Origin of the sequence: Hyphomicrobium facile (assembly GCF_900116175.1) — a bacterium.
Classification (GTDB): Bacteria; Pseudomonadota; Alphaproteobacteria; order Rhizobiales; family Hyphomicrobiaceae; genus Hyphomicrobium_B; species Hyphomicrobium_B facile.
In genome coordinates this window covers 230,687-284,577 of record NZ_FPCH01000004.1, presented here as the reverse complement: position 1 = coordinate 284,577, position 53,891 = coordinate 230,687, and the positions used below count along the sequence as shown (strand labels likewise).

The window sequence follows — 53,891 nt, the reverse complement described above, 5'->3', positions numbered from 1 at the left end:
TCGCGATCCGCCGGATATCGCCGCCGTCATGCGCCCGCGTATGGTCGAGGTTTTTCCGCAGTTGAAAGACGTGCGGGTCGAGTTCGCGTGGGGCGGAACGATTGCCATCGTGGTCAACCGTGTGCCGGCCATCGGGCGGCTTCAGCCGAACCTCTATTATCTCCAGGGGTATTCGGGGCATGGGGTGAACGCCACGCATATCGCGGCCGAAATCGTTTCAGACGCGATTTGCGGGCAGACGGAGCAGTTCGATCTGTTCGAGCGGATCAAGCACGTCCGGTTGCCGCTCAGCGAGGTCGCGGGCAATTACGTGCTGGCGCTCGGGATGCTGTATTACCGCATTCGCGATTTGCTTTAGGAAAAGTCAGAGCCGCGCGGGTCATGGCTGGGCCAATGGCACGAAGATTCGCGCTCAGGCGTTTCCGCCTTGGATGATGAGGTTTGGCTTATCCGGGCTATCCGCGCATGCGCGAGATACCGTCAGCCCAGTTGATGACCGGTATGTAACCGAGATCGTGGCGTGCCTTGGAGATGTCGAGGGTAAAGTCCTGGCCGATCATGCGCAGGGTCTGACGTGTGATTGGTGGTTTGGAGCGAAGACGAAATGTACGCCACACGGCCTCCATGGCAGCCGCCATGTACCAGGCTAAACCGAATGGGGCGCTACGTTTGATGGGCGGAACCCCGCGTGTCCCAAAAAGATCGGTCAGCACGTCTTTGAGCGTGGTGTCTTCGCCGTCCGTCACGAAATAGGCTTCGCCGCCCCGGCCTTTTTCGGCAGCCAAGACCAAGCCTTCTACGACGTTGTCGACATGGCTGGTGGACATGACTTGCCGCCCGGCATCCGGCAACACGAAGTGGCCGGCCTTTGCCGCAGCGACCATCTCTTCGAGCATCGGCATCCCCGCGCCCCAGATCAGCGGCGGCCGGATCACCACCGTGCGCAGTTCGGACGTATTCGCCTGCCGCACCAATCGTTCAGCTTCCGCCTTCGTTTCGATGTAGGGAGCCCATGAAGGCGCCTGAAGCGGCAGGTCTTCCGATATGTCCTTCATTGACATGGGCCGGCCCATGACGACGGCGGAGGCTCCGGCCGCAATGAATGTCGACGCGCCTGCGGCCTTCGCCGCCGCGAGCATCGTTCGGGTGCCAAGTACGTTGGCTTTGTGAAAGACTTCACGAGGGTCCCATTGGCTCAGATGCCCGGCAACGTGGAACACCGTATCGCAGCCCCGCATGCCCTCGGTAATGGCCCGTTCGTCCAGCAGGTCGCCGCGACAGGCGTCTGCCCCCGCGTTCCTGACTGCTGCCGCTGCAGCCTCGCTGCGGACAAGGGCCACGACACGAACATTTTGTGCCACGAGCCGCCGAATTAATGCGCTGCCGACAAAGCCGGAGCCCCCTGTGACGAATGCCTTTTTCATGCTACCTCTATAGCGATGCTATAGCCTCAATATAGCGCCGCTATAGAAACCTGCAAGCCCCATTTTTGAGAGTGATGATGGCGACCGAAGACGAGATCTTGAACGCTGCTGTCGGTCTTCTGGAAAAAGACGGCTTCGAGGCCGTGACGACGCGCGCGGTTTGTCAGGCTGCGGGGGTGACTGCGCCGACGCTCTATCATCACTTCGGTGACAAAGATGGTTTGCTGCGCGCCGTCGTCGCCCGGGGCGTCGAAACGTTCATGGCGCACAAGCGGGCCAACCGTCAGACGACGGATGCCATGGCCGATCTGAAGCGCGGTTGGAACGGTTGGATCGCGTTCGCGCTCGAACGCCCCAAACTGTTCCGGCTGATGATCGAGAGCACGCGGTCTGATCCGAGCGCGAGCCAAGAGGCTTTCATCATTATGCGGGCGATCGTCGAGCGCTTGGCAATCGAAGGCCGTTTGACGACTGATGTCGACACCGCGGCACGAACGATCTGGGCAGCCTCCAACGGAGTCGTGACCCTGCTCATGCAAGGCACGCCCGCTGCCGAAATAAAGTCCACAAGCGAATTGCTGTTCGAGGCGCTTATGGCCAAGCTCGTGCGACCAAAGTAGTTGGTTGGTAAGCCACGGCTGTCACCAGCGTAAAATGCGCGATCCGATCAGCGCGCCGAGGCCGGTCATCACAACAATGCCGATCGTATACCAGGCCGCGAGAAACAGCGGGCTGTCGTCGAGGCAGTGGCTGGCATAGAGCGTCGCCCCAATACCGGCCGAAAGTAGTCCGCCGACAGCGCCTGCAATCGCCGGGTTCGCCGGGGCGCCGCAGCGAAGTGCGTAAAGAACAGCGGCTAGCGGCGCCAACGACAGGAGCGGTATGAGGATGAGGCACGCCACGGAATTGTGGCCGATCATCCGCGCGTGCCATTCGTCCGGCGGCACCGAGAGAAGCTCGAGCGCAATGCCAATCAGAAGCAGCGCCGGGGCGAGGGCGAGCAACCACAGTTTCTTTCCGGGCTGGAAATCCGGCCGCGACAGTCCGCGAACGAGAACGTAGGCGGGAATTGCGAGGCTCAGCGTCAGCACGAACTTGAAGACGAAGCGCAGCGACGTCGCCATCGATTCCGCGAAATTGTCCCGGATGCCGATCGTCCAGAGAAAGATGAGGGCCGAGATCAATGCGCCGACGCCAACAGCCATCGCGACCGTCTGCGCAATCGGCGGCTCGACGCTTTTGGCATCAGCGGCAATGGCATTGATGAGGTCGTCGGTCTTCATAATTTCTTCTCTTGATAGGTATCTGCCAGCGCCTTCAGGCTTCGATGCAAGGCCACGCGAACGGCCACTTCACTCATCCCAAGGCGCTCAGCAACGTCCCGCGCCGATTGCCCGTCGATGCTGATCGACTGAACGATATCGCGGTTCTTGTCCGTCAGGCGGCCGAGGATGCGCTCCACATCATGGGCATCGATCGAGGCCTGCTGGTCCTCGCCTTCGAAGTCGAACTCGCTCAGATCCACCGGGACTTCCGGGCGCCGGCCACGGCGACGCAGATCGTCGATCATCTTGTTGCGCGCGATGGCGATCACCCAAGGGCCGAGCGGCAACGTCTGGTCCCATGTATGTCTTTTCAAATGGATTGCCAGCAGTACGTCCTGCACCACGTCCTCCACCTCGCTCGCCGGCACGCCGACGCCTGCGAAGCCCCGGCGGACGACGCCTCTCAACGCCTGCGAAAGCTCGGAGAGCAGGCGGCGATAGGCTGCCTGATCGCCCGCGATTGCGGCGCGCATCAGTGCCGTCCACTCAGCGTTTCGAGCCTTTCGGTCCAAATTCACGCCTTCTCAGTTGTCTTCGGTGGCGGATGGCGAAACGTTACGCCGGGTGTGGAACAATATTAACGGGGTGTGCGGATTGGTACGCCAGTCCACGCGCCCTGCCGCATATGGCAGACCCGCGACATGCTGCGCAAGATGGGCATAAAGGCGCTGGTTAGGCGGCGGGCAGCCAAATCCAAAGGATGGCGACGTAGGTGAGGCCGTGCAACAGCTGGTCGATACCGAGAGCCCACCAGAAATATTTGTCCTTCGGCGTCCACCCTTCGCGGCGGACGATCTGCTCTTTCGTCCAGTCGATATGATAATGAAGGACGAATTCTCCGCCGAGGAGCACTGCGGCGAGGCCCGGACCGCCGCCGGGGAAGAGCAAAAAGACGGGCGCCGTCAATAGGATATGGATGAGCGCGTGCCACAGCCCGCCGGGCGCACCGTAGGATCCCTTCTGGCGGAAGATCTGGTCCGTCTGGAGGATGAAGTCGGCGATCGCGTGCTTGACGAGCAGATATGTGATCGCGGCGAGCGCCGCGTGAACGGGTGACATGAGCTTCCATCGCCTGCCTGGCGGACGACCGGAGCGCCCGGACGCTCCGGAGGCTCATGTCAGGTCGTCAACCTACTTCCCCGGGACAGTTATAGCGCAATGTAGCCCCGTAGGATGTCACCTAGGGAACAAGAGGTCTGCACAACCATGGCCGTGCAGACCTCAGAGCTTCGTCGACGTGTGTGCCGCCTCAGTTCACGCGCTGAACCTCGACCAGATTGTCCGAGAACGTCGGTGCCCGGCCGAGGCCGCTCCATGCGTCAGACGAGATGGAGTTGACCGACCCGTCCGAGCGGTTGAGCGAGCGCCAATAGCCGAGCGTCGCAACGACGATGCCGGGCGTGACGTCGTCCGTCACACGCGCGACGCCTTCAAAGTTGCCGCGCTCATTCTGCACGCGCACCGGGTCGCCTTCGCGGATGTTCCGCTTGGCGGCATCGGCCGGCGAAATCATCACGAACTGCTCGCCTTGGATTTTGATCTTGTGCGGCTCGTTGGCGTAGCACGAGTTCAGGAAGGCGTGGCTCTTCGGTGAGATGATGTTCAACGGATAGCGCTTGGCCAGTTCCGGGTTGGTCTCCGGCGATTCGCGAACCGGCACGTAGCCGGGCAGCGGATCGACCGGCGTGCCGTCTTGTTCGCCCTCGTACATGGCGCGGAACGGCCCGGCGACGAAGTTCTTCGCGTCGTGCAGTAGCAGTTCGATTTTGCCCGATGGGGTCGGGAATTTGCCCTCGCTGTGCGGCGTGCGCGTATCCGCGGAGCCGACATCGATTTTGTAGTACCCGTGCTTCTTGAAGTACTCCATGTCGACGCCGCCCATCTTGGGATCGGTCCAGTTGATATATTCGGCGCAAAGTTCGCTGTCGGTCATTTTGAAGACCGGGTCGTCGAAGCCCATCTCCTTGGCGAGCAACCGCCACATCTCGCTCGTCGGTTTGCATTCGCCGGGCGGGTCGATGGCCTTCTCATTGTACGTGAAATAGAAGTGGCCCCAAGACCACATCATGTCTTCGGCTTCGCCCGCCATGGCGGACGGCAGGATGATGTCGGCGTATTTCGCCGTATCGGTGATGAAGTGTTCGGCAACGACCGTGAACAGGTCTTCGCGCATCAGGCCTTCGACGATCTTGTTGGTCTCGGGCGACTGGCTGACGGGGTTCGTGCAGAAGACGAACATGCTCTTGATCGGCGGATCGAGCTTCATCTCGCCGTTCAGCGCCTGGCCGAGCCTGAGATTGTTGACGACTCGCGTGCCGGGCTTGATCCAGTCGGGCCGGGCGGCCTTCACCCAATCTACGGGGAAGTCCCACAGCGGCAATTGCAGCATGCCGCCGCCGACGTGACGCCATGAACCGCAGACAGCCGGAATTGCGTAAACCGCACGGGCTGCTTGCGCGCCGCCCGCCGAGCGTTCGATCGCGACGCCGATGCGGATGGCGGATGGCTGCGAGGTTGCAAATTCGCGGGCGAACTTGGAGACGTCGGCCGCTTTGACTCCGGTAATTTCTTCGACGTATTCGGGCGTGAATTCCGCCGCGCGAGCTTTGAGTTCGGGGAACCCGTGCACGTAATTGTCGACGTAGTCCTGGTCGATCAGTCCCTGCTCGACCATCGAATTGATGATGCCGAGCGCCAGTGCTCCGTCCGTGCCGGGCTTGGGGGCGATGTGCCAGTCGGCGGCCTTCGCGGTCCGGGATTTGTAGGGGTCGACGACGACGACCTTGGCGCCGCGCTTCTGCGCTTCGAGCACGAAGGGCCAATGATGCAGGTTGGTCGAGATCGAATTGCAGGCCCAGATTACGATGTACTTGCTGTGTACGAAGCTTTCCGGGTCGACCCCGCCCGTCGGACCATGCGTCATGAGCCACGCAGTCGACGAGCCCGACGTGCAGTAGGTCTTCTCGTTTACGGTCGAGCCGAGGCGGTTGAAGAATGGGTCGCCCGAGTTGATGCCCTGCACGAGGCCCATGTTGCCGAGATAGCTTTGCGGCATGATCGCCTGCGCGCCGTACTGCGCGATGATTTCGCGCCAGCGGGTGCCGATCTCGGAGATCGCTTCGTCCCAGGTGATGCGCTTGAAAACGTTGCCGCCATTCGGTCCCGAGCCCTTCGGGCCGACGCGGCGAAGCGGATACATCAGCCGGTCCGGGTTGACGTGGTGCTCGGCGAAGTCCTTGAGCTTCACGCACAGGCCGCCGCGTGTGATGGGATGTTCTTTGTTGCCGCGCACTTCGACCAGACGGCCATCCTGGACTTCGTAGATCATCGCGCAAGTGTCCGGGCAATCGTGCGGGCAGGCGCCGAAAAACTTTTCGCGAGGCGGTTGGTCGTTCATTCATTCCTCCAGTCGATGCCGGCCGTTTAACGGCCTGTTCTGATGTGACAATCTGGCATCGAAACTGCGAGGCGTCCAATCGAAAGAATTGATTGTGAGCGCATCAGTATATGACCGGGCATGATGCCCGACGGTCCAACGTCGATCAGGGCACGCCGGGGGCGGCGCAGGCATCCTCGTAGAGATGAGTCCCGCCTTCGCGATCGGTAAAAACGTTGCCGCCATCGTGCGTTGCCGTGGCGTGGCGTTCGATCGGGACCTTGCCGAAGGCGCCCGGCAGGTCGAGCACGTATGCCGGCAGCGCGAGCCCAGAGACGCGCCGGCGCAATTCGGCCATGAGCGCCCGTCCATCGGCGATTGTCGTTCGAAAGTGCGCGGTGCCGGGCGCGAGGTCACCGTGATGGAGATAGTACGGTTTTACGCGTAACTCGACGAGGCGGCGCATCAGGGCTTCAAGTGCGTCGACGTTATCGTTGACGCCTTTCAGCAGCACGGTCTGGCTAACAAGCGGAATTCCGGCATCGACCAGCCGGGCGATGGCGTCGCTTGCGGGTCCTTCAAGTTCGCGCGCGTGGTTCGTGTGAATTCCGACGAAGACGGTTTTCGTCGTCGCTTTCAGTGCAGCGATGAGGTCGTCCGTAACCCGGGCGGGATCTGCGACCGGGACGCGCGTGTGCCACCGCAAGATTTTGACGTGTGGGATCGCCGACAATGCTGCGGTGACGTCCTCGATGCGGCGCGGCGAGAGGATGAACGGATCGCCTCCCGTCAGAATGACTTCCCAGATTTTGGGATTTGCGGCGATGTAGTCGAGAGCGGCTGTAAGGTCGGCGGCTGAAAGCGCTTCGCCGTTGCTCGGTCCAACCATTTCGCGGCGGAAGCAGAAACGGCAATAGACGGGGCAGACGCTCGCGATCTTCAGCAGAACGCGGTCGGCATACCGGTGCACGATGCCGGGCGCTGGGCTCTTGAGATTGTCTCCGATCGGATCAGCTTTTTCGCGCGGATTCGTTGCGAGTTCTTTGGCGCTGGGAATGAACTGGCGGGCGATCGGATCTTCAGGGTCGTGCGGATCGATCAGGTTTGCGATGTCCGGCGTCAGGGCGACGGCGTAGCGCGCGGAGACTGCTGTCAGCGCGTCGCGGTCGCTTCGCGAGACGAGTTCTGCCGCGATCAGATCGTCAATCGACGTGAGCTTCTTTTCGATGAGCGTCATTTCGGCGGCCAAACATCCGTATCGTGGTCCGGGTGCTGATAGGAAACGAGCGTCTTCAGAAATGGTGCCGCATTCGTATCGGCGAGTGTGTCGTGCTGCGGAAGCGTCGGAATGGTGTCCGCAAACGGGAGCTTCGCTTCGACGCCCCACTGCACTTTCGGCACGATACCCGCCGGATCGTCGAAGGCTCCGACGGCGATTGCCACGCCGTCCGGCGCTTCATAGGTCAGCGGCGTGCCGCAGTTGGCGCAGAAGCCGCGTAACACCGCATTCGACGACTGGAATTTTGCCGGTGCTCCGCGTGTCCAAACGAGTTTTGCGTCACGTACGCTCACGAGAGGAGCATAAAAGGCGCCGAATGCCTTCTGGCACATCCGGCAGTGGCACACGGAGGCGTCGCCGAGGGTTCCCTCGACACGGAAACGGACCGCTCCGCACTGGCATCCGCCGGTTTTGTTCGTATGTCCACTCATTGACTTTGCCTCTCTTAACGTCCGGCAAGCACATATCGGGCGGCTCGTCCGACAAGACAAATCCCGATAATCAGCCCGGCACGAACAGAGGCGAGAAGAATTGTGTCACTGTGGTCGAGCGGAGCAGTTAGAAAATCGTAGACTGCGAATGCCAAAATCAAAAAAGATACGATCAGACTGGCCCAGTAAAGTACATCTCCCAACCGTGCTATCATCACGTCTTCCCCAAGGCTTCGCCAATAAAATCATTCCAGATCGCACGGCATCGGCGTCCAGATCACTTGATCGACGCGCTCGGCGCCGGTCGCCAGCATGGCCAAGCGGTCGAAGCCGAGGGCACAGCCGGAAGCCGGTGGCATATGGGCGAGGGCTGCGAGGAAGTCCTCGTCCAGCGGATAGCGTTCGCCGTATATGCGCTGCTTGTCGGCCATCCATTTTTCGAAGCGGCGGCGCTGTTCGGCGGCGTCCGTCAATTCGCCGAAGCCATTCGCCAGCTCGACGCCGCAGACGTAAAGCTCGAAGCGTTCGGCTACGCACGGATCTTCCGCGTTTGGGCGGGCCAGCGCGGCTTCCGAGATCGGATACTCGCACAGGATCTCCGGCCGGTAGAGTCCAAGTCCCGGCTCGATCTTTTCAACCAGTACGCGGCTGAAAATATCCGACCACGTGTCGTCGTCGCCGACGCGAATGCCTTGGGCTCTCGCGAAGCCCGCAAGCTTCTCACGATCAACCGATGTTGCGCTCGTCGTCTGGTGCAGCGGAATTTCGGCAAACTGAGCAAACGCCTGATAGAGCGTCGTCCAGTCGTAGCGCCTGGTGATATCGCACGGCTTTCCGCGAAACGACCACTCGGTGCGCCCCGTCGTCTCGGCCGCGATATCGAGGATCGCCTGGCAATCCGCCCACAAAGTTTCGTACGGTTCGTTCGCCCGGTACCACTCCAGCATCGTGAATTCGGGCGAATGCAGGCTGCCCCGCTCGCGGTTGCGAAAGACCGGCGAGAAAGCGAAAATTTTCGTCTCGCCAGCCGCAAGGAGTTTCTTCATCGCGAACTCAGGGGACGTGTGGAGATAGAGGTCCCGGCGCGAGAGGTCGGTTCCGATAAGCTCGGTCCTGAACGCGTGAAGGTGTGTCTCGTTGCCGGGGGAAACCTGCAACAGGCCCGGTTCGACTTCGAGGAACCCTTGCGAAAGAAACCAACTTCTTATCGCGGACTTGATCCGGCCCCGGCCAATGAGAAAAGGCCTGCGGTCGGCATGGCGATCAGGTCTCCACCAGGAGGAAAGTTGCGACATGCTGACAAATTGAGGGTTAAGCACAGGGTTGCCGCACTTGGCGGCAACTGACTAAGCGGGTAAGAGACGCGACAGAATCCCTGAAGGCTTCCGCCGGCCGGCCGCCCATGTGGCGGCCGTAGCGCATGAATTTTGAGATCGGAGACGGTTACGTGGTGAAGGTTATTGCAAGCTCGGTTCGTAAAGGCAACGTGCTCGATCTCGATGGCAGGCTTGCCGTCGTGATGCACGCCGAAAACATCCATCCGGGCAAGGGCACCCCCGTGACCCATCTCGAACTGCGCCGCATCGCTGACGGCGTGAAGCTTGTCGAGCGTTATCGCACGACCGACCAGGTCGAGCGCGCCTATCTCGATGAAAAAGACTACAATTTCCTCTACGAAGACGACATGGGCTACAACTTCATGCAGCCCGAAACCTTCGATCAGATCGCGATCTCCAAGGACGTGGTGGGTGACCAGGGGCAGTGGCTGCAGGAAGGCATGACGTGCCTCGTATCGCTGCACGAAGGCAACCCGATCTCGATCGAACTGCCGCAGCGCGTGACGTTTGAAATCGTCGAGGCCGACCCCGTCGTCAAGGGCCAGACAGCTTCATCGTCCTACAAGCCCGCGAAGCTTTCGAACGGCGCCCGCGTGATGGTGCCGCCGCACATCGGCGCCGGTACGCGCGTCGTCGTCATGACGGCTGACGGCTCGTACGTCGAGCGCGCGAAGGACTAATTCGACGGGCTCGGCCCATCGATATCAGGCCGCGTGAGACGTCAGTTGCTCCGCGCGTTGCGGTGCAACTTCTTCACATACGACTTTGAACTCACCCAGATAGTGCTGACCGAACGACGTGATCATGGCCACGTCGGCGGCGTCGCGTCCGCGCGCAATGACCACGCGGCCGGTTCTGGGCGCGTTGTGGCGAGCGTCGAACGTCACCCAGCGATGATCGATGTAGGCTTCGAACCAGGCGCTGAAGTCCATCGGCGCGGGATCGGGAGGCACGCCAATGTCGCCGAGGAAGCCGTTGACGTATGCCGCCGGAATGTTGAGGCAGCGGCAGAAGGCGATGGCGAGATGCGCGAAGTCGCGACAGACGCCCGTTCCCTCCTTATAGGCTTCGGCTGCCGTGCGTGTTGAGCGGGCGGCCTGATAATCGAATTTGATGTGGTTGTGAACGAACTCGCAGATCGCTTTGACGCGCGCGTATCCGGGGGAAACGTTGCCGAAGAGCTGCCACGCGATCGGCGTCAGTTCGTCGGTTTCGCAATAGCGACTGCCGCTCAAGAAGTGCATCGCGTAGTTCGGAAGGTCGGGTATCGGAATTTCGCGGGCATTGAGCGGCGTCTCATCGAGAACGCCTGGATCGCGCACAACGGCACGGTAGCTCAGTTTTAAAGGACCTGCGGGCGCAACAAGCCGCTGCGTCCGGTTTCCATAGAGATCAAGTCCGCGCTCGATGGGAATGTCAGGAACGTTCAGCGCGTTTTCGTAGACGATGTCGCGGCGGCGGCTCGGATGGACGTCTAGAAGCAATAGAAGCGGCGTCGGCGCATCAAGCTGCAGACCGATATCGTAACCAACGTGAATAAGCATATACAGCGCCTCGGCCCAACAGATGAGCCCGAAAAACGCGACGCTCTGCTCGAATGTTCCCGAAGAAGATGAAATCGCCCGGAATTCGCGGGATGCCGGTGTCCGATTGGGACGTGTGCCTATTAATGCATCAGATATCGAGCTTCAGCACTTTCACCGGCGATCCGAGGGGCTGAGCCGGCGTGTTCGCCGGAATCACGACGAGACAATCCGCACGCTGCAAAGATTTGATCAGCCCGCTGTCCTGACTTTTGAACGCTACGACGCGTGGAGGTGACTCGCTCATATCCAACAGTCCGCGCATGTAATGCTCGCGGGGGCCGTTGGCGGGGAGCGGTTCGGCGAGCACGGCTGTCAGTGCTTGGAATGGGGTTTCCCGTCCGAGCAACCGGCCGATGAGCGGCACGAGAAATACCCGTGCGCAGATCATGGCGGAAACCGGATTTCCCGGCAGGCCCAGGCAGTGTTGCGTGCTGCCGTTTTGAACGCGCGATCCGAAGAACAGCGGCTTTCCCGGACGCATCGCAATTTTATAGAAATCGAGCTTGGCGCCCGCTTTTTCGAGCGCTGGGCGGACGAGATCGTGATCGCCGACTGACGCGCCGCCGCTCGTGACCAGAATGTCGGCGCCATCGGACGCGGCAATACGTTCGTCGAGAGATGCGAAGGTATCGCGCGCAATTCCGAGAACGCGGGCTTCAGCGCCTGCTGCTTCAACAATCGCCGCGAGGCCATAGGCATTGGAAGCGGAGATCTGGCCCGGTCCTAGGGGGCTTCCCGGCGGAACAAGCTCGTCGCCCGTCGAGAGGATGGCGATGACTGGTTTGCGCACGACCGGAAGCTCGGCATGACCGGACGATGCGCCGATCAGCACGTCGCGCGCGGTCAGGCATCGCCCTTGTTCGAGAAGGATATCGTCCTTCCTGAAATCTTCGCCTTTGGGTCTGATGTTGGCGCCGCGGGCCGCGGTCTCGCGCACGGTGATCGCAGTTCCGGATGCGTCGACGTTTTCCTGAATGACGATCGCGTCGGCGCCTTCCGGCAAACGGCCGCCGGTGAAAATGCGCACGGCTTCGCCTTGGCCGAGCGATCCCGTGAAGGGCCGGCCTGCGCCGGCCTCTGCGATCACGGTGAGCGAAGCGGGAATGCTCGCAACGTCGTCCGCGCGTACGGCGTAGCCATCCATCGCAGAGGCATCGAATGGCGGATTGTCGAGCTTCGAGATGAGCGGTGCCGCGAGCGTGCGGCCTCGCGCCTGGAGCAGCCCGACGTTCTCGCTCTCCAGTGTCGACGCAACATCCAAAATGCGCTTCAGCGCCTCGGTGACCAGCAGCAGTGACATACCGAGTGACATGGGCGTCAGGCGCCTCCGGAACGCGAGTCTTTTTTCATCGCGTTTTCTTCACGCGAACCGGTGTCCACTTCGCTTGAAAACGCTCTAGCTGGCACGGTAGACACCCGACTTGCCGCCGTCCTTCGCGATGAGGCGTACGCCTTCGATGATCATCGATTTGTCGGCAGCTTTGAGCATGTCGTAGAGCGTCAGACAGGCGACCGATACGGCCGTCAAAGCTTCCATCTCGACGCCCGTCTGGCTCGATACTTTCACCTCCGCCGTCACACGGATGCCGGGAGGAGACTGTGAGAGCGTGAAATCGATTGTCGCTTTGGTGATCGCGAGCGGATGACAAAGCGGGATCAACTCGTGCGTCCGCTTGGCGGCCATGATGCCGGCGATGCGCGCGGTGCCGATGACGTCGCCTTTGTGCGCCTCACCCTTTTCGACGAGTTCCAACGTAGCGGGGCGCATCGCGACAAAGCCCTCGGCGACGGCGCGGCGGGCCGTCGTGGCCTTGTCCGAGACGTCGACCATTCGGGCTTCGCCCTTTTCGTTGATGTGGGAGAGCTTGCTCATGCGACAGCCGCCGGCTGAAGCAAGGACTTCGTTGCGGCCGTCACATCGGCTTGCCGCATCAGGCTTTCGCCGACCAGGAACGTGCCGACGCCAACTTTGGAGAGGCGCGCGATGTCGGCGCTGGTGAAGATGCCGCTTTCGCCGACGACGATCCGGCCGGCGGGAATTTGCGGTGCGAGCACTTCTGTCGTCTCGAGCTTCACCTCGAAGGTCTTGAGGTTGCGATTGTTGATGCCGATGAGGCGGCAATCGAGCTTCAGCGCGCGTTGCAGTTCCTCTGCATCATGGACTTCGGCGATGGCATCCATGCCCCAGTCCTGCGCCGCGGCCGCGAGATCGTGAGCCGTCGCGTCGTCGACCTCGGCGAGGATGATCAAGATGCAGTCGGCGCCCCAGGCGCGGGCTTCTGCAACCTGGTAGGTGTCGATCATGAAGTCCTTGCGCAATACGGGAAGCGACGTCGCCTCGCGTGCAGCCGTCAAGAACTCGGGTGCGCCTTGAAACGATGGCCGGTCGGTCAGCACCGAAAGACAGGCGGCGCCGCCTGCCTCATAGGCCTTGGCGAGAGCGGGCGGATCGAAGTCGGCGCGGATCAGGCCTTTCGAAGGTGAAGCCTTTTTGATTTCGGCGATCAGTGCGGGTTGCTTTTTCTGAAGCTTCGCTTCGATGGCGCCGGCGAACGAGCGCACCTTCGGCGCCGAACGTGCATACTCGGCAATGACGCGCAGCGGCTTCAGCGTCTTGGCGCGCGCGACCTCTTCGCGCTTATAGGCGGTGATTTTGTCGAGGATGTCGGCCATCTCTTAAACTCGTTCGTTGGTGACGGCGACCAGTCGGTCGAGCGCGCGTGCGGCGCGGCCGCTATCGATAGACAATTCGGCTTTCGCGATGCCATCCGGCAGCCCGTCGGCCTTGCCGGCGACGATGAGGGCCGCTGCGGCGTTCAGAACGACGATGTCGCGATAGGGGCCAGTTTCGCCCTGGAGAAGCGCGTGAATGGCGGCCGCGTTGGTGGCTGCGTCGCCGCCCTTCAGTGCTTCGATGTGGCTCCGCTCGAGACCCGCATCTTCGGGCGTCAGTTCGAAGGCGAAGATATCGCCGTCCTTCAATTCGGCGACGTGGGTCGCGCCCGTGGTCGTCAGTTCGTCCATGCCGTCGGCGCCATGGACAACCCATGCATGAGTTGAGCCGAGCTTGCGCAGAACTTCGGCGATCGGTTCGACGAGCTTCCTGTCATAGACGCCGAGGACCTGACGCGTTACGCGCGCCGGATTGCAGAGCGGCCCGAGCAGGTTGAAGAGCGTCCGGAGGCCGAGATCGGCGCGGATCGGCGCCCATGTCTTGAAGGTCGGATGGTAGAGCGGCGCCCAGAGGAAGCCCACTCCGGCGTCGGCGATCGCGTTCGAGACGATGACGGGCGGCACGTCGAGCTTGACGCCGAGTGCCGAGAGGACGTCGGAGGCCCCGGAGAGCGAGGTCACGGCCCGGTTGCCGTGCTTGGCGACGATCGCGCCGGCTCCGGCCGCAACGAACGTTGCGGCGGTCGAAATATTATAGGTGCCGCTGCTGTCGCCGCCGGTACCGACGATGTCAATTGCGCCTGGCGGGGCATCGACCGTCGTCATCCGGCCACGCATGAACTTGGCGGCGCCGGTGATTTCTTCCGTCGTTTCGCCGCGCACCCGAACGCCCATCAGGAACGCGCCCATCGCGACGGGCGGGGCGATGCCGGACATCAGAAGATCGAGCGCCTGCTGCATGCCGTCGTCGCCGAGGGTTTCCCCGTCGGCGATACGGTTCATAAGCTGCTTCAGTTCGCGGGCTGGATTGGCAACTGTTGCGGTGGTTGTCACGTTTCAGGCCGCCTTACGGCTTTTCGGCGTGAAGCCTGCAAGCGAAAGGAAATTGGCAAGGAGCGCGTGCCCCTGCTCGGACGCGATGCTTTCAGGATGGAACTGAACGCCGTGGACGGGGTGCGTCTTGTGCTGCAGCCCCATGATAATTCCATCGTCGGTTTCGGCCGTGACTTCCAGGCAATCGGGAAGCGTCGCGCGGTCGACGATGAGCGAATGATAGCGCGTGATCTCGAAGCGCTTCGGCAGATCCTTGAAGATGCCCTTGCCGGTGTTGGAGATCGTCGACAGCTTGCCGTGCATCGGGGACGGCGCGCGAACGACGTTGCCGCCGTAGGCTTGGCCGATCGCCTGATGGCCGAGGCAGACGCCAAGCAGCGGGATCGTGGGGCCGGCTTTCTTGATGAGGTCCAGGCAGACGCCGGCCTCGTTCGGCGTGCACGGGCCCGGCGACAGGACGATCGCTTGCGGCTTCTTCGCGAGCACTTCGTCGGCTGAAACCTTGTCGTTGCGAATGACGACGCTTTCGGCGCCAAGCTCACCCAGATAATGGACGAGATTGTAGGTGAAGCTATCGTAGTTATCGATCAGGATCAGCATATTGGCCCTTGGTCTGCCGGCGCGCATCATAGCGGACAACGCCCTTCTAGCAGACCCCGGACGCACCGCGACACGGAAAATATGGCCCCCAGACGGCTTGTTTCAACGCGGGACGGCGTTTCGGAGTTTCAGCTGCGGTCGCGCGGCGTGATAAAGGCCTCGAGGTGCCCCGAGGCGGGCGTCAAATCGCGCCAAGTGACTTGCGGGAAGGTAAAGGTCGCCAGGGCCGCGGTCGGAAACTTATCTTCCAAACGCGATATGGACTTGGCGTCGCCCGTGCCTGCCAGCATCAGGGCGAGGCCGTGCATTCCCGGGTTGTGACCGATCATCAATACGCGTTTGATGCCGACTGGAACGGTCTTAAGGCGCGCTAATAAAGTGTCCGGTCCCGTTAGATACAACTGATCGTCGAATGTGACTTCGGCGTCTTTGACGTATGAAGAGATCAGCGACAGCGTCTCGCGGGTCCGCTTGGCGGGGGAACAAAGAATCTGCTCGGGGGCGAAATGGAGTTCTTTCAGAACGCCCCCCATGACTGGTGCGGCGGCGCGCCCCCGGTCGTTCAAGGCGCGGTCGAAATCGTCGATGTCCTTCGCGTCCCAGCTTGATTTCGCGTGGCGGAGGAGGGCAAGAGAAAGCATTGCGGCCTTGGGCTGGCGTTGCGGGACGAGGGGACCTTACAGCAGGTCATCGATGCCGTTAAGCGATAGGCCATAGATTCGCGCTGGCGTGATGACAAGGTCCATCCGCAATGGATTATCTACTGGCGCCTTTTTTTTGGATTCTTGCCCTTCTCATCAGCATCGTCTGGTGGGTTTTCACGCAACTTCTTTGGATCGTGTTGTGGCTGCTGCTGCCGTTCGCGGTCATGGCGTTCATTGCGCTGCGTGTCGCCGAGCGCGTTCTCGGCCGGGAGACGGTCCAAACGTGGGTGAAGGCGCGAAGCCAGAAATACGGCGTCGCGGCATCGAAACGTATACGGCGCGCGGCGTTCGCGCTCGGTGTATTGCCGATCCGCGTACTCTTCTGGTTACCGATCTACGCAGTCTGGCACAGTGTCGTCAGCCTGCTGTGGCGGCCGAAATGGTCGCCGTGGCAGCGGGCATGGGCAAAGCGCTGGCGTGCAGAGACGACGAAGCTTCCCTGAGCGGCGCGCGTGCCGTTCTACGATTGAGCGGCGTTGGATGAACGTGAGGCGAAGCGAACGGCCTCTTCGGCGGCACGCACCACGGCTTTCGCCTTATTGATGCATTCCTGCTGTTCGTTTTCGGGGATGCTGTCGTGCACGATGCCGGCGCCCGCCTGCACGTGGATCATGCCGTCCTTCAGGATCGCCGTGCGCAGAACGATGCAGGTGTCCATTTCGCCATTCGCCGAGAAATAACCGACGCAGCCCGCATAGGGACCGCGTTTCGCCTTTTCGAATTCGGCGATGATCTCCATGGCGCGCACCTTCGGCGCACCCGACACCGTCCCCGCCGGGAAGCCCGCCATCAGCGCGTCGATCGCGTCATGATTCTTTTCATCCAGCTTGCCGATCACATTCGAAACGATGTGCATGACATGGCTATAGCGCTCGATGACGAATTTATCGGTGACGGTGACGCTGCCGGGCTCGGCGACGCGTCCGACGTCGTTGCGGCCGAGGTCGAGCAGCATCAGATGCTCGGAGCGCTCCTTGGGATCAGCGAGGAGCTTGGCGGCCAACGCTTTGTCTTCCGCGTCGGTCGCGCCGCGCGGTGCGGTACCGGCGATGGGCCGGATGGTGACGACGCCGTCCCGGGCGCGGACGAGAATTTCGGGCGACGATCCGACGAGCTGGAAGTTGCCGAAATTGAGATGGAACAGAAACGGAGAGGGATTGAGCCGCCGCAACGCGCGATAGAGCGCGAATGAGGGAAGCGCAAACGGCGCGGAGAAACGCTGCGAAAGCACGACCTGAAAGATGTCGCCGGCTTTGATGTATTCCTTCGCCTTCGTGACCATCGCCATGTAGTCGGCGGGCGTGGTGTTCGATTGCGGCTCGGGAAGCGCATGGGTTGGCTGAGGCGCCGAAGAGGCAAGCGGAAGCGGGGTCTCGAGAGCCTTGATGGTCTTCTCGATGCGCGCGAGCGCTTCGCCGTAGGCGTCGGCAGCGGAGATGTTCTCGCGCGGCCGGACCGGTGTCACGAGCGTCATCTCATCCTTGACGTTGTCGAAGATGAGCATCAGCGTCGGCCGGATCAGGATGGCATCCGGAACGCCGAGAGCGTCCGGCTTCATCTCGGGCAGTTTTTCGATCAGCCGAACCGTGTCGTAGCCCATATAGCCGAAGATGCCGGCCGCCATTGGCGGCAAGGCCTCGGGCAGAGAGAGCGCGCTATCGGCCAGAAGCTTGCGCAGCGATTCCAGCGCCGGGCTGCCGTCGATTGCGAACGCATCGGGATTGGCGTCCGGGGTTCGATTGATTTCCGCCGTACTGCCGTTGGCTCTCCAAACGAGGTCCGGCGCGAAGCCGATGACGGAGTAGCGCCCGCGCGCGGACCCACCCTCGACCGATTCCAACAGGAAGCTCATGGCGCGACGCTCGCCGAGCTTCAGGTAGGCGGACACCGGCGTTTCGAGATCTGCGATGAGGCGCGTCCAGACGACCTGGGCCGTGCCTTCATCGTAGATTTTTGCGAACTGATCGATCGCGGGGAAGATATCCGCACGTGTCGTGTCAGAATTGGCCGATGCCGGCGCTGCCGTTGAGGCGGTCACGTTGCTCTCACTCTTCGCTGAGGCCGAGAGCGGCATTCATTTCCGCCGCATTTACCGTGGTGCCGAGGCGCTTTTTGAGCGCTTCCGTATATTCGGTCAGCGTCTGGTTCGCGAGTTCGGCATTGAGCTGACGCATCAGCTGATCCGTTTCGGTGAGAGACGCTTCGGGCGCGGCGATGACATCGGCAACGCGGAAGACGACTGCAGTCGTCTGGTCGGGCGACGGTCCATGGCCTGCTTTGCCCTTAGGCAATGCAAACGCCTGCGCGACGACCGCTTCCGAAATGCTCTGCGGTATGGTCTTGCGCGTCAGCGGGTCGGTCTTCTCGACCTTGTTTTTCGCTGCCGCTTCGAGCGCCGACATCGGCTCACCTGCGTCGACGCGTTCAACGAGCTTCTTTGCCAGCTCTTCGAGCAGGCGGTGACGCTCGGACACGATGTAGTTGTCCTTGACCTGGTCCTTGACCGCGTCGAACGGCTTCTGCTTCGGGGCTTCGTTGGAGAGAACGTTGACCCAGGCATAGCCGCCGTCCGAAAGCTCGATCGCCGAGTCGTCGGTGCTGCTGTCGGGCGCGAATGCGCGCGTGACGATCTTGCGGAGGTCGGGCGTTTCCAACACGGGCTTGCCTTCCGGCGAGAGACCGGTTGCGTCCGTTGCCGGGATTTCCTTGAAGGTGAGCTTCGAGGACTCCGCGATCTCCGTCAATGTTTTGCCGGCGATGCGGTTGTCCTCGATTTCGTCGTGCTTGTTCTGCAGCTCGGACCTGGCTTTTTCAGTCGCGAGCTTATCGCGTACCTGATCCTTGACATCGGCCAGTGTGCGATCGATGCCTGGATCGATCTGAGTGACGCGCAGGATGACCGTCGCGAAGCGGCCTTCGACGACGTCGGAATATTTGTCCTTTTCGAGCGAGAAGGCGACATCCGCGATCTTCGGGTCGATCAGGGATTTCTTCGTCACCAAGCCGAGGTCGACGTCGGTATCCTTGGCGCCGGCCTCCTTGGCCACGTCGCCGAAAGACTTCTTGCCGTCGCGGAGATCTTTCAGGGCCGCTTCCGCAGTCGCCTTGTCCTTGAAGGCGATCTGCTGAATGCGCCGTTCCTCGGGCTTGTTGTAGGTGTCCTTCGTCGCTTCGTAGGACTTCGTAATGTCTTCGTCGGTGATCGTGACGTGCTTCTTCAAGTCATCGACGCTGAGCGTCAGCACCTGCACCTTGCGGTACTCGGGCGTCATGTATTTCGCCTGGTCCTTGTCGTAGAGCTCCTTGAGCTTTTCGTCGGAGGCTTCGGCGACGGTGATCGCGTCGGGATCGATCTTGATCCATTCGATGACGCGCTTCTCGTCGTTGTATGCGTGCATGATGTCGAAGAGCGGTTTCGGCACGGTCTGGCCGGTCACGAACGATCTTATGATCGCGGCTCTCAGTTCATCCTTGCGGCGAAGGTTCAGGAAGCCGCGTTCGGTCATCCCGATCTGGCGAAGCAGGGCGTCGAAATTCCCTTTCGAGAATTTGCCGTCGATCTGGAAGTCGGGATCGGACTGGATGCCTTCGACGAGCGTCTGGTCGGACAGGGCGAGACCTAGCTGCTCGCCATGCGCCTCGACCGCTGCGCCGCTGATGAGCTGGGCCAGAACCTGTTTGTCGAGACCGAACGCGCGGCCCTGCTCAGCGGTGATTCGCTGGCGAGCCTGCTGCGATACCCGGTCGAGCTCGTTCTGGTAGGCGCGGCGAAACTCTTCGTCCGAAATGGCGGTGTTGCCCACATGGGCCACGGCTCCACGGCCCCAGCCGCGGAACACGTCATGGACGCCCCAGATGCCAAAGCTCAGCACGAGCAATCCGAACAGCAGCTTGGCGACCCGCGTCTGGGCGCCGCGTCTTAGAGCTTCGAGCATAGGTAAAGACGTCCCGTTGATGGAAGCGTGACGCTGCCGCGGGAGGGCGTAAGGTCAACGAGCTTCAGATGACGAACCGCGCCCCGAGAACAGGGCGATGGCGTGATATGAAGCGCAGGCCGTTTCGGATTGCAAGGGCGACCGGGATGAGGTTACGGAGTGTTCACGACTGCGGGCGCCCAAAAAGCGTGTTCGCGTCCGCAAAAAGAGGGACGGGATGGTGAATCATCGGCGCGAAATTCGGCCTCTGGTTGCTGGAAACTGGAAGATGAACGGCCTGAAGGTGAGCTTCGGCGAGGTTCAGGCCGTCGGTGACGCCCTTCTCGGGCCGCTGGCCTCCATCGCCGCCGATGTGATGATTGCCCCTCCTGCGACGCTTATCGCCGGATTTGCGTCCGGCCTCGGGGCACGTCCCGTATTGCTCGCTGGGCAGGATTGTCACGCCAAAGCGAGCGGTGCTCATACCGGCGACATTTCGGCCGAGATGCTGAAGGACGCCGGCGCTTCGGCCGTGATCGTCGGCCATTCGGAGCGGCGCGCGGATCATGGCGAAACGAGCGAGCAGGTGAGGGCGAAGGCGGAAGCTGCGCACCGGGCTGGGCTCGTTGCGATTGTATGTATCGGCGAAACCCAGGAAGAGCGCGCGGCCGGCGCGACGCTCGATGTGGTGTCGCGGCAACTCAAGGGATCGATGCCCAAGGCGTCGACTGCGGTCAATACGGTTGTGGCCTATGAACCGGTCTGGGCGATCGGCACGGGGCTTACGCCGACGCCCGACGATGTTAGAATCGTGCATGCTGCCATTCGGAGCGATCTCGTGCATCTCATCGGACCGGAAGGCGCGCACATGCGGGTTCTCTATGGTGGTTCGGTCAAGCCCGACAACGCGGCGACGCTAATGTCTGTTGAAAACGTCAATGGAGCGCTCGTCGGCGGCGCGAGCCTCAAGGCGAGCGATTTTCTCGCCATAGTTCGCGCATACGAGACGCCGTGATGCTTCTACCTTTCCGCCATGCTGTCGCTCTGGCACTTGCGCCGCTTTTTTGCGCGCCGATCGGCGCTTCATTCAGTGCATGGGCGACGCAGCCTAAAGTCGATCCCGAAACATGCACCGCGCTCAGGCTGGAGCAGATCAAGTTCCGCGCGTCGGGTGTTCTCGACGACATGAGCAAAGGTCCGCAATGGGCGAAGGCCAATCTGCCGGCTGAGCGGCTGCGCGAGATCGAGCATTTCATTCAACTCGACGAGCAGGTGAAATTCGGCTGCCGCGACGCCAAGCTTTCGGCCGAGGCGGAGCGGGCGAGCGAGGCGGCGGCACGCATCGAGCTCAATTCCGACGCCGATCCGACCGTGCCTGTCGCGAACGATCCGCCGAAGCCGGGGTCGGAGAAGGCAGGTCCGCAGAAGTCTGCTTCGCCAGCGAAAAAGGACGCGCTCCAAAAGGAAGGCGCCCAGAAGGACGGGCCGAAAAAGGCGACGCACAAGAAAGCAAAGCCGTCTGAGCCGAAGGCCGAGAACGACAATCCTTCCAAGCCTGGGCCTGCCAAGCCCGCGAAATCCAAGATTTCTCAGGAAACGCCGGCTCCCGCGCCGCCCGTCATCGTTCATGACGCCTATCGGGGGGACCCCCGGCCGGCCGAGACGGCGTCCGAGTCTCATCCGTCTTTCGTGCCGGAAACGTCGTTGCCGTCGTTCGGCTTCGGGGAGACGGTGGTTTTGCCGCACTCCGGACCTTGAGACCCTGGGGACCTTGAGACCTTGGGCCTTAAACCCGCTGAAAACCCTCCCGAAGTAAACCGGGTTAACGTTCGCCCCGAACGGCCATTGAGAAAGGCCGGTCAGTGGGGCTGGTTCATCGCGACAGGCTAGTGTATAGGCGCACGCTTGCAGGGCTTGCCGCCCGCTCAATCCGGATCAAAAATTTATGGCCACCGTACTGCTCGTTATCCATTTGATGATCGCCTCGGCGCTTGTTGCTGTCGTGCTTTTGCAGAAATCCGAGGGCGGTGCGCTCGGCATCGGCGGCGGTGGCGGTGGCGGCGGCTTCCTGACGGGTCGCGGAACGGCCAACCTGCTGACCCGGACGACCGCGGGCCTTGCCGCGGCTTTCTTCGCGACGAGCATTTTGCTGACGATCCTCGCCAATCACTCCGCTCCGCGCGGGTCGGTGTTCGATGGTGTGAACGCTCCGGCCAGCGGAACGCAGGCTCCGGCAGCCGGCGGCGAAGCACCGAAGGCAGAGCCCGGACGCGGCGGCATCCTGGATAAGCTCGACGCGCCCCGTGCGCCACTCGTCCCCCAGAATCAGTAGTCGATTGCCAGGAATCATGTGCGCTACCGGGGCCTAAGGCCCCGGGCAGCTAGACCCCCGGCCTTTTCCCTGCAAAAAAGGCGATAAATGGGGGACTGTCATGGCTGACATCAGCTCGATCCGGCGTGGGGGCCTCTGCCGCCACGCATTGCGTCTATCCGCGCTTGTCGTGGGTGCGGGAGCGCTTCTTCAGCTCGGCGGCTGCGGCGCCACCCTCGGTGATCTGACGACGGCGTCGGTGACCAATTATCAGGCCGCGAATATGTTCGCGCCTGCCGGATACAGTATTTCGGCCAATACGGATGGCAGCATTCACGTGACGGCCGCGGGTTCTCCGGGAACTCCGTCGGACCGGCTCGAGAAGATCGCGTTGGCGGCTGCCGCAGACTACGGCGCCCAACAGCATCAGAAGACATTCACTTCGACGCCCGCGCAGACGTCTTTCAAGTGCGGAAAGACGAAGATGACCGAGAAGGGTCAACAGGTCACCATCAAGCCGACCGACCTGCGTGTCGTCTCGATCGACGTTACCTATGGCCGCGACGGGATTGCACCGGCGGCACGTAACACGCGCGAAACCGCGGACGCGTTGAAAGCACAGCTCCAGTCCGAGACAGTGCCTCCGGACGTGCAGGCTGCTGCAACGCAAGAAGTCTCTCAGCAGTGCGGCAGGCCCCTTTAAGGCGCCGACTTCCGTCTCGGTCTGAGCCTTGCGACGTTTTCGTTTGGTGAAGGTGCAAAAAAGCCGCTTCCGAATCCGGGGTCGGCTGTGCCAGAACCAAGGCCCATGCAGCGGTATATCTTCATCACCGGCGGCGTGGTCTCCTCCCTCGGCAAAGGCCTCGCGTCCGCAGCCCTTGGCGCGCTTCTCCAAGCGCGCGGCTATTCAGTACGGCTCAAGAAACTTGACCCGTACCTGAATGTCGATCCCGGGACCATGAGCCCCTATCAACACGGCGAAGTGTTCGTCACCGACGACGGTGCGGAGACTGACCTCGACCTTGGTCATTACGAGCGCTTCACTGGCGTTCCGGCGAAACAGTCGGACAACGTCACGACGGGGCGCATCTATCAGGACATTCTCGCCAAGGAACGGCGAGGCGATTATCTCGGCGGAACGGTGCAGGTCATTCCGCACGTGACCGACGCGATCAAGAACTTCGTCCTGTCGGGCAACGAGGATGTCGACTTCGTGCTGGTCGAGATCGGCGGCACGGTCGGCGACATCGAAGGCCTGCCGTTCTTCGAAGCGATCCGCCAGCTCGGCAACGAGCTTCCGCGCGGGGCGTCCGTATTCATCCATCTGACGTTGATGCCGTACATTCCGTCGGCGGGTGAGCTCAAGACCAAGCCGACGCAGCACTCCGTCAAAGAGCTGCGCTCCATCGGCATTCAACCCGACATTCTGCTGTGCCGGTCGGATCGCGAAATTCCAGTCGGAGAGCGCAAGAAAATCGCGCTGTTCTGCAACGTGCGCCCCGAAGCCGTTATCCAGGCGCTCGACGTTGCGTCGATCTACGACGTGCCGCTCGCCTATCACCGCGAGGGCCTCGATCGTGAGGTGCTTGCCGCGTTCGGGATCACCGGCGCGCCGAAGCCCGATCTCATTCGCTGGGAAACGATCTCGCGCGGTATCGCGCAGCCCGAAGGCGAGGTGACGATCGCGATCGTCGGCAAATATACCGGTCTCAAGGACGCGTATAAGTCGTTGAACGAAGCCCTCGTTCACGGCGGTCTCGCCAATCGCGTCAAGGTCAAGCTCGAATGGATCGAGAGTGAGATCTTCGAACGCGAGGACCCTGCGCCCTATCTCGAAGGCCTCAACGGCATTCTCGTGCCCGGCGGCTTCGGCGAGCGCGGCTCGGAAGGCAAGATCCTGGCCGCGAAGTTCGCGCGCGAGCGTCGCGTTCCCTATTTCGGAATTTGCTTCGGCATGCAGATGGCGTGTCTCGAAGCGGCGCGGAATCTGGCGGGCATCAAGGATGCAAGCTCGACCGAATTCGGTGAAGCGAGCGAGCCCGTCGTCGCGATGATGACGGAGTGGATGCGCGGCAACGAACTCGAGCAGCGCCGTCAGGACGGTCAGCTTGGCGGCACGATGCGGCTCGGGGCTTACGATGCGGCGCTCGCCGAAGGCAGCCACATCGCCAAGATCTATAACTCGACGCATATCTCGGAGCGTCATCGTCATCGCTACGAGGTCAACATGCGCTATCGCGCCGATCTCGAACGCGCTGGGCTCAGGTTCGCGGGCGTATCCCCGGACGGTCTCTTGCCCGAGACGATCGAGTATCCCGATCATCCGTGGTTCATCGGCGTGCAGTATCACCCCGAGCTGAAGTCACGGCCGTTCGATCCGCATCCGCTCTTCGCGAGCTTCATTGCGGCCGCCGTGGAGCAGTCGCGGCTCGTTTGATTTTTGGGCGAGGCGAGGCGCGAAGTGCCTCGGCTTGTTTCGTCAGCGGGTTTCGCTGAATACCTCGAACGCCGCTGCCAGCGCGCGCGCTCCATTCAGCTGGGCTTCCGATTGCATTTTGGCGTCGGTCGCCGCGATGAGCTGAGCCACCGTGTTGTTCGTGATTGCAATCTGGTTGCGCTCGTAGCCTCGCCGCTGGAAGAAATTCGATGTCGGAATTTTCTTCCTCATGTCATCCGACATCGTGACCATGTCGAAGCCTGAGCCGTCTCCCGTCAGGTTCATCATCTCGAGTTCGGCAGCCTTTAGAGGCTTCGCATAGCCTTGGCGCTTGGCGTAGTTGACGGACGTCAGCAGTTTTTCGACCTGCAATAGCGGGCTGATGTCGATATCCAGAATGATCGCGTGAATTCCGAGGCCCTTGGGCGTTTCGGCAAGCTTGGCGTGCTCGCTCCATTGGCTGGGCACGGTATGGCTGAACGCGATCATTTTTTTCAGCGTCGCGATTTTTTTCTGCAGCTCAGCGCGGCGTTCGCCGTCCGCCGCTTCCGCTTTCTCATGGAGCGCCGCAACGAACTTATCACCGACCTCTGCAAGGAGTGAGATGCTGTTGGTTGCTAAGAGCTGGTTATAGCCGAGCGCAGTCGAGATCGCGCGTTCGTGCGGCAGACCGTACTCGAGGCCCGCTTGAATGTCGTATCCGCCGTTCCCGGTAGATTCGAACGCGTAGATCTTCACGCACTGCTCCGGCGTCAGGCCGGCGGCCAAGGCGAGCTGCGCGTAAGCGTGCCTGTATTGATCATCGCTCGCGGGACGTTCCGGCACAAAGCCGAAGTGCTCTTCGGCGTTCTTCAGGAAGTCCGCGACGACGGGCATATACTCTTCGCCGATGCGGCCCTTTTCCGGATCTTCCGGTTTCGGCGGGCCTGAGTAGACGGGCGGTTGCTCGAGAACGTAATCGTCGAGTGTCGTTCGTTCTTTCTTGTGCCGTTTGGCGGCCCGCTCGGCGCGTTTTTCCGCGATCGCCGCCCAGTAGGGACCCGCGACCACTTCATAGGCCGCGCGCGCCTTCGTGTATTCGGCGAGTTTCTCGCGATATTCGGCGATCTTTTGGGTCAGATCGGCCGGCTGTGCCTCAGCGATACTGCCTTGGGGCAGCGCGATCATGGTGACCGCCGATAACGCGCAAACGGCTGCGCGCAAATTGCGAGCGAAAATTGTCATCGGACGTTTCATCGGAGATTTCCCCCTTTGCTTTTCCTTGTGGTGTGCCCCAGTGCCGCTGCAATCGCATGTCCCTCATAGTTAAGCGGGACCGGCTCTTTTCTTATGTTCAAAGTGATCAATCTCTGGGGGTTCTTATGTTCAGTCGAGATTCACGAGCAGAGACGCGCGCGGACACTGCAAAACCGGGCGCAATACCAACACAGCCACCGCGGTTCTCTGGGCCAATCGGTGTCGTGTCCAGTGCCGCGGCGCCGAGCTATCAGCCCGCTTCACCCGACAGGCCGACATCCATTCTCGGGCCCGATATTTCAATCTACGGCGAGCAGCTTATCCTGAAAACCAAAGGTTCGCTGCTGATACAAGGTCACATCGAAGGCGACGTGCACGGAGAAACGGTTACCGTCGATGACGGTGCGCACGTTAAGGGTGTCATCACTGCACGCACAATCGCCATACAGGGCGGCGTCAAAGGCGAACTCAAGGGTTCGAATGTCATTCTGCACGAACATTCCGTCGTCGAGGCGGACATCATTCAGGAGCGGCTTACCGTCGCTGACGGCGCTCACTTCGAAGGTAGCGTCAAGAAGGCGAAGAACGCGAGCGAAGTGACGCCGGACCTATCGTAACGTAAACGGCAATCGCCGCTGAAAACAAAAATCCCGGCGTCACGCGCCGGGATTCTCATGGCCTGCAAACGCGGATATGCGCTCGGGTTCTTATGGCGTAGTCGTTGCCGGTGCGGACGTTGTCGTCGTGGTCTCGGTCCGCACGTCGAGCCGGAGAACGCCGGTATAAAGCAATCCGCCGAACACGATTGCGAAGATGATCGCCGTTGCGAGCGCGTTCAGCACACGGTTCGAAAACGAGATGAGATTGCCGATCAGGTCCAGCACGAAAACGATCGCTGCGCCGATCAGAACCGGCTCAATCCAAGGGTAGGTTTCAAGTATTTGCATCTGGGTAGTCTCCACGAGCTTTTTTGTTATGCCGCCTGTGCGTGCGCGCACGCACGCGCCCCGAGTCGCGGCTTGCAAATTCGGCTTAGCACGCGAACAGCCGAGGAAAGCGACAAGCTACTGCGGACAAAAGCTCCGGTATCCGACTGAAGCTTTGAAGGCACAGTCCTCCGTACCCGGACGCATGCGTACGGAGAGTGCCAATCAAAAATTGCGAGCTATTGGGGTATTTCCAATTGAAATGATATAACAATTCGTCGTTTTGATCACGAAAAGTTTGAACCGCGTTAGTGAAAAGAGATTGGTAATTGAGGGGTTGTTTCGGTAACTACGTATTCAACAGGAGCAACCTGTAAAAATCCGTGGAGGACGCACATGAAAGTCTGGATGAAGCCTGCAGTTCGCGAGCAAGAAGTTGGTCTCGAAGTCACCAGCTATCTGCCGGCTGAGATCGACCTCATCTAACGAATTCAAACCTTCGGGTTTCTGAACGGCGGCCATGGGCCGCCGTTTTTGTTTGGGTATGGGGTGCCCAGGGGGGTCGCGGCCAGAGCCCAGCGACGCTATAAATCGCGCCATGACCCAGCACGAAATCCTTAAGCCTGCCGCCCACGTCCGCGTTCGTGACGTGCTTTTCGCCAACGATGCGCCAATCGCGATCCTGGCCGGGCCTTGTCAGATGGAAAGCCGCGCCCACGCCCTCGAGATGGCCGCGGGCTTGAGCGAAATAGCCCAAAAGCTCGGTTTCGGGCTCGTCTACAAGTCGTCCTTCGATAAGGCCAATCGCACGTCGTTGACCGGTCGTCGCGGCATAGGGCTCGAGGCGGCTTTGCCTGTTTTTGCTGAAATTCGCGAAAAATATGGGGTTCCGGTCGTAACCGACGTCCACGAGGCCGGGCAGTGCGCTGCGGTGGCAGAAGTCGTCGATGTGCTGCAGATCCCGGCTTTCCTCTGCCGCCAGACCGATCTTCTGATCGCGGCGGCGAAGACGGGCCGGGTGGTCAAGATCAAGAAGGGGCAGTTCCTCGCGCCCTGGGACATGAAGAACGTCGTCGCCAAGGTGACGGGCTCCGGCAATCCGAACGTGCTCGTCACCGAGCGCGGCTCGAGCTTTGGATACAACACGCTTGTCGTCGACATGCGGGGCCTGCCGCAGATGGCCGAGACGGGGGCGCCCGTTATTTTCGACGCCACCCACGCCGTGCAGCAGCCCGGCGGGCAGGGAACGTCGTCGGGTGGCGATCGCCGCTTCGTGCCGGTGCTTGCTCGCGCGGCCGTTGCTGTCGGCGTCGCCGGGCTTTTCATCGAGACGCATCAGGACCCGGACAGGGCGCCTTCGGACGGGCCGAACATGGTCGCGCTCAAGGATTTCGAGGGGCTCGTATCGGAGCTGCAGGCGATCGACCAAGTCGTCAAACAGCGGAAGAGCGCGAGCCAGGCCTGACTCGCGCTCTCGTCGATAGACTCATTTCTCGATTGAAGCTTCCGGGGTTGGATTGACCCTGGTTCAGGCCGGGAGCTTCGGCATTTCCGACTTCGCAAGCGTATTTTCGACGGTAGGTTTCGTGAATTCATTTCAGTCCGTGCGCACGGACGGCAGTGCGTGATCGTAGATCGCTCGACTTCAATTCTTCACTTCACTTCGCTTCGCACTCGCCAAGGCGCAATTCCGCTACCCGCATAAACGGCACCGTCGCTTCGCCGAGTGTATTTTTTGAGATTTCGACTTCTTAGCTGACGCGCCAGAGCTTGGCCGCCAGCGAGGCGACATGGGCGCGGCTCGTCAGAGCACCGAATTGAGCTTCCGAACCGACGCGAATGCCGGCGACGCAGGCATTGGGTTGGCAGAAGGCGGGGTGCGTTCTTCCGACGTTGATGGCTGCAATCGCCACCGACGTCATAAGCAGGCTCATTGTCGAAATGCAGGAGGCATAGGCAAGGGCACGCGAAACAAGTTCGTAGTGCATGGTCAACCTCACAAACGCGAGACCAGAGATGACGACACTTCCACTTGCAGTTTGGCTTCGGGCCGGGGAGAGGCCGGCACCGAAAGCCGATGCGTTGAGAGTATGTCAACCTTGGTTAAGGACGCGTTAAGGCTAACGACGCGTAAAGATTATTTTTGCCGTTCCTGAGTTTTTCGCCGCTATGTGCTGACGGTCCTCAGCTTTTCATCTCGGCCCGAATGGCTCGCGCGATGACGCCCGCCCGCTCGTCGATCAGCTGAGGGATCTCGCACGCGATCGGAATGTTCGCCTGCTTTTCCTGGAAGGTGCGGACCTCCCATTTGTATTTTTCTTCCACGGGCGAAAGCTGGGAAATCTCGCCCGCCGGAGCGTCCGTCGCGCCGAAATCGCCCGAGGGGGGAAGTTCGACGCCTTCCTTCTCGATTTCCTTGGCGCGCTCGAGCTGGCGTTTATGAAAGCGCTCGATACCCGACATGACGACCTTGCGATCCTCGTTCGTCCGGGTGAGCACGGCGGAGAAGAGCTCTGTCAGTTTGGCGTCGTGGGTATCGGCGGGCAGGCCGGCCGCGAACTTTTTCACGGCGGCTTCGACTTCGTTCTCCTTCACGCGGCGAGAGACGAGGTATTGCGACAGCTTTCTAATGGTCTCGTCCTTGCGCCACGTCGATGTGTCGGTGATTGCGGGGCCATCCCAAATCGTTGCGGCCGTCAACACCGGGACCTTGCGGTAAATGCAGGGCCATTCGGCTTGTTGAGGCTGAGGCTCATCTGCGAAGGCTGGAGCGGGCACAAGGGTGAAAGGCGCCAATGCAAGAGCTGTGGCGATCTGCAAGCTGGCGCGACGAAGAACATGTCCGATCATTTTCATTTCCAATCTCAAGCTGAGCCGCCAGGGCCGCCGCGCCGAGCGATCAACCCCTTAGACGGATTGTAGGCAAAAACCGCTGCCGCGAGGAAGACAACCGTGCAACCAAGGACAACGGCGAGCGAAACCGTATCGACCTGTCCATAAAGCCCGAAGCGGATCATTTCCACCGCATAGGTGAACGGGTTGAGACGGCAGATTTCGAAAAGCGCGGGGCTTGCCTCGCGAATGCGCCAGAGCGGGTACAACGCAGACGAGGCGAAGAACATCGGGAAGATAACGAAGTTCATCACGCCGGCGAAATTTTCGAGCTGCTTGATGACAGACGACATGAAGAGCGCGAGCGAGCCAAGCATCAGGCCGGCGAGGATGATCGCGGGAATGACCGTGATGTAACCCGCGAAGGGCTGAATGAACCCGGGAATCGAGAAGAGCGAGGTGACGATCGGGTCCGTCATCTTGGGGATGACGTCGCCCGCCCAACTCGGCGGATCGTAGAATGTGAAGAGCTTCACTTCGGTGATGGCGGGCGGCTGAATGCCCCAGAACCACGCAACGAGCATGAAGGCGTAGGCTTGCAGCAACGCGACCGAGACGCCCCCGAGAAGCTTCGACAGCAACAGGAACGACCGCGGGAAAGGGCTGACGAGAAGTGTGCGCATCGTGCCGGTTTCGCGGTCGTAGACCATCGACAGCGACGATTGCATCGCATTGAAAAGCAGGATCATCGCGATCAGGCCGGGTGCGATGTATTCTTCGTAGAGGACGTAGGTCTCATACGGCGGAATGATCGAGACGCCGAGCGTCTGCCGGAAGCCGGCTGCAAAAATGAAGAGCCAGATCAGCGGCCGTACGAGTGCGGAGAGAAACCTCTCACGTTGATGGAGGTAGCGAAGGATTTCGCGCCGGACGATGCCGTTGAAGCAGGCCCAGTATCCCGAAATGCCGAGGCGCTGGCGGGCCCCGGCGTCGCTTTCGTGATAGGCGGGGCTGAGGTTTTCGGATCCGGTCGTGACCGCTTGCGATGCCATCAGGCGGCCTCCTCGATCGTGCTCTTCGTGCCGGTGACGCTGCGGAAGGCTTCGCGTACGCTCGACGTGCCTGTGAGCTTCAAGAGCTGGGGAACGGGTCCGTTATAGAGAACGACACCCTTGTGAAGAATGACGACCTGGTCGGTGGGTAAGACCTCGTCCATCAGATGGGTTGCCCAGAGAACACCGAGACGTTCTCGCGCAACGAGATCGCGGACAATTTTCATGACGGTTTCGCGCGAGCCGAGATCAAGTCCGACGGTTGCTTCGTCCAGCAGCAGCAGATCGGGATGGTGCATCATCGAGCGAGCAATCTCGACGCGGCGCAGCTGGCCGCCGGAGAGCGCGCGAACTTTCTCGGAAGCGCGGTCGGAGAGGCCGACGAGTGCGAGGGCCTGACGCGCGCGCTCGGTTGCCGTGCGTCCTGCAAAGCCGTGCAGCGCCGCGTGGTATTTGAGGTTCTGCATCAGGGTCAGATCGATATCGAGCGTCCGGCTTTGGAAGACGACGCCGAGACGCTGCAGTGCCTGCGACGGGCGTCTCCGAACATCGAAACCACGAATGGTTATCTCGCCGGTGACGTTGTCGTAGAGGCGCGTGATCAGCGAAAAGAGGGTCGACTTCCCCGCGCCGTTGAGACCGAGGAGCACGACAAATGCTCCTTGATCGACCGTCAACGACACGCGATCGAGGACCTTCCGGTCGCCGAAACTATGGCTGACGCCGTTGACGACGAGGGCTGGCGTCCTTTCAGCTTCGGTCTCGGCTGTCGATGCCATCGTCGTCATTGCCTTTCGTTTGGGCCTTTCGTTTGGCCCAGCGTTCACGCCTGTCGTTCGATCTTCGCGGCGGTCAGTCCGGCGAGACCACGACGCCCCAGGGATAGCGCCCGACCTTTATCGATTTGATCGCCTTCTGATTGGCAACGTCGATTACGGTCACATCGTTCGATGCGCCATTGGTCGTCAGCAAAAGTTTATCATCCGGCGTGAAATACATCTGCCAGACGCGCTGGCCAACAAGAATGTACTTCAGGACTTTGAACGTCGATGTATCGACGACCGCGACGCGGTTTGCCGGCCCGAGGGCGATGAACGCGAGCTTGCCGTCCTTCGTAATGCGGATACCGACGGGCTGGATCGCTTCCTTTTCCACGCCCGGGATTTCAAAATTGATCTTGGTGATGAGCTTGCGGTCGGCCGGGTTGATCACCGCCACGGTGCCGCCGACCTCGGAGGAAACCCAGAGCTGCGTCTGTGCCGAGTTGAACATCGCAACGCGGGGACGGCTGTCGACCAGGACGTTGTCGAATGTCTTGTGGTTCTCGGTGTCGATGAAGTGGGCCATGTTCGTCGTTTCGGACGTGTTGACGAGCACCTTGCCGTCCGGGCTCATGCCCATCCCTTCGGGTTCGACGCCGACGGGGATTTCGGTCAAGACCTTGGACGTTTCGATGTCGACGACCGTTACGAGGTTGTCGTCTTCGTTGGCGATGTAGAGCCTTTTGCCGTCCGGGTGGAGCGTCAGCAGCTCGGGGTCCGGGCCGGATGGAAGCGATTTGACGTATTCGAGCGTCTTGGCGTCGTAGATTTTTACGTCGTTGTCATCGCTCGTGCAGACGATGACCCACTTGCCGTCTTTGGACATCACGATGCCGCGCGGCCGTTGGCCGATCTTCACGGTCTTGATGACTTCGAGCTTGTCGGTGTCGATGACGGAGAGGCTGTTGTCCTTCTCGTTCGTTATGTAGGCCGTATAGGCGTTGGCGGTCGTTGCGCCGAACGACGTCATCGCGGCGGCAGCGAACACAGGTAATGCTTGGGCAAATCGGGACATTCTCGTCTCCAGATGGAAGCGTCTAAGAGGTGTGAAGGTTCGCCGGGCTGGCGGAGCGGATAGGATCATTGTGTGTAGGCTTTGCACTTTGTCTCCGGTTTATCGATGCCGAGCGTGTCGAGCACGCTGAATTGATGAAGGAAGCCCTGCTGCGGCGAGACGCTGACGAGCTGCTTCGGCGTCGAAACGAGCAGCGGCTGGCGGAATTGACCGTTCCAGGTGCGGAAGCTCGTGGCGATGCCCTTGAAGGCGGCGACGTCGAACTTCGGCGAATGCATGTAATCGCGCAGCGTTTTGAAGTCGCTCGTCTGCTTTCTGGAGGCAGCTTCTCCGACCGCGCGCGTCGCGACCCACGCGTCGTAATCGATCGGGCGCATGATGCGGCCTGAGAGTTTCTTGAAGCGATTCTGGAACTGGGTTCCGCCCCACAACTCGAGTGCCGGGTGCCAACTCGATGGTACGAGACCTGCGGAGCCGGCGATGGGGCGGGGAACCCATGTGCGATAGGGGAAATAGTCGGCAAACACTTCGTCCTCGTCGACGACCAAGACGACGTCGTGATCCTTGGCGCCCTGCAGGAACTGCGGGATCTGCTGCTGAATTTGCTCGTATCCGCCATCGGCGCGGCGGTTGCCGGTATCGATCTTGAATTGCCGCTCCTCGACGATCTTCGCGCCGAATTTCTTCGCGGACCGGCGATAGGCGTCTGCGAGGAGCTGATCTTTGGGGCTCGGTCCGACGACGAGCAGCCAGTTCGGCCAGCGTTTCCATACGAGATACTGAGTGAGGGCGTCGGCCAGCATCGTGCGGGTGGGCGCCGTGTGCATCACGTTGGGCCGGCAGTCTTCCTCGCGCAGCCGGTCGTCGGGGTTGCCGACGTTGAAAATCTGAGCGGGCTTGCCTGCCAATGCATCGGACAACTTCAGCAAGGAGTCCGGTTCGACGTCGGCGATAATGAAGGAATCGCCGCCTGAGAGCTTCTCGGTGGCGCCCTTGATCAGCTCGTCGATGTCGCCCTCAAGGACGTCCATCGTGAACGTCTGGTTGAGGAAGCGGCCGGTCGTGTTGTTATCGGCGATGCCGAGCTTGGCGCCGGCGATGCCGTCATCCGGATTTGGCTGGTCGAGCAGCGACAGCGGAAGCTCTTTCGAGCGGTTCTCTTTAACGTAAAGAATCTTAATGTTTACGCCCTGAGGTTGTGCTGTCGGGATCGGAATGGGTGCCGGCTGAGGCGAGTCTTCGGCGCGGGCGGGGAGCGCAAAGGCCGCTGTAAGCGCGAATGCCATGCAGGCCGCCTTCCAGTTCCGTTGGGGCGGAGATGCGGTGGCGCCGGTATTTGGGAATGCCAATGTTCCAACTCCGATCGGCGTTTAGCCCGCGCCCACGTTAGCGCGAGGTGCAAGTGTTACTATGTTGCTAAAAGGGGCTGGCCGTCCCAGTTGTCAAGCTGGCGGCTCCCGCCTCGCGCGTTTGTGACCGGGTGTGCGTGGCAAAGCGGGCCGGAACCTCTTGCAATCATTGGGGGGAAACGGGCACCTAAGGTAAAGCGCTTCGGCCGGGCGCAAAATCCTCCTTGAAGTCTGAGTTCGCTCAATAACTTGGAAATGACAGTCCATGCGCATGCTTAAGCGGATCTTATGCCTCTTCGTACCGTTCTTTATGGCCGTTCCTGCCCACGCCACGACGACGAAAGCAGCTGTCTTTCCCTTCGGCATCCACGACGCGCAGCAGGATGGCGAGATCGTTCCCCAGTACAACCCAGAGGACTTGCGCCGGCTAACGGTCGTCGTCGAGGAACTCAAAGCGTTAATGGCGAAGGACGGGAAATACGCGGTCGTCGACCTCGCCCCCCATGCCAAGGAGATCGAGGCGGCTTCGCCCTTCGACCAATGCAACGGCTGCGAAGTGCCGATCGCTAAGGAAGCAGGCGCGGACATCGCCGTCACGGGTTACGTCGATAAAGTTTCGGACGCCCTGCTCAGCTTGCGGATCGTTGCGCGCGACACCAAAACCGGTGAGCTGACCAAAACGATGTCGGCTGCGATCAACGGCAACACCGACGAACTCTGGCTGCACGGGGTTCGCTATCTCTGGAGAAACAGGTTCAACGTCGAGGCTCAGCCGAAATGACGAAGCACACCCGCCGCAGCGTTCTCGCAACCGGCTCGGCATTCGTCGCCGCGACGCTGATGCCGAGGCTCGCCATCGCTTCCGCTTCGGTGCCGGTGCGGCTGACGTCGGTGAAGTTCGGCTCTGTGAGCTGGCTGATCGATACGATCCGGTGGGAAGGGATCGACAAGAAGCACGATCTCAATTTGCAGGTCGTCGAGGTTTCGAACAATCAGGCGGCGCCGGTGGCGCTCCTCTCGCACGCCGCGGACGTCATCGTCAGCGATTGGACGTGGGCGCTCAGGCAACGGGCGAAGGGGGGCGATCTCAAGTTCGCACCTTATTCGTCGGCTCTCGGCAGCGTCATGGTCCGCAAGGACGGCCCGATCAAATCGCTCGCCGATCTCGAGGGAAAAAAGATAGGCGTCGCCGGCACGGGCATCGACAAGAGCTGGATCTTGCTGCGGGCTTACTCGCGCAAGACGCTCGGCAAAGACATTGCCAGTATTGCCGAGCCCGTCTTCGGGGCGGCTCCGCTGGTGACGGAAGAGTTCAGGAACGGCCGCATCGATGCGGTATTGAACTTCTGGACCTACGCAGCGCGGCTCCAGGCAGAAGGTGCGCAGCAGCTGCTGACGATGGCTGACGTCGTCAAAGGTCTGGACGTCGCGCCGACGCCGCCGCTCGTCGGTTTCATCTGGTCGGAGAAACAGGTCCACGATAACGGCGTTCCTGTCGATAAGCTGCTTGCCGCCGTAGTGGATGCCAACCATGTGCTGGCTTCGTCCGATGATGCCTGGCAGCGGCTTCGACCATTGATCAAGCCCGCGTCGGACGCGGAACTCTTCGCGATCCGGGATTACTATAGGTCGGGCATCACGGGATCGTGGGGAGTGGCGGAAACGGCGGCAGCAAAGAAGCTGACGGACCTTCTCATTGAACTCGGCGATACGGAACTCGTTGGCGATGGCACCCATTTCGACCAGAATCTTTTCCACACCTAAGCCGATCGCCGCGCCTTTGGGCTTTACGGCTGCGCTGGAGCGGCTCGCTTGGATGGCGGGCTCGCTCTTGGCGCTGGCCGTGCTTTGGCAGCTCATCGCCGTCTACGTTCAAAATAAATACCTGCCGACGCCGATCACGGTTTTCGACGTGCTCTGGCGCGAGAGCGCGAGCGGCGATCTCTGGATCAATACGTCGGCCACGCTTGCCCGCGTCGCCGTGGCCTTCGTCGTTTCGATGTTCATTGGAACCGCGATCGGGCTGGCGCTGGGCCGCTTCAAGACGGCGGACAAGTTCTTCGATGCGTGGCTGATCCTTTTCCTCAATCTGCCGGCGCTCGTAACGATCACGCTTTGCTATATCTGGTTCGGTCTGACCGACATCGCTGCGATCACCGCCGTGGCGCTCAATAAAATTCCGAACGTCGCCGTGAATATGCGGGAAGGTGCGCGCAGCCTTTCCAAAGATCTCGACGAGATGGCGAAGATCTACAAATTCGGTTGGTGGAAGACGCTGCGCCACGTGACGCTGCCGCAACTCGCGCCGTTCTTCGCGGCGTCGGCGCGTTCCGGTCTTTCGCTCGTCTGGAAGATCGTGCTTGTCGTCGAAGCGTTCGGACGGTCGAGCGGAGTCGGTTATCGCTTGAGCATCGCTTTCCAGGAATTCGATGTCAGCACGATCCTGGCTTATGCGCTGGCGTTCATCCTGATCGTGCAGGCTATCGAATTTCTGCTGTTGCAACCGTTGCAGGCACGGGTGAGCGCATGGCGTCGTTGAACGTGGCAAACGGCAAAATCGACGTCGCGGGCGGGGCGCCGATCAGCGTTTCAGTCCACCGCAAGGTCTTTCCGCCTGTCGGCGATCGCGCCGCGCAGCTGGTGTTGAAAGACATTTCATTCGAGGTCGCGCCCCGGTCCTTCCTGGTCATCACCGGACCGTCCGGATGCGGAAAGTCGACGTTGCTCAACATCATGGCGGGGCTCGACCGGGACTACGACGGCAGCGTCGATCTCGGGCCTGCAAGGGACCGTCTGGCGTTCATCTTTCAGACGCCCCGGCTCTTGCCGTGGCGCACAGTTTACGAAAACATCTCACTGGCTCTGCCTGACGGCGATCCGAGGCAATCGCGGATCGCAGCCATGCTCGAGCGCGTGGGGCTCGGACAGGCCATGAACGCCTATCCGGAGCGCCTGTCGCTCGGCATGCAGCGCCGTGCGGCGCTGGCTCGCGGGTTCATCCTGGAGCCGGAAATCCTGCTGATGGACGAGCCGTTTGTATCGCTCGACGAGCAGACCGCGCAGAGCCTGCGGGACCTGTTGCTGGAACTTTGGCACAGCCATCCGACGACCGTGATCTTCGTTACCCACGATCGGACCGAGGCAATTCAGCTCGGAACGCGCATCTTGCGCTTGGCGCCCGGAAAGGCGAGTGTCGTTCAGGATGTGACCATTGACCTGACCGAGGCGCAGCGCCATGACCGTGCTGCCGTGCTTGCGGAGCAGAACCGCATCTTCGCCGCCTAGAATCGCCGACGGCGGACCAATCTCGGAATGACGGAATGATCGAAGGTTTGAGACGAGGCAGACCCGCCTTTCTCGCCAGTGTGACGAACGCGGACGAGGCGGAAATCGCGCTGGAGGGCGGCGCGGACATCATTGACTGCAAGGACCCGGTATCGGGCGCGCTCGGCGCGCTGCCTCATTCGACCGTTCGGGATATCGTCAGTCGCATCGGCGGGCGACTTCCGGTCAGCGCAACGGTCGGCGACCTTCCGTCCGATCCCGAGGTTATGAGCGCGGCGGCGATCGCGATGGCCAAGACCGGCGTCGACGTCGTGAAGATCGGCTTCTTCGGAGACGAGGACCCTCGCGAGGCGATCTCGGCGGCTGGCGCCGCGTGTTCTCCCCTGGCGCAGCTCGTTGCCGTGCTGATGGCGGATCGCGCTCCGGATTTCGACGTTCTGCCGGTGCTTCGGCGTGCCGGGTTCTCGGGCGTGATGCTCGATACCGCCGACAAGGCTGCCGGCAGTTTGACATCGGTTCTTTCCGTTCGCCAGTTGAGCCAATTCCTCCGCGTTGCGCGCGCTAACGATTTGTTCGCCGGACTCGCGGGATCTCTCAGGGAAAGCGATATCGCGGGGCTTACCAGCCTCGAACCCGATATGCTGGGGTTCCGCGGCGCGCTGTGTCCCTCAGGGCGCAAAGGCGCCGTCGAAGCTGATCGGGTCGTTCAGGTGCGGCGCGCAATCGATCAGGCTCGGCTCGCAAAGGTATCATCGGAGACGTCAGCGGCATGAAAGATAAGAAGCCTGTAAAGGCCGACGACACTGGTTCAGTGGCATTGAAGAAGGCAGCCGCAGACGTGCGTGAACTCGGCGATTCCATTTTCGTTCGCGACTACGTCGTCGATTGCAACGTCGGCGTCTACGCGGAAGAACAGGGTGTGACGCAGAAGGTTCGCTTCACGGTCGAAGCGCGTTTGGACAAGGACGTCTTCAGCGTCGAAGACCAGATGGCGGAAGTTCCGTCCTATGCCGACATCATCGACATGATCGTCGCCCTCGCGCGCGGCGGCCACATCAATCTCGTCGAGACGTTTGCCGAGCGCATCGCAGCGCAGGTGCTCGCGGACAGACGTGTCGTTGCGGTTCGCGTCGTTCTCGAAAAGCTCGAACGCGGGCCGTTGAGAGGCGTCGAGATCATTCGGCCAGCGACGAGAGCCGCCGCACGCGAGTTCGGACGTGGCTGAGAGCCGCAAAAACGGCATTCGCCCGCTTGTCATCAAAGTCGGCGGGAGCCTTGCAGGGACCGGACGTCTCGGCGAGATGCTGGCGATGCTCAGCGCGGCGCAGATACCGATCGTCATCGTGCCCGGCGGCGGCCCGTTCGCGGATGCCGTGCGGAGTTTGCAGCGTGAGATAAACTTCAACGACGCGGTGGCTCATCGGCTTGCCATGCTTGCCATGGAGCAGATGGCGGAATGGATCGCTTCGCAGTGCTCCGGTGTGAAAGTCGCTCGCTCGCTCGACGAAATTTCCGACAGCATCATGGATGGACACATTCCCGTCTGGGCGCCGCTTCGCATGATCGGCGACGACGAGTCGGTCTCCGCCGACTGGTCGGTCACGTCGGATAGTCTCGCGGTGCGGCTCGCCGAACTTCTGGACGCGCGGCTCATCCTTCTGAAGTCCGTCGATGTTGCGGATGGTCTTTCTGCTGAGGAACTCGCGCAGCAAGGCGTGGTCGATGGGTTTTTTCCCGAGATCGTTGCGCGGGCCGGGGTTTCGTGGTCCATTTTCGGGCCGGCGGCCGATGAGGCGATGGCCGCAATCCTGGCCGGCGAAGGAGCCGACTGATGCCGCGTATCGTCGAAACGATCGTGACGACCTTCAACGCCGAAGGTGAGGCGCATATCGCTCCTCTTGGTCTGATCGACGACGGGACGTATTGGATCATTGCGCCGTTCCGGCCGTCGACCACGCTCGACAATCTCCGCATCAATCCGGTCGCGGCGGCGAGCCATACGGACGACGTTCGGGTTTTCGCAGGGGCCGTGACGGGACGCAAAATTTGGCCGCTGCTGCCGACGCGAACAATCAAAGGCGACAGGCTCGCCGATTGCGTCTCGCATTGGGAACTGAAGGTCGAGAAGATCGTCGAGGATGAACAGCGGCCGCGGTTTCTTTGCTCCATCGTGGACGAGGAAATGCATAAGGCGTGGCAGGGCTTCAATCGTGCGCAAGCGGCAGTCATCGAACTTGCCGTGCTGACGACCCGGCTCAACATGCTGCCGCCGGAGAAGATAGAAGGCGAATTGAAATATCTCGAAATCGCAATTTCGAAGACCGCCGGCCCGCGCGAAGAAGAGGCATGGGAATGGCTGATGGAAAAGGTTTCGGCGTGGCGTCAGGCACGGTTCGACAAGTCGACGTTATGAAGCCCGGCGGCGACGCCAAGAGTGCGTTCATCAAGGCTTTTGCCGACGCGATCGATGACGGATCGTTCGCCAAGCTCTCGCTCGGAAAATTTCGGGGCTCGGGCGAAGCGAGCAAGGCGATTGCGACGATCGTGACGCTCAAGGATGTGCCGCATCTGAAGCTCGTCACGAGCTTTCAGCGCAAGGACGAAACGAAGACCTACAAAATCGACGAGGGTTTGCGCGCGATCGGTTCGTCGATCGGCGAAACCTATATGAGCGCCACGCTCTTTTCGACGGCGCGGGACGTTCGCCTCGACTACAGCCGCAAGGGTGTTCCGCACTTGGCGAGCGGAAAGGCAACGTTGAAATCGGCGGAGCCCGCGTCGCACGATCGCAAGAAGGCATATCTCGTTCCCCCCGACAGGCCGTATCTCAAGGCGCTGCAGGTTGCGGACAGCGAGGGCCGTATCAAGCCGTCGATGCAGGGAAAGTATCGTCAGATTTGCCGGTTCATCGAGATTGCGGACGATCTGATCAAGGAAAGCGATCTTAAAAAGGATGAGCCGCTCAAGGTCGTCGATATCGGCTCCGGCAAAGGATATCTGACCTTCGCGTTCTACGATTATCTGACGACGCAACTTGGCTACCGTTGCGAGATGGCCGGTATCGAGTTGCGCGCCGAACTCGTCGCGTTCTGTAATGGGCTTGCGCGAGAGCTCGGATTTGGCGGATTGAATTTCGTTGCTGAAGAAGCGTCGCGGATATCGCGCGCCGGCATCGATATCATCATCGCACTGCATGCGTGCGATACCGCGACGGATGATGCGATGGCGCTTGGCGTTCGCGGGAACGCCGCGCTCATCCTGTCCGCACCCTGTTGCCAGCACGAAATCGCGCCGCAGATCATAGATACGGGCGAAGGCTTGCTCGGGCTCATAAAATATCCGCTTCTGAAGCAACGTCAGGCGGATCTCGTGACGGATGCGGCGCGAGCGCTGCTGCTTGAATCGTCAGGTTACAAAGTCAAGTTGATCGAGTTCGTTTCGACTGAACACACGTCAAAGAATATTCTGATTGCGGCGGTCAGATCTTCTCACGTGGATCGGGTATCGGCGCGCGAACAGTATCAGGCGTTGAAGAATACTACCGGTTTTTCGACGCAACATCTCGAGTCACAACTCAAGGATGTCGAGTAGTCTCGCTGCGATTTTATTGCACGCCTCATTTGTTGCTCACTGACGTGGAATGCGTATAGAGGGAACTCATCCGGGCTTCATATGTTTGATGCTCGGGACCCCCTGAGTGAATTCATGAAAAGAAGGCAGAACTCGATGATTGACGTCTCCCGTTTCGTACGGCTCGCTTCGGCCGTTGCCGCTATCAGTGTGGCTATGGCACTTCCTGCAAGCGCGCGTGACGAAGTCCGCGAAGATCCGGCGGTCGTTGCGGAGAGGCTGCAGCACATGGGCTTCGTCGAATGGCGCAAGATCCGCTGGTCGCATGGCAATTGGAAGATCGATAGCGCCAAGCGTGCGAACGGTCACATTTACGATCTGGAACTCGAAGGCGGTTCGTTCGATCTCGTGCGGCTCCGTCGCGAACGCGGCTGAGACATTCGCCACTGATTTTTTTGTTCGGCCGCGACGGTATCTGTTGCGGCCGAATTTATTTGTGCAGAAGAAGTGCTACGGCTACGGCTGGTGCGCAACGCGTCGCCCACTCTCGCTGATCGTCGCTCGCATCAACGAGCGTGCCGAATGCGTATGCGGGAAGCTGCAATCGGTCCGCAATTTTTTCCGCGTGCGATGCGCCGATGCCGGCGAGCACGACGGAGCGCACTTCGCCGCGAGGACGTGACAGGACTTGGAGCGCGCCGTCGTGAATCGATCGCAACTGCCGTTCGGAAACATAAGCCGCAGAAACCTGCCACGTCGGCAGGTGGCGCATTTCGGCATCCCGGCCGAATCCGCGGGCGAAGCGGGCGAGACTTTCTTCTTGGGTTTTTCCGCGCCCATCAGCCGTTGGATGCTGGTCGACGTCATCGGGCAGATCGCCGAGGATGCGGCGCACATCGGCCATCGTCGCGAAACCATCGCGGGCCAAACTCTGCCACTGGCCCGCCAGCGGCGCGCGGTTCGCGATTGATGCAACGGACGTTCGCGTCAGCCCCGTATAGACCAGCTCGCCGGTCTGCAGACGTTCGGCGTCGGTGAGGCCCAACGGGCGATCACACGCGATGATGTCGGTCGTCGTCGATCCCATGTCGATGAGCAGCGACTTCGGGCGGAGGCGGGCGACGAGCTCGGCCGTTGCGATGAAATTTGCCGATGCGACGGAGAGCGGATCACCGATTGCCGCTTGCGGCGCGGCGAAGCCTTTGAGGCCCATGAAAATGCGAAGCTCGCCCTGGAGGCGCTCGCGCAGTCTTTGAACGATCGCCAGAACACCCGCTTCGCGGCTTTCGAAGATCTCGGTCAGTTCGCCGGTCATCGTGATGGCGCAGACGCTATGACCTTCGATGATCGTGGCGGCGTCCTGGAGGGCTTGGTCGAGCCGATTCAAACCTTCCCAAAGCGGGCAGGGGATCTGGTGCACGGAGACGACGCGGCCGTCCTCTACGCGCGCGACCTTGAGGTGCGCGCCGCCAACGTCCAAGCCAATTGTGACCTTCGTCATTTGGGCCTTCACTTCACTATCGTTGCTCGTGATACACTGAGAGCCCGAGGAGGCAAGCAGTGGACGTAATTCCGGTTATCGATGTCGCGCACGGACAGGTCGTTCGTGCGGTCAAGGGGGAGCGTTCGGCTTATCGGCCCATCGAAACGCCGATTGCGGCGTCGTCGGACCCTGTAGATCTGGCGCGTGGCCTCGCTAAGCTTTTTACGTTCCGCAGACTTTACTTAGCCGATCTCGACGGCATCGAGGGGCGGGGCCGCGACAAGCACCTCGTTCAGGCGCTCAGCCATGTTCTGCCGGGTGTCGAGATCTGGATAGATGCCGGTACGGGATCGCGCGGCGCTGCGCGTGCCGTACTCGCCGCGCCTGTTTCAACCCTTGTCGTCGGATCGGAAAGCGTCGAGACGGCGCGCGTCTGGGGCGACATCGCCGCCGAAGCGCCGGGGCGCACGATCCTGTCTCTCGATTTCAGGCATGACGAATTCATGGGGCCGGAGACGCTGCTGACCGATTCGTCGCTTTGGCCCTCGCGGGTCATCGTCATGACGCTCGATCGCGTTGGCGCGAACGCAGGCCCCGATTTCCAAAAGCTCACAGATATCGTGTCGCGCGCGGGCGCGCGCCGCGTCTACGCGGCCGGCGGTGTTCGAAATCGCGAAGATCTCGATGCGCTCCGAAAGATCGGCGTCAAAGGCGCGCTCGTCTCTTCGGCATTGCATTCGGGAAAAATTTCGGCCGGCGACCTCAAGGAAGTCGCCGGCCGGTGATGTCCAGTCCAGAATTGGCAGCAGCCGCTCAATCCGAGTTCGAAGCCAAGTTGCGGCCTTGGCTTCTTCTCGGTTGTCAACCGCTGTAACGGCCGGAGAGCAGTCTACCCAATCGCTGCAGCAGACCCCCCTTCATGGGAGGGGCAGTATTATTTTTGTTTTCGACCTGCTGAGGACGGTTTCCGCTTCAAGTCTTAGCAGCGAACGGATGCTGAGCCGAGTTACGCTGAGCGGTTGCTTCGGCAGCCGTCGGCTTGCCTGCAACAGCGCGTGCGATCGATTCCTTCACGGCGCGGTAGTTGTAGTCCTGGATCTTGGCGTCGTCGGCAGCTTCCCAGTGGATGAACACGCCAACGCAGATGTAGAGATCATCAGCTTCAGCAGCCGGGATGACGCCTTCAGCAACCGAGTCCTGAACGGCCTTTGCAACGCCGTACTGAGCGGGTCCGAACATCTGAACGGCCTGACGGGCGTCCTTGATCGTGACCTTGTTGTAAAGGATCGTGTTCGGCTTGCAGGCCAGGTTCGGCGCAATGACGGCGAGGAGCGTCGTGAAGCCGTCCTTGTTGTTCGTCAGGGCGTTGCAGAAAGCCGTCTCAGCAGCCGAACCGCGCGGTCCGATGATGAGGTCGATGTGAGCGACTTCGTTGCCGTCGCCGACGAGCGACTCGCCGACCATGACTTTATTAATTTTGGCCATTAGGGGGGTTCCTCCCACGAAATAAACGATATGAGCACCAACGCTCCCCCGTCAAAAGGCGGGATTTCGCTGTGTTGCTCTGGCGATGAATATCCAAGCACGTCGGCGCCCTGGTGTCATGAGTACCAGCGTCAGGCACAATGGATAGGTCCGCAGCGAATGCGGACACGGCGCCTGTATTGCCCTAGGTCAACGAACGAGACAAGCCCTTAAAATCGGGCGCGGCGGCATTCAGGAGTGTTTCCGCTCGATTAACGCGTCGGCGAAAAGGGTGGTGACTACAAAATCGGCAGTCGTACCTGGATTGAGACGGCTCTGTTTCAACTTTGCGTCAAAGTCCAGAAGCGCGGGCAGCGATTTCGCAGTTGCAACAGGAAACCAGCTTGACTTCAGCGCGTGTGCTTCGCGCTGCACATCGACGGCGGTTTCGAGACCGTATTTCCGCGTGATGTGTGTGTCGGGGAACTCGGCCAGAAGCGACATATGCAACGTCGTTATCGATAGGGCCGGGTCGGCACCAGGCGCAGCCCGCGCTGCGTGGAGGACGGGCAAAGCGAAATCGAAAACATCTGCGAAGACGTTCACATAGGCGTTCGCGATGCGATCGCGTTCGGCGGCGAGGTGCATTGCAGCAATGAGCGTGAGCCGGTTTGCGTCAGCGCGAACGTCTCCGTCACCGACTGCGCCGAGGCCCGCGGGATTGGCGATGCGGATTGCTTCGAACGCGTCTTCGGCGTCCGCTACATCGAGGGCCGAAAGAATGTTGCCGAGGCGGCGGCGGAGGCCGACGTCGAACGTCGTCTCGCTCGCAGCTTTCGCGAGCGGCGCGCAAAGAAGCACGATGCCGAGGTTGGTATTCATGCCAGTCGCGGCAACGCTTGCTTCAGTTGCGCGGAGGATGCGTTTGCCGACGCTCAGTGAGGGATCCGCGATCGGACCCGCTGCGGCTTTCGCCGCCTGCTCGAAATGGAGCACCTCCATGCCGTGCCCGGCGGAATGGCGGTGGACATTGCCAGGCTTCAACGCGTTAAGTTCGGCGTAGCAAGCGTCGAGGAAGGCCGCGGTTATCTCGGCCGGTTGACGCGGGCGCTTCATGATTCCACTGCGACGGGGATGCCCGACGCCGCGCGGTGCTCAAGGACGGTTTTCAAGAAGTCCTCGGCGATGGACCACGCGATGTTGACGTCGGCCACGCCTTGTAGGCCGCGCCATGCGGGATTGGAATTGACTTCCAACACCTGCAGCTCGCCATCAGCCGTTCGAATGAGATCGATGCCGGCGTAATCGGCATCGACGGCGCGCATCGCGGCCATCGAGACGCTGACCATCTCGGCGTCGGGAAGATGGACCCGGGCCTTGCCGCCCTGATGAATGTTCGTCACCCAATTGGTGCCCCGGCGTGTCATGGCCGCGACGACGCGATGCCTCGTCGCGAGAACGCGCCAGTCTTCGTAGAGGCCATCCTTCGGCGGGACGTAATCCTGCATGTAGTACATCTGATCGACGGTTTCGGGTGCAGGCAGTTCGCTCTGCTGTTCGATCCTGCCGATGCCTTTGCCCTGGCTGCCGAAGATAGGCTTCACGACAAGCGGGCGATCGAGACCTTCGGTATATTCGAGGGCGTGAGGAAGCGTTTCGCAGACGCGCGTGCGCGGGGTCGGGATGCCGTTCTTGTGCAGAAGAAACGTGGTTTGCGATTTATCCACGCAGCGCTCGATGGCGCGTGCATCGTTCCAGACGCGCACGCCGCTTTCGCGCAGCGCATGCAAGAGGCCCAACCGGAACGTGATCTGCTCGAGCGTGCCCGCCGAGATCGAGCGGACGAATACGCCGTCGGGCAAGCGGCCTTTGAAGCCCGGAATGTCGATGCCGCTTTCGAGCCCGGTATCGAAGGCGCAATGGGGAAGCGAGGAAACCGTAACGCGGGCGCCCATGGCTTCGAGCGAGCGCACGATGCGGCGCGCGTGCCATTCGCCCCGCCCTTCCTCGATCAGAAGGGCGAGGTGAAGACCATCGCCTGGAGCTCCCGAAGGATCAGGCTTTATCTCAGCGGAAGCTCGCATCGACGATCTCCGGCGCCAGCTCGCCTGCGCGGAAGGAATTGCCCGTCTCGACGTTCGAGACGATCACCTGAGCGGGTGAGAACAGCATCGGGTCGATCTTATAGAAGTCGCCGTTAACGTCGGCGAAGATTTCGGCGAACGGTTTGCCATAGGCGCTGCACGTGCTGGACGGCAGGTTCTCTGCAAGCCGCTTCGCATCGGTGTCGGGACCTTTGACGAAGAGATGGATGCGGCCGCCATAGATGATCGCATCGTTGGTGCGCCCCATCGCCTTGACGAAATCGGGAACCGGCGGCGCGATCGGCGTCGTCCCCGTGCCGTCGAGGATGTTTTCGAGCGGGAAGTGCAGGGCGTGGGCTTTGTGGATCGCGACCTCGAGAACGCGGGCTGCAATCTGCACGGTGCCGGCGAGGCTCCAGGTCGTCGCGTACATGATGGTCAGGCCGGTCGGATCGATGCCGCAGCTGGTCGACAGCTTCGCGATGACTGCCGACGGCGGGGCCTTATCGCCCTCGATGACGAGCGTCGCCTGCGGGTGGTGGTCGACGTAGCCGAGTTCTTTGTACAAGTCTTCGACGCGCGACAGCGCGCGGGCCGGTCCGGAGCCGAGCGCGAAGAAGCCCGAAGCTTCGTCGCTGATCGTCCAGCCGGCGTACTGGCTGGCGAGGCAGGCAATGACCGGATTGTTCGAGGAGACGACGACGCCGAGCGGCCAATTCTGAAGGCCGGACGATTGCGTGAATGCGACGGTGCCGAGGCCGCCCATGCAGACTTCGCCGAGACGGCGGCCGGCTTCAAGTCCGCCGATGACGTTCGCGCCCATATCGATAAGGCGTTCGCCGAGGCTGCCTTTCGTGACGGAGATGCGGAGTGCGTCGGCGTTGGCTACGATGTCGTCGACGATCTTTGCGGCGCCGGCCGAGACGCTGGGCTGCTTTGGCATTGGGAACTCCGGGTCAGGATTTGGCGTGTCCGTATATCAGGTCTTCAAGTTCCGCCAAGCGGGCGCGGGCGAGGGCTTCTGCCGCATCAGCCGTCGGGGCCTCAGCCAAAGCCGTCGCCAAGGGGGCGCCCAGGGGGATGAACGTGCCAGGCGGCCCCCGGTCGGCAGCCCAGTCGGGCCATGGAATATCATTAAGAATTATGGACCAGCGGTCGGCGTGCAGGATGGCGGCGGCTTTCGCCGATTTGGCTGGGCCGGGATCCCTCGCGGTGGGTGTCCCGGCGGTCCAGGCAGCGATGTGATCGGCGAAGAGTTGGCCGTCGTCGCTGTCGAGCACGTCGAGGGACGCTCCTGGCCGGGGATTGATTTCGAGCAGGTGCGGTGTGCGAGAGTTTTCGTTTGCGCGCTCTTGGTTTGCGCCCGGCGCGGATGGGACGAGGAAATCGAACGATGCCATGCCGTGCAGGCCGATGTCGGCCGCTACGGTGCGGACGGCGCGCGATATCTCTTCGCTGAGCCGTTCATCGAGGTCCGGCATCGAAACGCAACCGCCGAAACGAAATGGGTGCTCGTCGGACGGCGAGATCCATTGACGCGTGAGTGAGACGGCGCTTCCTTGCGGCGTGAATACGGCGCCTGCGGAAATGCGTTCGCCATCGAGCAACTTCTGGAAATAGCGGCGCGGCTTGGCGGCTTGAGGCCCGTGACAGGCACGGATATGGCGGCCGCCACTGCCGCCGACACGCTTCGAGATCCAACCGCCCGGATCGGCGGGTGGAGACGTTCGCGTTTCGGGATGCGGAATACCGAGCCTGTCGAGAACCCCGAAGAAGCTCTGCGGGTCCTTGCAGACTTTGTAGGTCGAGGCGCCGGAGCCGAGCAGCTTGAACCGGCTTGCGAGTGCGGCGACGAGACGAGGTTTATCCTCGAAGCCCGAACCCAGGACGAGGCCGATCGGGGCAGATCGCGCGGATTGCGAAAGCTCCGTCAACGCTGCAATGATCGGTTTCGTGCGGAAGCCGGTTTGCATGGCGCCGTCGAGAACGCGAAAGTCCTCGGCGGCGACTTGTGTATCGAGATCGCCGAAGGCATCGGCGACGAGCGGTCTATAACCGGCGCGCCGGGCGGATTGCGCGAGGCTCCGCCCGGAAAAAGCGGCGATGAGAACCGTTTCGCCGCTCACCGTTTTTCTCCGGCGTCAGGCCTCAAGCCAGTCCGACGAGCTTCTTCGCGAAGGTGTAGGCATCGCGGAAGTCGAGCACGAGCGGCTTGTCGGAATCGATCATCTGCTTGAACAGGCCCGATTCACATTTGTACTTGATGTCGCCGATCGCGAGCGGGCCGACGCCGAGGGCGTCGCAACCGGGGAGCTTTTCGCCATTCATGAAAAGCTCCATGCCTTCGACGCCTGCGGGCGGCACGGCGTTGACGTCGGCGATGACCTTCAGGTTCTTGGCGAGGGCTTTGTGTTCCTTCGAGACGACCTGAACGCCGGCTGCCGCTGCCGCGAAGATCACGTCAGCGTTGGCGATGATCTCAGCCTTTTGCGCGTCGGTTTCGCCGGGGACGGCCTTCAGGTCGACGCCGAAGCGGGCCTTCGAAACCTCGGCGCTCTTGATGACGCGCTCGACGCCGCGGTGGGCGACGAGCTGGACGTCGGCGCCTTCAAGGGCGGAGATGATGGAGGAAGCAAATCCGACGACGCCGGTTGCGCCGAAGACTGCAACCTTCACGCCCTTCCAGTCTTTATTGAACTTGTCCTTCAGAAGCTTCTCGACGCAGGCGACCATCGCGGCCGCGGTCGTGAACGAGCCTGCCGGGTCGGCGAATACCGAGCATTCGAACGGGGGGACCATCGCCTTCTTCGCTGCGTCGAGCATGTCGAGGGCGAGGATCGCATCCTTGCCGCCCATGAAGAATCCGGTGCGTACGCCGTAATTCGGGGGGCGCGAGAAAATCGCGTCCTGGATGAGGCCGGTCACTTCACCTAATTCCACGTTGATGTAGGGAACGATCACCTTGTAGCCAGCGTCAGCCGCCATGTTCACGTCGAAGGGGCTCATGTGCTTCTGCGGCGCGAGCATATGCAGAATAGGTGTGGCGTCGCTCATTTGATTTATTGCTCCGTTCGTTAGGAATTTCGCAGCGATTCTATGGTGGCGCCGGAATTGCGGCCCTGTGCAATCTGGATTTCGAGACCGACGCCTTTAGCCTCTTCGTATAAAGAATGATAGAGGCGTTCTGCCGCTTTTTGGCTTTCGACAAAGGCGAACCCGGTTGGACCCCAGGAGCTTTGTCCGATGCCGGTTGCACCGAGTTCTCGCATTCGCGCTGCGAGATGTCCGACGGCTCTACTTGTCCAGGCGCTACCGCCCTGTTTCGCCGCGAAATGCCCGCCGACGATCTCCTGAATTTCCGTCAGCGCAGAGCCAAACGCGCCGAGGTCTTCCTCTTTCAACCCGGGCACGAGTTTCATCAGGACCAAATGGCAGATATGCGCGGCGCTCGTTTCGGGAAAGGGGGGGAGCCCGGCAAATGCCGTGGTCTCGGCTTCTCCGGAAACGCCTGCATTGCGTGGGTCCAGGATGAGCATCACCCGCCATTCAACCGGGAAGTCGGAGCGCAGCGTCAGGGGCGGGGGCCTGTCCTCTTTGCCTTTGCCTCCGTCGATGATGAAGCCGCCTGACCGGAATGCTTCGAGCCCGATGCCGGAACGGGCTCCGCGATCACCCAGGGCCGCGAGGTCTGCCGCTGAAAGCTCGCGTCCCTCCATCCGCGCTACCGCCGCGCCGACAGCAAGGGCGAGTTGTGTTCCCGATCCGAGGCCTGCATGCGCGGGGATGGCTTCGGAAACAGTTATGGCGTAGCCGTTGTCTTGGTTTTCGCCTGCGAATTTGTGGAGAAGGGCAACGGCTCGCTGGCTTTCGGGTCCGGTGGCCGAATGGCGGCCGGCATTCGCTAGCGTGAGTTCGGTGCTCGGTCGGTCGATGCTCAAGCCAATGCTTCCGTAGCGCCGGCCTAGGCCCCCGTTCAAATCGAGGAAGCCGAGGTGCAGTCGCGCGGGAGCCGTGACGCGGATCGCGGCAGAGGTTGCCGGAAAAGGCCTCACGTAAGACAGTCCTTTCTGATAGCCGCCGGGGGGCATCCGTTTGATTGTTGACCGGTTGCGGCGGCGGTAGGATTTAAAGAAGCGAGTTGTCCGATAATTGGAGGTCGAGGGCAAGATGAGTGCAGAACGCGAAAAACCGATGGCCGACGCCGATGTTAATGCTTGGCTGGCCGCCAACCTTCCGACCTGGAAGCTCGAGAACGGCTGGATACGCCGCACATACAAGACAGCGAGCTGGAAGGGCACGCTCATGGTCGTCAATACCGTCGGCCATCTCGCCGAAGCGGCGTGGCATCACCCGGATATGACGCTCTCGTATGCTTGGGTCGAGGTTCGCCTGATGAACCATGCGTCCAAGGGCATCACCTCGAAGGATCTCGAGCTCGCGAAAAAGATCGAAGAGGTCGTGCACTGGCAGCCGGGCAAAGAGGGCAAAGGCCTCGAAGGCACGCCCTCCGGCGACATGCGGTTTGCGTACATCAAATACGACTGAACGTTGCGGCCGGAGGCAAGTTCAATGGCGGACGCCGAGAGGGCGCGAGCGGAGCTGCAAGGGTCTGCTAGGGCATACGATGCCATTTTGGCGCTCGGCACGAACCTCGGCGACCGCATTGAAAATATCGAGGAAGCGATCCGCTGGCTCACGGCCGACGGATCAATCCGGCTCGTCTCGCGATCGAAGCTCTATCGATCGGCTCCGTGGGGTGTCACGGACCAGGATTGGTTCATCAATGCGTGCATTGCGATCCAAACGACCCTGTCGCCGCACGAACTCCTCAAGCGCTGCCAGACGGTCGAAAACGATATGGGACGCGTACGTACTCTCCGATGGGGCCCGCGCATCATCGACGTCGATATCCTGACGTTCCAGGACCTCACCATCGCGGAGCCGGACCTCACCGTTCCGCATCCGCTCATCGCCGAGCGTGCGTTCGTGCTGGTGCCGCTCAAGGATGTCGCGCCGGAGCTGAGGCTCAACGGCCGGTCGATCGATGCGATGCTGGAGACGCTCGACCGAAGCGAGGTCGAAGCGGTTCAACCGTGATGAACCTCGGTGACGCTCCAGCGGGCAAAAAGAAAAGCGCAGCGAAGAATCCGATCTTCGCTGCGCTTTCTATTAAACGGAACTCAGACGACGAGTTCTGATTACTTCAGCGTCTTGAGATATTCGATGAGGTTGGCGCGGTCGCCTTCATCCTTGAGGCCGGCGAAGATCATCTTGGTGCCGGGGACGTCCTTGGCGGGACCCTGCAGCCATTTGTCGAGCGAGGCTTCATCCCAGGTGATGCCGGACTTCTTCAGCGCATCCGAATAGTTGTAATCCGGCAGGCTTCCAGCAACGCGGCCGAAGACGCCGTCAAGATGAGGGCCTACCCCGTTCTTACCTACCTGATGGCAGGCCTTGCACTTATTGAAGACCGTCTTGCCGGCATCCGCATCGGCGGACATGGCAGCGGTCGGAACTGCTGCGATCATTGCAATCGCCAGAACCCACTTGCGCATTTCGTTTTCCTTCCCGTTTCGCCTGAGTGGCATTTTTAGAAACGCTCCAACTCATAGCTCAGTGGCAGGAAGTTGCCATTTTTTTTCTGAACCGCGACCGAACAGAATGCCGCACCGGGCAAAAAAAAATCCCATGCGATTTCGCTGCACTGCGCGCGCGGGCTCAGGCTCGGTTAAATGAACATTGCTCGCCGGTCGTTCCTGACCAACCCTTATTCGGCCGCCGTGGCTTTGACAGGGCTCATGCGGCGGTAGACGAACGCGGGAGGATTGGCGACACCGCTTTCGGCCTCGGCGGCGGCAACGAACGCCAGGTGGTGTGGCGAGAGCTTGCAGGCCGGATCGGTGTTCGTCGGATCGCCGGTAAACGCCATCGCCTGGCAGCGGCAGCCGCCAAAATCGATTTCGGCGCGCGGGCAGCCCCGGCAGGGTTCCTTCATCCAGCTGGTGCCACGATATTTTTCGAACGCCTGACCGTGTAGCCAGATGTCGGCCAGACGCCGGTCTTTGACGTTGTCGAACTCGAGGCCCGGTACCGATTCTGCAGCATGGCAGGGGAGGACGCGGCCCTGCGGGGTCACGTTCATGACGCCACGGCCCCAGCCGCCCATGCAGGGCTTCGGCGTCTTGGCGTAGTAGTCCGGTACGACGAAATCGAAGACCATGATGCCCTTCAGGCGCTCTTTGGCTTCTTCGACGATTTCAGCGCTCTTCAGAACCTGCGCGCGCGTCGGCATAAGGCTCGCGCGGTTCTTCAACGCCCAGGCGTAGTACTGGATGTTCGCAACTTCGATGCGGCCGGCGCCCATCTCGACGGCGAAATTGATGATGTTCGGCAGGTTCTCGATATTATGGCGATGTATCGGGGCGTTGATGGTGAGCGGCATGTCGAATTCGCGCACCCACTTGCCGACTTCGCGCTTCTTGGCGAGGCCGTTCTTGTAGGCCGAGATTTTTTCGGCGTTCGCTTCGTCGACGTCCTGGATGGAGAGCTGGACGTGGTCGAGCCCCAGTTCTTTCAGACGTTTCAGGCGGTCGCGCGTGAGCGTTACGCCGGCGGTGATGAGGTTGGTGTAAAGACCCACCTTCGCTGCAACCTCGACGATGTCTTCGAGATCCTTGCGAACGGTCGGTTCGCCACCTGAAAGATGGATTTGCAGGATGCCGAGGTCGGCAGCCTGGCGCATGACGTCCTGCCACTCGGCGGTCGTCAGCTCGCTGTTGACGCGGTCGAGCTCAAGCGGGTTCGAGCAGTAAGGGCACTGGAGCGGGCAGCGGTGCGTCAGCTCCGCAAGGAGGCCGACCGGTGCGCGGGCGCAAGCCTCAACCAGGGGCTTCTCGGAGAACTGCTCCATCGGTGCTACTTCGTTCATTGACGTCAGCTCCGTTTTGTCCCGAGTTCTTAAGCTCTGATTACGCCCTTATCCGAAAGCTCCTGGAGCATGGATATGGTGTCTGCGAGTATTTCCTGCAGTGGCGCGTTGTACTCTTTCGCAAGCTCCGACGCGATCTGCTCGACCGAGTTCACGCCATCACAGCGCTTCAAGATTTCGATAGCGATTGGATCGGGCTCGAAGACGCGTTCAGGCGCTAGCACGTGCCAACGGCCGCGGCCGGGATCGTGCCGTAACTTAATATGGGGTGGCAGCGCCGGCTTTGAAGCCGGCGCTATGATCACACGTGTGCGATGTGCTTCGCCGCTCATCGATCAGCCTCTGGCCGGAATGCGCCCGGCGGAATGTGTCCATCAATGTAGGCGTGGTGGAGCGCATCGAGCTGCACCCACAGCACGTTACACTTGAAACGCACGGCCTCGACGCAGGCTTCCTGTTCGTCGCGCGTCTTGGCGTTCTTCAGGATGTACTGCAACGCGAAGTCGGCGTCGCGCGGCGCCTGGGTCAGCCGGCGCTTGAAGTAGGCCATCACCTTGTCGTCAATGAAATCGTAGTTCTCGAGCATGCCGGCGATCCGCTCTTTATGGATCTTCGGCGCGAAGAGTTCCGTCAGCGACGATGCGACGGCGATCGTCAATGGCTGCTCGCGGACGAATGTGACGTAGGCCTCGACGGCGAAAATGGTGGCAGGTAGCGCGCCGCGCCGCGAGATCACATATTCACGATCGAGACCGAGACCGTCCGTCAAGATAAGCCAGCGTTCGATGCCGCCCGGCTCGTCCGGCGGAAGGCCGTCGTGGTCGAGAATGCGGTGCGTCCATTCCCGGCGCAGCTCGCGGTCATAGGCACGGCTGATGAGGGCAGCATCCTTGCGCGGCACTGCGGATTGATAGCAGAAGCGGTTCAACGCCCAGGCTTGGACCTGGCCGCGATTGAGTTTGCCCCCATGCAGCATGTGATGGAAGGGGTGCAGGTCGTGATAGCGCTCCGGTCCGACGGCGCGGATGGCGGCTTCGAATTCCGCGGGCGACATCGGCGGCTCGTTTTCACGGCGTTCGGCGTTTTTCTTTTCGAGGCTGACAGGGTTCATAAGCGGACCTCCATGCCGTCGAAGCCAACTTCCCATCCGGCAGCATCGACGACTTTACGGGCTTCTGAGTTCTCGTCCAGGATTGGGTTGGAATTGTTGATGTGGACGTAGATCCGGCGCTTCACATTGAGCTGGCGCAATGCCGAAATCGAACCGTCGGGGCCGGAGACCGAGATATGGCCCATGCGCTTGCCGGTCTTATTCAGCAGTCCCTGAGTCAGCATCTCGTCGTCAACGAAGAGAGTGCCGTCCAGGAAGATCAAATCGGCGCCGCGGATCTTGTCG

At 61.2% G+C, this 53,891-nt stretch carries 63 protein-coding genes (2 of these 63 running past the window's edge); 25 read left to right on the top strand and 38 right to left on the bottom strand.

Translation table 11 applies throughout. From position 1 onward, the window contains the following. Positions 1–358, top strand: partial view of an NAD(P)/FAD-dependent oxidoreductase gene (locus BM399_RS19370; RefSeq protein ID WP_244531382.1) — the 3' portion only. 920 nt of this gene lie to the left of the window's left edge; only the last 358 of its 1,278 coding nucleotides appear in the window; its start codon lies off the left edge, out of view; it ends in the stop codon at positions 356–358. Positions 359–455: 97 nt separating this feature from the next. Here BM399_RS19370 and BM399_RS19365 read toward each other — a convergent pair whose 3' ends face one another. Beyond that, positions 456–1,424 carry an NAD-dependent epimerase/dehydratase family protein gene (locus BM399_RS19365; protein ID WP_092869420.1) on the bottom strand — a complete coding sequence of 323 codons (969 nt, stop codon included), beginning with the start codon at positions 1,422–1,424 and terminating at the stop codon, positions 456–458. A gap of 77 nt (positions 1,425–1,501) precedes the next feature. Here BM399_RS19365 and BM399_RS19360 point away from each other — a divergent pair, with 77 nt between their 5' ends. Further along, entirely contained in the window at positions 1,502–2,044 is a 543-nt protein-coding gene (locus tag BM399_RS19360) for a TetR/AcrR family transcriptional regulator (RefSeq protein ID WP_177228226.1), read from the top strand. Between the two features lie 21 nt (positions 2,045–2,065). Here BM399_RS19360 and BM399_RS19355 read toward each other — a convergent pair whose 3' ends face one another. The 7 genes from BM399_RS19355 to epmA all read right to left on the bottom strand — a co-directional run bounded on the left by BM399_RS19355 (position 2,066) and on the right by epmA (position 9,130). Beyond that, positions 2,066–2,707 (bottom strand): NrsF family protein, encoded by a 642-nt coding sequence (locus BM399_RS19355; protein WP_092869418.1) that lies wholly within the window; start codon positions 2,705–2,707, stop codon positions 2,066–2,068. Next, positions 2,704–3,261 (bottom strand): sigma-70 family RNA polymerase sigma factor, encoded by a 558-nt coding sequence (locus BM399_RS19350; RefSeq protein WP_092869483.1) that lies wholly within the window; start codon positions 3,259–3,261, stop codon positions 2,704–2,706. The genes BM399_RS19355 and BM399_RS19350 overlap by 4 nt, the downstream gene beginning before the upstream one ends. A gap of 160 nt (positions 3,262–3,421) precedes the next feature. Beyond that, positions 3,422–3,808 (bottom strand): DUF3307 domain-containing protein, encoded by a 387-nt coding sequence (locus BM399_RS19345; protein WP_092869417.1) that lies wholly within the window; start codon positions 3,806–3,808, stop codon positions 3,422–3,424. Positions 3,809–3,998: 190 nt separating this feature from the next. Then, positions 3,999–6,146 carry a molybdopterin-containing oxidoreductase family protein gene (locus tag BM399_RS19340; protein WP_092869416.1) on the bottom strand — a complete coding sequence of 716 codons (2,148 nt, stop codon included), beginning with the start codon at positions 6,144–6,146 and terminating at the stop codon, positions 3,999–4,001. 145 nt (positions 6,147–6,291) lie between these two features. Then, the gene (locus BM399_RS19335; RefSeq protein WP_092869482.1) at positions 6,292–7,362 is read right to left on the bottom strand and encodes a lysine-2,3-aminomutase-like protein; all 1,071 of its coding nucleotides are present in this window, start codon (positions 7,360–7,362) and stop codon (positions 6,292–6,294) included. After that, the gene (locus BM399_RS19330) at positions 7,359–7,835 is read right to left on the bottom strand and encodes a GFA family protein (protein ID WP_092869415.1); all 477 of its coding nucleotides are present in this window, start codon (positions 7,833–7,835) and stop codon (positions 7,359–7,361) included. Before BM399_RS19330 ends, BM399_RS19335 begins: the two co-directional genes overlap by 4 nt. 245 nt (positions 7,836–8,080) lie before the next feature. Continuing rightward, a complete protein-coding gene (epmA, locus tag BM399_RS19325) occupies positions 8,081–9,130 on the bottom strand; it encodes an EF-P lysine aminoacylase EpmA (protein WP_092869414.1) in 1,050 nt (349 codons plus the stop codon). Positions 9,131–9,282: 152 nt separating this feature from the next. On the opposite strand from epmA, the gene efp reads away from it, so the two are divergent. Next, positions 9,283–9,852, top strand: a complete 570-nt coding sequence (gene efp, locus BM399_RS19320) for an elongation factor P (protein ID WP_092869481.1) — start codon at positions 9,283–9,285, stop codon at positions 9,850–9,852. 24 nt (positions 9,853–9,876) lie between these two features. Here efp and BM399_RS19315 read toward each other — a convergent pair whose 3' ends face one another. The 7 genes from BM399_RS19315 to BM399_RS19285 all read right to left on the bottom strand — a co-directional run bounded on the left by BM399_RS19315 (position 9,877) and on the right by BM399_RS19285 (position 15,725). After that, positions 9,877–10,716 carry a transglutaminase-like domain-containing protein gene (locus BM399_RS19315; protein ID WP_092869413.1) on the bottom strand — a complete coding sequence of 280 codons (840 nt, stop codon included), beginning with the start codon at positions 10,714–10,716 and terminating at the stop codon, positions 9,877–9,879. Between the two features lie 130 nt (positions 10,717–10,846). Next, the gene (locus BM399_RS19310) at positions 10,847–12,058 is read right to left on the bottom strand and encodes a molybdopterin molybdotransferase MoeA (protein WP_092869412.1); all 1,212 of its coding nucleotides are present in this window, start codon (positions 12,056–12,058) and stop codon (positions 10,847–10,849) included. A gap of 96 nt (positions 12,059–12,154) precedes the next feature. Further along, the gene (gene moaC, locus BM399_RS19305; RefSeq protein ID WP_092869411.1) at positions 12,155–12,631 is read right to left on the bottom strand and encodes a cyclic pyranopterin monophosphate synthase MoaC; all 477 of its coding nucleotides are present in this window, start codon (positions 12,629–12,631) and stop codon (positions 12,155–12,157) included. Beyond that, positions 12,628–13,431: an indole-3-glycerol phosphate synthase TrpC gene (trpC, locus tag BM399_RS19300; RefSeq protein ID WP_092869410.1), complete on the bottom strand. Its 804-nt coding sequence runs from the start codon at positions 13,429–13,431 to the stop codon at positions 12,628–12,630. Before trpC ends, moaC begins: the two co-directional genes overlap by 4 nt. Before the next feature lie 3 nt (positions 13,432–13,434). Further along, positions 13,435–14,433, bottom strand: coding sequence for an anthranilate phosphoribosyltransferase (trpD, locus tag BM399_RS19295; protein ID WP_092869409.1), 999 nt, complete (start codon positions 14,431–14,433; stop codon positions 13,435–13,437). Between the two features lie 54 nt (positions 14,434–14,487). Then, entirely contained in the window at positions 14,488–15,084 is a 597-nt protein-coding gene (locus BM399_RS19290; protein ID WP_092869408.1) for an anthranilate synthase component II, read from the bottom strand. A 128-nt stretch (positions 15,085–15,212) separates the two neighbouring features. Beyond that, positions 15,213–15,725, bottom strand: coding sequence for a SixA phosphatase family protein (locus tag BM399_RS19285; protein ID WP_092869407.1), 513 nt, complete (start codon positions 15,723–15,725; stop codon positions 15,213–15,215). 110 nt (positions 15,726–15,835) lie between these two features. On the opposite strand from BM399_RS19285, the gene BM399_RS19280 reads away from it, so the two are divergent. Beyond that, on the top strand, positions 15,836–16,231 hold the full coding sequence (locus BM399_RS19280; protein WP_092869406.1) for a hypothetical protein: 396 nt from the start codon (positions 15,836–15,838) through the stop codon (positions 16,229–16,231). A gap of 17 nt (positions 16,232–16,248) precedes the next feature. Here the strand turns inward: BM399_RS19280 and trpE are convergent, their stop codons facing one another. Both trpE and BM399_RS19270 read right to left on the bottom strand, forming a co-directional pair. After that, the gene (gene trpE / locus BM399_RS19275; protein WP_244531392.1) at positions 16,249–17,769 is read right to left on the bottom strand and encodes an anthranilate synthase component I; all 1,521 of its coding nucleotides are present in this window, start codon (positions 17,767–17,769) and stop codon (positions 16,249–16,251) included. 64 nt (positions 17,770–17,833) lie between these two features. Beyond that, a complete protein-coding gene (locus BM399_RS19270) occupies positions 17,834–19,723 on the bottom strand; it encodes a SurA N-terminal domain-containing protein (RefSeq protein ID WP_092869404.1) in 1,890 nt (629 codons plus the stop codon). 217 nt (positions 19,724–19,940) lie between these two features. On the opposite strand from BM399_RS19270, the gene tpiA reads away from it, so the two are divergent. The 5 genes from tpiA (at position 19,941) to BM399_RS19245 (ending at position 24,450) form a co-directional block, all read left to right on the top strand. Next, positions 19,941–20,717: a triose-phosphate isomerase gene (gene tpiA / locus BM399_RS19265; RefSeq protein WP_092869403.1), complete on the top strand. Its 777-nt coding sequence runs from the start codon at positions 19,941–19,943 to the stop codon at positions 20,715–20,717. Next, a complete protein-coding gene (locus tag BM399_RS19260; RefSeq protein WP_244531380.1) occupies positions 20,717–21,460 on the top strand; it encodes a hypothetical protein in 744 nt (247 codons plus the stop codon). The genes tpiA and BM399_RS19260 overlap by 1 nt, the downstream gene beginning before the upstream one ends. Before the next feature lie 187 nt (positions 21,461–21,647). Then, entirely contained in the window at positions 21,648–22,034 is a 387-nt protein-coding gene (gene secG / locus BM399_RS19255) for a preprotein translocase subunit SecG (RefSeq protein WP_092869402.1), read from the top strand. Positions 22,035–22,134: 100 nt separating this feature from the next. Beyond that, positions 22,135–22,716, top strand: a complete 582-nt coding sequence (locus BM399_RS19250) for a hypothetical protein (protein ID WP_092869401.1) — start codon at positions 22,135–22,137, stop codon at positions 22,714–22,716. A 105-nt stretch (positions 22,717–22,821) separates the two neighbouring features. Beyond that, entirely contained in the window at positions 22,822–24,450 is a 1,629-nt protein-coding gene (locus tag BM399_RS19245) for a CTP synthase (protein WP_092869400.1), read from the top strand. A gap of 42 nt (positions 24,451–24,492) precedes the next feature. Here the strand turns inward: BM399_RS19245 and BM399_RS19240 are convergent, their stop codons facing one another. Next, a complete protein-coding gene (locus BM399_RS19240) occupies positions 24,493–25,674 on the bottom strand; it encodes a hypothetical protein (protein ID WP_244531379.1) in 1,182 nt (393 codons plus the stop codon). 236 nt (positions 25,675–25,910) lie between these two features. Between BM399_RS19240 and BM399_RS19235 the strand changes: the two genes are divergently transcribed. Then, entirely contained in the window at positions 25,911–26,303 is a 393-nt protein-coding gene (locus tag BM399_RS19235) for a bactofilin family protein (protein ID WP_244531378.1), read from the top strand. Between the two features lie 90 nt (positions 26,304–26,393). On the opposite strand, the gene BM399_RS19230 is transcribed toward BM399_RS19235, so the two are convergent. Beyond that, entirely contained in the window at positions 26,394–26,633 is a 240-nt protein-coding gene (locus BM399_RS19230; protein WP_244531377.1) for a hypothetical protein, read from the bottom strand. A gap of 375 nt (positions 26,634–27,008) precedes the next feature. On the opposite strand from BM399_RS19230, the gene pqqA reads away from it, so the two are divergent. Continuing rightward, positions 27,009–27,098, top strand: coding sequence for a pyrroloquinoline quinone precursor peptide PqqA (gene pqqA, locus BM399_RS19225; RefSeq protein WP_045836478.1), 90 nt, complete (start codon positions 27,009–27,011; stop codon positions 27,096–27,098). 112 nt (positions 27,099–27,210) lie between these two features. Then, entirely contained in the window at positions 27,211–28,077 is an 867-nt protein-coding gene (kdsA, locus tag BM399_RS19220; protein WP_092869398.1) for a 3-deoxy-8-phosphooctulonate synthase, read from the top strand. A gap of 286 nt (positions 28,078–28,363) precedes the next feature. Here kdsA and BM399_RS19215 read toward each other — a convergent pair whose 3' ends face one another. From BM399_RS19215 to BM399_RS19190, 6 genes are all read right to left on the bottom strand, one after another. Further along, positions 28,364–28,600: a hypothetical protein gene (locus BM399_RS19215; protein WP_092869397.1), complete on the bottom strand. Its 237-nt coding sequence runs from the start codon at positions 28,598–28,600 to the stop codon at positions 28,364–28,366. A gap of 196 nt (positions 28,601–28,796) precedes the next feature. Further along, positions 28,797–29,468, bottom strand: coding sequence for a hypothetical protein (locus tag BM399_RS19210; protein WP_092869396.1), 672 nt, complete (start codon positions 29,466–29,468; stop codon positions 28,797–28,799). Between the two features lie 8 nt (positions 29,469–29,476). Continuing rightward, positions 29,477–30,496: an ABC transporter permease gene (locus tag BM399_RS19205; protein ID WP_092869395.1), complete on the bottom strand. Its 1,020-nt coding sequence runs from the start codon at positions 30,494–30,496 to the stop codon at positions 29,477–29,479. Then, positions 30,496–31,275 carry an ABC transporter ATP-binding protein gene (locus BM399_RS19200; RefSeq protein ID WP_092869477.1) on the bottom strand — a complete coding sequence of 260 codons (780 nt, stop codon included), beginning with the start codon at positions 31,273–31,275 and terminating at the stop codon, positions 30,496–30,498. Before BM399_RS19200 ends, BM399_RS19205 begins: the two co-directional genes overlap by 1 nt. A gap of 73 nt (positions 31,276–31,348) precedes the next feature. Continuing rightward, positions 31,349–32,332 carry a YVTN family beta-propeller repeat protein gene (locus BM399_RS19195; protein WP_092869394.1) on the bottom strand — a complete coding sequence of 328 codons (984 nt, stop codon included), beginning with the start codon at positions 32,330–32,332 and terminating at the stop codon, positions 31,349–31,351. 65 nt (positions 32,333–32,397) lie between these two features. Beyond that, positions 32,398–33,618 carry an ABC transporter substrate-binding protein gene (locus tag BM399_RS19190; RefSeq protein WP_092869393.1) on the bottom strand — a complete coding sequence of 407 codons (1,221 nt, stop codon included), beginning with the start codon at positions 33,616–33,618 and terminating at the stop codon, positions 32,398–32,400. A 328-nt stretch (positions 33,619–33,946) separates the two neighbouring features. Here BM399_RS19190 and BM399_RS19185 point away from each other — a divergent pair, with 328 nt between their 5' ends. The 10 genes from BM399_RS19185 (at position 33,947) to BM399_RS19140 (ending at position 40,971) form a co-directional block, all read left to right on the top strand. After that, positions 33,947–34,462, top strand: a complete 516-nt coding sequence (locus tag BM399_RS19185) for a DUF3280 domain-containing protein (RefSeq protein ID WP_244531376.1) — start codon at positions 33,947–33,949, stop codon at positions 34,460–34,462. Then, positions 34,459–35,445: an ABC transporter substrate-binding protein gene (locus tag BM399_RS19180; RefSeq protein WP_092869392.1), complete on the top strand. Its 987-nt coding sequence runs from the start codon at positions 34,459–34,461 to the stop codon at positions 35,443–35,445. Before BM399_RS19185 ends, BM399_RS19180 begins: the two co-directional genes overlap by 4 nt. Further along, positions 35,408–36,220, top strand: coding sequence for an ABC transporter permease (locus BM399_RS19175; protein WP_092869391.1), 813 nt, complete (start codon positions 35,408–35,410; stop codon positions 36,218–36,220). The genes BM399_RS19180 and BM399_RS19175 overlap by 38 nt, the downstream gene beginning before the upstream one ends. Further along, complete coding sequence (locus BM399_RS19170; RefSeq protein WP_092869390.1) at positions 36,208–36,966, top strand: ABC transporter ATP-binding protein; 759 nt, start codon at positions 36,208–36,210, stop codon at positions 36,964–36,966. Before BM399_RS19175 ends, BM399_RS19170 begins: the two co-directional genes overlap by 13 nt. A gap of 35 nt (positions 36,967–37,001) precedes the next feature. Further along, positions 37,002–37,739, top strand: coding sequence for a (5-formylfuran-3-yl)methyl phosphate synthase (locus tag BM399_RS19165; protein WP_092869389.1), 738 nt, complete (start codon positions 37,002–37,004; stop codon positions 37,737–37,739). Then, positions 37,736–38,191, top strand: a complete 456-nt coding sequence (locus BM399_RS19160; RefSeq protein WP_092869388.1) for a dihydroneopterin aldolase — start codon at positions 37,736–37,738, stop codon at positions 38,189–38,191. The genes BM399_RS19165 and BM399_RS19160 overlap by 4 nt, the downstream gene beginning before the upstream one ends. Continuing rightward, positions 38,184–38,798, top strand: coding sequence for an amino acid kinase family protein (locus tag BM399_RS19155; RefSeq protein WP_092869387.1), 615 nt, complete (start codon positions 38,184–38,186; stop codon positions 38,796–38,798). The genes BM399_RS19160 and BM399_RS19155 overlap by 8 nt, the downstream gene beginning before the upstream one ends. Further along, positions 38,798–39,379: a DUF447 domain-containing protein gene (locus BM399_RS19150; RefSeq protein WP_092869386.1), complete on the top strand. Its 582-nt coding sequence runs from the start codon at positions 38,798–38,800 to the stop codon at positions 39,377–39,379. Before BM399_RS19155 ends, BM399_RS19150 begins: the two co-directional genes overlap by 1 nt. Then, positions 39,319–40,557: a class I SAM-dependent methyltransferase gene (locus tag BM399_RS19145; RefSeq protein WP_244531375.1), complete on the top strand. Its 1,239-nt coding sequence runs from the start codon at positions 39,319–39,321 to the stop codon at positions 40,555–40,557. Before BM399_RS19150 ends, BM399_RS19145 begins: the two co-directional genes overlap by 61 nt. Before the next feature lie 114 nt (positions 40,558–40,671). Continuing rightward, the gene (locus tag BM399_RS19140) at positions 40,672–40,971 is read left to right on the top strand and encodes a hypothetical protein (protein WP_244531374.1); all 300 of its coding nucleotides are present in this window, start codon (positions 40,672–40,674) and stop codon (positions 40,969–40,971) included. A 55-nt stretch (positions 40,972–41,026) separates the two neighbouring features. Here the strand turns inward: BM399_RS19140 and BM399_RS19135 are convergent, their stop codons facing one another. Beyond that, complete coding sequence (locus BM399_RS19135; protein WP_092869384.1) at positions 41,027–42,037, bottom strand: hydantoinase/oxoprolinase family protein; 1,011 nt, start codon at positions 42,035–42,037, stop codon at positions 41,027–41,029. Positions 42,038–42,096: 59 nt separating this feature from the next. On the opposite strand from BM399_RS19135, the gene BM399_RS19130 reads away from it, so the two are divergent. Further along, on the top strand, positions 42,097–42,804 hold the full coding sequence (locus BM399_RS19130; protein WP_092869383.1) for a HisA/HisF-related TIM barrel protein: 708 nt from the start codon (positions 42,097–42,099) through the stop codon (positions 42,802–42,804). Positions 42,805–42,991: 187 nt separating this feature from the next. Here BM399_RS19130 and fae read toward each other — a convergent pair whose 3' ends face one another. The 7 genes from fae to BM399_RS19095 all read right to left on the bottom strand — a co-directional run bounded on the left by fae (position 42,992) and on the right by BM399_RS19095 (position 49,655). Next, positions 42,992–43,504, bottom strand: coding sequence for a formaldehyde-activating enzyme (gene fae / locus BM399_RS19125; RefSeq protein ID WP_092869382.1), 513 nt, complete (start codon positions 43,502–43,504; stop codon positions 42,992–42,994). Between the two features lie 231 nt (positions 43,505–43,735). Then, positions 43,736–44,599 (bottom strand): triphosphoribosyl-dephospho-CoA synthase, encoded by an 864-nt coding sequence (locus tag BM399_RS19120; RefSeq protein WP_092869381.1) that lies wholly within the window; start codon positions 44,597–44,599, stop codon positions 43,736–43,738. Beyond that, positions 44,596–45,567, bottom strand: a complete 972-nt coding sequence (locus tag BM399_RS19115) for an ATP-grasp domain-containing protein (RefSeq protein WP_092869380.1) — start codon at positions 45,565–45,567, stop codon at positions 44,596–44,598. Before BM399_RS19115 ends, BM399_RS19120 begins: the two co-directional genes overlap by 4 nt. Next, complete coding sequence (mch, locus tag BM399_RS19110; protein WP_092869379.1) at positions 45,551–46,510, bottom strand: methenyltetrahydromethanopterin cyclohydrolase; 960 nt, start codon at positions 46,508–46,510, stop codon at positions 45,551–45,553. The genes BM399_RS19115 and mch overlap by 17 nt, the downstream gene beginning before the upstream one ends. Before the next feature lie 13 nt (positions 46,511–46,523). Further along, complete coding sequence (locus BM399_RS19105; protein ID WP_092869378.1) at positions 46,524–47,693, bottom strand: ATP-grasp domain-containing protein; 1,170 nt, start codon at positions 47,691–47,693, stop codon at positions 46,524–46,526. 22 nt (positions 47,694–47,715) lie between these two features. Then, positions 47,716–48,621 (bottom strand): NAD(P)-dependent methylenetetrahydromethanopterin dehydrogenase, encoded by a 906-nt coding sequence (locus BM399_RS19100; RefSeq protein ID WP_092869377.1) that lies wholly within the window; start codon positions 48,619–48,621, stop codon positions 47,716–47,718. A gap of 20 nt (positions 48,622–48,641) precedes the next feature. Beyond that, positions 48,642–49,655 carry a beta-ribofuranosylaminobenzene 5'-phosphate synthase family protein gene (locus BM399_RS19095; RefSeq protein ID WP_092869376.1) on the bottom strand — a complete coding sequence of 338 codons (1,014 nt, stop codon included), beginning with the start codon at positions 49,653–49,655 and terminating at the stop codon, positions 48,642–48,644. A gap of 79 nt (positions 49,656–49,734) precedes the next feature. Here BM399_RS19095 and BM399_RS19090 point away from each other — a divergent pair, with 79 nt between their 5' ends. Both BM399_RS19090 and folK read left to right on the top strand, forming a co-directional pair. Further along, a complete protein-coding gene (locus BM399_RS19090) occupies positions 49,735–50,112 on the top strand; it encodes a 4a-hydroxytetrahydrobiopterin dehydratase (protein WP_092869474.1) in 378 nt (125 codons plus the stop codon). Positions 50,113–50,136: 24 nt separating this feature from the next. Then, on the top strand, positions 50,137–50,664 hold the full coding sequence (folK, locus tag BM399_RS19085; protein WP_092869375.1) for a 2-amino-4-hydroxy-6-hydroxymethyldihydropteridine diphosphokinase: 528 nt from the start codon (positions 50,137–50,139) through the stop codon (positions 50,662–50,664). A 101-nt stretch (positions 50,665–50,765) separates the two neighbouring features. Here folK and BM399_RS19080 read toward each other — a convergent pair whose 3' ends face one another. The 5 genes from BM399_RS19080 to pqqB form a co-directional block, all read right to left on the bottom strand. Further along, positions 50,766–51,122: a c-type cytochrome gene (locus BM399_RS19080; protein WP_092869473.1), complete on the bottom strand. Its 357-nt coding sequence runs from the start codon at positions 51,120–51,122 to the stop codon at positions 50,766–50,768. A 212-nt stretch (positions 51,123–51,334) separates the two neighbouring features. Further along, the gene (gene pqqE / locus BM399_RS19075; protein WP_092869374.1) at positions 51,335–52,495 is read right to left on the bottom strand and encodes a pyrroloquinoline quinone biosynthesis protein PqqE; all 1,161 of its coding nucleotides are present in this window, start codon (positions 52,493–52,495) and stop codon (positions 51,335–51,337) included. A 29-nt stretch (positions 52,496–52,524) separates the two neighbouring features. Further along, the gene (pqqD, locus tag BM399_RS19070; protein WP_092869373.1) at positions 52,525–52,827 is read right to left on the bottom strand and encodes a pyrroloquinoline quinone biosynthesis peptide chaperone PqqD; all 303 of its coding nucleotides are present in this window, start codon (positions 52,825–52,827) and stop codon (positions 52,525–52,527) included. Next, complete coding sequence (gene pqqC / locus BM399_RS19065; RefSeq protein WP_092869372.1) at positions 52,824–53,606, bottom strand: pyrroloquinoline-quinone synthase PqqC; 783 nt, start codon at positions 53,604–53,606, stop codon at positions 52,824–52,826. Before pqqC ends, pqqD begins: the two co-directional genes overlap by 4 nt. Beyond that, positions 53,603–53,891, bottom strand: the final stretch of a protein-coding gene (gene pqqB / locus BM399_RS19060; protein WP_092869371.1) for a pyrroloquinoline quinone biosynthesis protein PqqB. The gene runs 644 nt beyond the window's last position; only the last 289 of its 933 coding nucleotides appear in the window; its start codon lies off the right edge, out of view; its stop codon occupies positions 53,603–53,605. Before pqqB ends, pqqC begins: the two co-directional genes overlap by 4 nt.

Bases quoted from the DNA above. Each gene is read 5' to 3' on its own strand.
- BM399_RS19215 (WP_092869397.1), bottom strand. From the start codon at position 28,600: ATGCACTACGAACTTGTTTCGCGTGCCCTTGCCTATGCCTCCTGCATT.
- BM399_RS19175 (WP_092869391.1), top strand. From the start codon at position 35,408: ATGGCACCCATTTCGACCAGAATCTTTTCCACACCTAAGCCGATCGCC.
- folK (WP_092869375.1), top strand. From the start codon at position 50,137: ATGGCGGACGCCGAGAGGGCGCGAGCGGAGCTGCAAGGGTCTGCTAGG.
- BM399_RS19315 (WP_092869413.1), bottom strand. From the start codon at position 10,716: ATGCTTATTCACGTTGGTTACGATATCGGTCTGCAGCTTGATGCGCCG.
- pqqE (WP_092869374.1), bottom strand. From the start codon at position 52,495: ATGAACGAAGTAGCACCGATGGAGCAGTTCTCCGAGAAGCCCCTGGTT.
- pqqC (WP_092869372.1), bottom strand. From the start codon at position 53,606: ATGAACCCTGTCAGCCTCGAAAAGAAAAACGCCGAACGCCGTGAAAAC.
- BM399_RS19310 (WP_092869412.1), bottom strand. From the start codon at position 12,058: ATGTCACTGCTGCTGGTCACCGAGGCGCTGAAGCGCATTTTGGATGTT.
- pqqD (WP_092869373.1), bottom strand. From the start codon at position 52,827: ATGAGCGGCGAAGCACATCGCACACGTGTGATCATAGCGCCGGCTTCA.
- BM399_RS19340 (WP_092869416.1), bottom strand. From the start codon at position 6,146: ATGAACGACCAACCGCCTCGCGAAAAGTTTTTCGGCGCCTGCCCGCAC.
- BM399_RS19210 (WP_092869396.1), bottom strand. From the start codon at position 29,468: ATGAAAATGATCGGACATGTTCTTCGTCGCGCCAGCTTGCAGATCGCC.
- BM399_RS19335 (WP_092869482.1), bottom strand. From the start codon at position 7,362: ATGACGCTCATCGAAAAGAAGCTCACGTCGATTGACGATCTGATCGCG.
- BM399_RS19150 (WP_092869386.1), top strand. From the start codon at position 38,798: ATGCCGCGTATCGTCGAAACGATCGTGACGACCTTCAACGCCGAAGGT.
- BM399_RS19260 (WP_244531380.1), top strand. From the start codon at position 20,717: ATGCTTCTACCTTTCCGCCATGCTGTCGCTCTGGCACTTGCGCCGCTT.
- BM399_RS19250 (WP_092869401.1), top strand. From the start codon at position 22,135: ATGGCTGACATCAGCTCGATCCGGCGTGGGGGCCTCTGCCGCCACGCA.
- BM399_RS19180 (WP_092869392.1), top strand. From the start codon at position 34,459: ATGACGAAGCACACCCGCCGCAGCGTTCTCGCAACCGGCTCGGCATTC.
- BM399_RS19095 (WP_092869376.1), bottom strand. From the start codon at position 49,655: ATGCCCCCCGGCGGCTATCAGAAAGGACTGTCTTACGTGAGGCCTTTT.
- BM399_RS19360 (WP_177228226.1), top strand. From the start codon at position 1,502: ATGGCGACCGAAGACGAGATCTTGAACGCTGCTGTCGGTCTTCTGGAA.
- BM399_RS19365 (WP_092869420.1), bottom strand. From the start codon at position 1,424: ATGAAAAAGGCATTCGTCACAGGGGGCTCCGGCTTTGTCGGCAGCGCA.
- BM399_RS19090 (WP_092869474.1), top strand. From the start codon at position 49,735: ATGAGTGCAGAACGCGAAAAACCGATGGCCGACGCCGATGTTAATGCT.
- secG (WP_092869402.1), top strand. From the start codon at position 21,648: ATGGCCACCGTACTGCTCGTTATCCATTTGATGATCGCCTCGGCGCTT.
- BM399_RS19285 (WP_092869407.1), bottom strand. From the start codon at position 15,725: ATGCTTTCTCTTGCCCTCCTCCGCCACGCGAAATCAAGCTGGGACGCG.
- BM399_RS19100 (WP_092869377.1), bottom strand. From the start codon at position 48,621: ATGAGCGACGCCACACCTATTCTGCATATGCTCGCGCCGCAGAAGCAC.
- BM399_RS19170 (WP_092869390.1), top strand. From the start codon at position 36,208: ATGGCGTCGTTGAACGTGGCAAACGGCAAAATCGACGTCGCGGGCGGG.
- BM399_RS19240 (WP_244531379.1), bottom strand. From the start codon at position 25,674: ATGACAATTTTCGCTCGCAATTTGCGCGCAGCCGTTTGCGCGTTATCG.
- BM399_RS19120 (WP_092869381.1), bottom strand. From the start codon at position 44,599: ATGAAGCGCCCGCGTCAACCGGCCGAGATAACCGCGGCCTTCCTCGAC.
- pqqA (WP_045836478.1), top strand. From the start codon at position 27,009: ATGAAAGTCTGGATGAAGCCTGCAGTTCGCGAGCAAGAAGTTGGTCTC.
- BM399_RS19280 (WP_092869406.1), top strand. From the start codon at position 15,836: ATGGATTATCTACTGGCGCCTTTTTTTTGGATTCTTGCCCTTCTCATC.
- BM399_RS19290 (WP_092869408.1), bottom strand. From the start codon at position 15,084: ATGCTGATCCTGATCGATAACTACGATAGCTTCACCTACAATCTCGTC.
- epmA (WP_092869414.1), bottom strand. From the start codon at position 9,130: ATGTCGCAACTTTCCTCCTGGTGGAGACCTGATCGCCATGCCGACCGC.
- fae (WP_092869382.1), bottom strand. From the start codon at position 43,504: ATGGCCAAAATTAATAAAGTCATGGTCGGCGAGTCGCTCGTCGGCGAC.
- moaC (WP_092869411.1), bottom strand. From the start codon at position 12,631: ATGAGCAAGCTCTCCCACATCAACGAAAAGGGCGAAGCCCGAATGGTC.
- trpC (WP_092869410.1), bottom strand. From the start codon at position 13,431: ATGGCCGACATCCTCGACAAAATCACCGCCTATAAGCGCGAAGAGGTC.
- BM399_RS19165 (WP_092869389.1), top strand. From the start codon at position 37,002: ATGATCGAAGGTTTGAGACGAGGCAGACCCGCCTTTCTCGCCAGTGTG.
- BM399_RS19190 (WP_092869393.1), bottom strand. From the start codon at position 33,618: ATGGCATTCGCGCTTACAGCGGCCTTTGCGCTCCCCGCCCGCGCCGAA.
- BM399_RS19140 (WP_244531374.1), top strand. From the start codon at position 40,672: ATGAAAAGAAGGCAGAACTCGATGATTGACGTCTCCCGTTTCGTACGG.
- BM399_RS19245 (WP_092869400.1), top strand. From the start codon at position 22,822: ATGCAGCGGTATATCTTCATCACCGGCGGCGTGGTCTCCTCCCTCGGC.
- BM399_RS19080 (WP_092869473.1), bottom strand. From the start codon at position 51,122: ATGCGCAAGTGGGTTCTGGCGATTGCAATGATCGCAGCAGTTCCGACC.
- BM399_RS19200 (WP_092869477.1), bottom strand. From the start codon at position 31,275: ATGGCATCGACAGCCGAGACCGAAGCTGAAAGGACGCCAGCCCTCGTC.
- kdsA (WP_092869398.1), top strand. From the start codon at position 27,211: ATGACCCAGCACGAAATCCTTAAGCCTGCCGCCCACGTCCGCGTTCGT.
- trpD (WP_092869409.1), bottom strand. From the start codon at position 14,433: ATGAACCGTATCGCCGACGGGGAAACCCTCGGCGACGACGGCATGCAG.
- BM399_RS19115 (WP_092869380.1), bottom strand. From the start codon at position 45,567: ATGCGAGCTTCCGCTGAGATAAAGCCTGATCCTTCGGGAGCTCCAGGC.
- BM399_RS19195 (WP_092869394.1), bottom strand. From the start codon at position 32,332: ATGTCCCGATTTGCCCAAGCATTACCTGTGTTCGCTGCCGCCGCGATG.
- BM399_RS19330 (WP_092869415.1), bottom strand. From the start codon at position 7,835: ATGAGTGGACATACGAACAAAACCGGCGGATGCCAGTGCGGAGCGGTC.
- tpiA (WP_092869403.1), top strand. From the start codon at position 19,941: ATGGTGAATCATCGGCGCGAAATTCGGCCTCTGGTTGCTGGAAACTGG.
- BM399_RS19355 (WP_092869418.1), bottom strand. From the start codon at position 2,707: ATGAAGACCGACGACCTCATCAATGCCATTGCCGCTGATGCCAAAAGC.
- BM399_RS19270 (WP_092869404.1), bottom strand. From the start codon at position 19,723: ATGCTCGAAGCTCTAAGACGCGGCGCCCAGACGCGGGTCGCCAAGCTG.
- mch (WP_092869379.1), bottom strand. From the start codon at position 46,510: ATGCCAAAGCAGCCCAGCGTCTCGGCCGGCGCCGCAAAGATCGTCGAC.
- BM399_RS19230 (WP_244531377.1), bottom strand. From the start codon at position 26,633: ATGCAAATACTTGAAACCTACCCTTGGATTGAGCCGGTTCTGATCGGC.
- BM399_RS19205 (WP_092869395.1), bottom strand. From the start codon at position 30,496: ATGGCATCGCAAGCGGTCACGACCGGATCCGAAAACCTCAGCCCCGCC.
- BM399_RS19160 (WP_092869388.1), top strand. From the start codon at position 37,736: ATGAAAGATAAGAAGCCTGTAAAGGCCGACGACACTGGTTCAGTGGCA.
- BM399_RS19345 (WP_092869417.1), bottom strand. From the start codon at position 3,808: ATGTCACCCGTTCACGCGGCGCTCGCCGCGATCACATATCTGCTCGTC.
- BM399_RS19145 (WP_244531375.1), top strand. From the start codon at position 39,319: ATGGCTGATGGAAAAGGTTTCGGCGTGGCGTCAGGCACGGTTCGACAA.
- BM399_RS19135 (WP_092869384.1), bottom strand. From the start codon at position 42,037: ATGACGAAGGTCACAATTGGCTTGGACGTTGGCGGCGCGCACCTCAAG.
- BM399_RS19185 (WP_244531376.1), top strand. From the start codon at position 33,947: ATGCGCATGCTTAAGCGGATCTTATGCCTCTTCGTACCGTTCTTTATG.